Genomic DNA, 56,869 nt, shown 5'->3' on the forward strand with positions numbered 1-56,869 from the left:
CCGATACTATATATAGAGACGTTTGGTTTGAGAGGCGTTCCATGGAACGCCTCTACAACGAACGCCGGAAGTTAAACCAATTTTCAGCCCCATCTCGTCGCCATTGCCCTTCACACCAACGGCAATGTTTCCATTGATCAATCGCTTGATAAATAACATCCAGCAATGTGCCAGGTCTAAAACTAGCAGTTATCCATGGGCTCAAGGTCTGCATATCAGGTTTGTTACCCAAAGCTGCTGCCAATGTAGGAGCCCCATCCCCCATCAGATGCATCCCAATAATCTGCTGACCTAAGATAATAAGTTTGCAAAAATTAATCTGTGCAACATTTTCAGCCATCACTGGCAGACAAAATGCCTGAAATATCTGCACATCACGCCCATAACATCGTCTCGCCTGGCGCTCCGTCAAACCCCAGCGGCCAATGGGGGACAATAAATTAATTCCATACAACACCCGCTCATATTGAATCGTTAATCGTCGCCCAAACAAGGCATTGACCAAAGCAATACTTATTTCTTGCTGGGTCAACTCAGGACGATTCTCTCCCCCCAGACTACTGCCAGTCACATAAAGCTGAGACCATTGTGTTTGCAGACAGACATTAACCGCCATGGGAACATCTGAAGCAATACCAACATTGCTTAAAGCTAGCGTCTCCCAGGCATAGGGCTGAGGTACAATCACCAATTGCTCAACATTAAATTTTTCCGCCTTAAACTGGCACTCATCAGATCCAGGGGAATTATGCGAGAAAATGACCTTAACACCTATGCTCCGAAGCTGAGCCGCAGCAAGACGTTGAATATCTTCATCTTCCGCTGGTAAAAGCGACCGATCTTGCAAAATGAGAACGACCTTGGCATGATGACTCAAAGCATAGGCCCATTCCAGAGCTGTTGCACCATATCCAATCACGCCAATGCTTTTAGGAAGTGTCTCAAGTTTTGCTAACTGATGGCATAAGAGACCAGTCGCCATGGGACCTGATGTGGCATAACCATCCGTTAGCAAATATCCCTTTGCCTTAAGATAACGATTTGCTAGTTTCAACCGTCGCCCTCGTGTGAAACTAGCCGGTTCAAGGATTACATCCACACCTTGGGAGTTAAGTGCCGCAGGAGAAAGAACTGTATGGGCACATTGCAAAGCAACCCAATCACGCCAAAAAGCCCAACGTTTCTTTGGTGTTGAAGTAGACCCAGCATAGCTAAGTGCTGCCAAGGTGTATCGAGTCATATCACTAATCTGCCAGTGCGGCGCGATCAAAGCGACCCGAGCACCTTTTTGAGCTGCAGTACAAGCAGCCATCCGACTGCTGAGACTACCCCCAAAAATCGCCAAGTCATAATCTGTGTCGTAGATTGCCATACTGTCCCATCAACGTCTGTCACATTGCTTTGTATTACAAACAACCTTTAAGACAGCTAAAAAGAAGTGCCGCTACAACTAAAAAGAAGTGCCGCTACAACTAAAAGCGGTTTGAGTGTAGTTGCAGAATAATTTCTGACAATAACACTGCCAATACGCAAAGTCGTAACGACACTATTAATAATTTTCTAATTACTTTTGACCAGCTTACTTTTTAGCAACCATTTCCTTGAATAGCTTACCTGCCGAAAATGCGGGCACAGTAGTAGCTGGGATAACCATAGTATCGCCAGTTTTCGGGTTACGGCCCTCACGTTCTTTGCGGTGGCGAGGCTCAAAAGAGCCAAACCCTACCAGTGTTACCTTCTCGCCATCGGCAACCGCTTCCATAATAGACTCAACCGCTGCAGAGATGACTGCATCAGCCTGCTTTTTAGTAACAGAGGCCTTTTCAGACACCTTGTCCACAAGTTCACCTTTATTCATCTTCGTCTCCTCGCAGATTAAAACCAATGAATGAACCATGTCCATGGTTGGACAAACAAGTCGAAAAACATAAGGAAAATCTCAACAGATCGCTGAAACCCCTGAGGCCCCATGTTTTCTCTGCCCTATTCTAAGGGGTACTTTGTCAGTATGGATCTATAAAACATTGAATTTATATGGATTTCAGCGATTTTTAGGAAAATTCATAGGATCTGTCCTCACAAAAGATACATTTTAAAGCAGAAAAATCTCTGAAAACCCTAAAAAATAAGGTCTTCAGAGATTTTACAAAAATGTTACAGAGGCTAACGTAAACTACTCGTCTTCTCCTAACAATTCCCGCACATCTTCCCCAGGTGTATAGCTATAGCCAAAGACACTCTCATCAGAGTCATCCAAAATCTGGGGTGTAACCAAAACAATTAGTTCACGGCGTTCATCTTCATTTTGTGTATCTCTAAATAAAGCACCAATTAGGGGTAAATCACCCAGAATTGGAACTTTACTGACTGTGACGCGATCAGTCTCTTGAATAATGCCTGATAGCAGTAACGTTTGTCCATCTCGAACTCTAATTTGCCCAGATGACAAAGCTCTGGTCGAAATTGGGGTCACTAGTCCCTGGTCTCCTCCTAGATCAATATCAGCCAGTGGAGATGAAATACTTGGCGCTACCGTCATGTTGACAAATCCATTATCGTCAATGCGGTCGATAAGAATCTGTAGTGTCAAACCAACGTCCTCGAAGTTAACAGTGTTAGTTTGCCGCGGAGGATCAGTGTTTGTGAAATTCACTGTAATGCTGCTTACAACCTGCTCAACTAGAGTAATGGCAGCATCTTGTCCTTCCTGAACAATCAATGTGGGATCGGTAATAATCTTGGCATGGCCATTTCTAATTTGGGCATCAATATCCAAAAAGAAGCTTGTGGCCAGCTGCGCTAAATTCCTTATACCAAAGCTAGCGTTTCCATTATCAACCTCAAACCCAAAATCCCCTGCACGAAAGCTAAGGCTAGTATCAACCTCTTCTATGGCACTGAGGTCAACATCGATCACCCTTACGTTGACAGCTACCTGACGACGACGAAGATCAAGCTGTACCAGCTGAGCGGTAGCAATTTCGATCTGGCGTGGAGTACCCACCAAGGTTACGGAACTAGTCCGCTCATCGCCAATCACCTCTAAACCGCGCAGCAAAGGTGCAGAGTCTTCATATTCTGCCCGCAGAATCTCAACTTCGGTTTCTAGTTCAGTTCTTTCAACTTCCTCGACTTCACCCACATCAGTCGTGGCCACAACCTCAGTAATCTCCTGCTGATCAGTGAACGCACTCTCAGCGCCCATGAAGACCAAGAAGTTAATCGCCGTTGCAACATCCACCTGGTTGAGACGAACACTGCGTATGTTTACGTTACGTGCAGCTTGAGGTAAACGGGGTCCAACAAAAATAGTTCTACCGACACGGTTGGCCTCAAGGCCAGAAATTTGCAAAACATAGTTGAAGACATTTTGCACAGGCTCATCTTCTATATCCAGAGTCACCTTAGTCTCTGCCTCTGCAGCACCTTCGCCATCTGCACCAGCCTCGGTGAACGCTAGGTTCAGGCCTGCTGCACGAGCCAATAGTGATAGTGCTTCACGGGCAGTTGCATCTCTCAGTACTAAACGGGGAACCCGCTCAGCCGTACCTAGATCAATAACATCTAGGCCAGAATTGATTTCAGATACCGAAATATCACCCACCGGAGGTGGAACAGCCTGGGGTAAAAATGGCGGTGCAACGTTGACTGAGGGAGTTGGTACAACTTCACCATCGATGATGACTTCGGGATTGGGGACTAAGATATCCGGTGTATCTGTTTCCGGCGTATCTGTGTCTGCCTGGGCGATATGGGTGGGTAGCAGAGTCTCATCGGTGACGGTTTCAATGGATTCGGGTAGCTCTGTAGGCTTGGGGATAGCATTGGGGCGTGTATCAAGACTTACGAGCAAGCCTTGACCATCAATCTTTTGCAAGTCAGCCACTGGAGCCGTGTCATTGCCCTTAATAGTTAACCTCACAGTGTTATCATTAAGGGTCTCTAATTGAATCGACTTGATCGTCGATGCAGGGTTCTGCTTGGTATAGGCCTTGCTGCTAGGTAACGTCAACTGAGCATTCGTGATGTCTGCCTGTAGCACATTATCGCGATTGACAGCAAAGATTTGAGGAGTATCACCGCCTTTAGTTGAAAGCAGCAACTCCATGCCAGTTTTAGTTACGTTAAGTTCAACGTCTTGAATGGCTGTAGCAGCAGCTTCAGCAGACTGGGCTGTGAGGACGCTGATAGCTCCGCCAGCAATTAAACTTCCGAGTTTGAAAAAGCGTTTCACAGTTCACTCCTTAAATCTTAGTTAGCGTACGTCAATGCCTAGGGATGGAATTTTGAAATTGGATAGGATTTACCAATCCACTGATCGGAGACTATCTACTACTCCGCAGGGGTTTCACCCTCAGGTGGCGGCGGTGGTGCAATTTCTGGCGGCACATTCGGATCCCCCGTTGGGATCAGCGCATTTACCTCAAAGGAAGTATTGATGCGCTGTTTTGGTTGCCCCACCACTTGTCCCTGGTTGTTAAGAACAGTTTCAGTTACTAACTGTCCTGCACCTAAGGAGAAATTCCTCAGCAACAGTAAAGGCTCTAATCGCTCAACATTGCCCAAAACTGCCTGAGTTTGACCAAAGTCCCCTGAAAACTGAACGTCATAGGTCTGACGTTTCAGTTTTCCATTCACCTCTTCCCCCAAACTGCCATCGTCAATAACAACTTCCTCACTGGGAACAAAGCTGTTTAGCTGAGCCTCAACTAAAATCGGCGGAATGCCACGGGTCTTAATCTGATTACGTTCTGCGGCAATCGTCGCATTACTATTCTTGATGCGCTGGTTAATGTCTAACAACAGGGTGTCCATTGAGGACTCATCTGCAAACAAGGAATAGACATTCCGCCGCTGAACCAACGCAACATCTCGGGCTTCTTCTAGCTTGGCAATCTCTTCAAGGCGTTCAGATTGAGTAGCCAATTGTTGCTCTTTCTCAGCAATAGCCTCTCGCAATTCTTGATTGCTTTGACGAACGGGTTGAACAAAGCGCTGGAAAAGAAAAATGGCTAAGCCAATGCCCGCCAGAGCAGCCAAAATCCCTAAAACCTTGGGAGTCAGCTCAATGCCAAAGACGACAGGGTTTATCGGCTCATCATACAGCTCATCTTCGGCTGGTATAAAGTCTCCGCTTAATGTCATTATTCGAGCACTCCTGTCTCTAAAAGGGCTTTTAACCTAGATGAAAGACCTACAGATGCTTGCTGATTTTCAAGTTCAGCCAGTAGTCGATCAAATTGTTCAGTAGATACACTCTTGATATTGCCTGCAATTGTGTAATTGACAAGCTGTGTAGGCTCATCCCGTTGAGCTTCTCCTGGGCATCGGCCTAAAACCTCTGACCCCAGGTTAGATGTGGTTAGGGCCACTGTTTCACCTTCTAGAAACGGTGAATTTTTGAGGGTCAGAACAAAGTCATTGACATCATCAAAGGAACAGGCTGTACCATTAATGCTGATGCCACCAGCCTCAGGGACGACGGGCTCCCCTCCATCTTCAACAGGTACGGCTTCACCTTCGGTTTGACTCACCTGGGTGAGCTGTGCCCGAGTAGGGATGCGATTTTGAATGTCTTTAACAATAGCCGACCAGGGTCGAATTTTAGTAAACACGCTGGCCAGGGCACGACTCTCGTCACGGGCGGCAGCAGTCTCGGCCTTAATGCGATCAACCTCAGCTAGCTTTGCTTGTAGCTCTGTCAGTTGACTGTCTAGTTCAGCCTGGCGTTTTTGCAAGTTTGATTCTTGATATTTCAGTAAGCCTAAAAAGCCACCGACGCCAGCCAAAGCGGCAACTAAGACACCTGCACCAATAACAATGGGGGTGCGATCGCTAGTGGGTTGCTGTCGAACAATGGGCGCTCCGGTAGCCACTACAGGGCGCTCTTCACGATCATTGAGAAAATTAATATCGATGCTATACATGTCCTAAACCTCCCGCAGACCCAAGCCAAGAACCGTAGCCAACCCAGGACGCTGAGCCTCAGAAATCTCATCGCCCACTTCTAGCGATAGAGCCTCAATGGGGTCAATGGGGCTAGCTGGCAAACTCAAACGTTGAGCAAAGAACTCATCCAATTGACCGATGGCGCTACCAGGTCCAGCCAATAACAATTGAGCAACTTCCATGTCTTCACCTTGATTGAGATAGAAGTCAATGGAACGACGTAGTTCATCAGAGAGTTCGCCCAATACTCTTAACATGGCAGCTGTACCGGGATTAGTCCCTCCTGCCATTTGGGGAGCCCCCATACTATCCATGGGTGTAGCCGGTACCGTCATACCCTGAAGTAGCTCTGTATTTCGCGTTGGTGGGAGGTTCATAGCACGGCTGAGAGCGCTTTGAATCTGGAACGTACCAATGGGGACTGTTCGCGAAAAATGGGGAATACCATCGACAACAATCGAAATTTCTGTGCTTTCAAACTGAATATCAACGATAGCCGCAGCCTCTTGGGGAGTAAATTGTCGCAGTTGCTCACGAATAGTACGAATTAGAGCAAAACTACTCGTTTCAACGACATCAAGATTGAGCCCAGCCTGCTGGAAGGTTTCCATGTAGGTGTCGGTCACCTCTTTCTTAACCGCCACCAGCAATACTTGCACTTTTTCGATGCCATCCTCATCGACAAAAAAGCCTAGTTTCTGATAGTCAACATCAGCTTCTTCTCGCGGGAAAGGCAGATAGAGACTTGCCTCTTGATTAAGGACCATCTCGCGGAGTTCATTGTCGTCTAACTCAGCTGGCACTGGAATCACCCGTGTGATTGCTCGTCCAGGAACAGCCGTTGTCGCCCGTTTCACCCTCAGCTTGCTTTCCGTTAAAGCAGTCCGAATGGCTTCAGCCATAGCTGCCATATCGATAATTTGCCCCTCTTCAAAAATGCCCTCGGGAATCTCAGCGGAGGCAAGAGTTTCTAACTTTATCTTTTGCCCCTGCTTGCGCAGGCGAGCAATATTGACCCGTTCGGGCGTAAGTTCAACACCAACGCCAGGGGATTTCCTCGAAAATAGTGACTTTAAACTATTCACAGCATTATCCGGTCACAAAATTATCCGGTTATGGAAAGCAATTTGAACTAGTAGGCGACGCCTAAAAATTTGAGTCAGATAGAGCCCAAACTTTTGGTCTGATTTTTTGCTAACGCATCGTACACAATTTGTGCAGGAATAGCCAGCAATCGCCAAAAGATACAGAGTTTGGTGTCAATACTGCCCTAAAAAACTCACAAAACGTACTTTTTTATTTGAGATTTTTCCCGTCATAGATGAGGAGAAAAAACCGCTTTACCATTGATGCCTCCATGATTAAACGTTTTAGCTTGGGCAGCCTTCACGCCCCCTGAAAACATTTCATTGCAGATTGTTAATCACATTGAATGTTTCATCAGTCCAGCATTTAAGTTTGAACATCGGCAGCTTATCACCCCCTAATCAGAACAACAGACAGATGCTCTGGGAAAGAAGGTGATTTTTTACGAGCGATATTACACGCAATTGGCTAAATTGATCACACGATTTCTAAAAAAAAGTTGGATTTTTATCAAACAACCATGGCAAAAGTGGCAATTCACCCTGAAGATGATGTCTGGGGAACTCCTCTATCCGGTAGCGGACACCGTCTGCTGTTATTGGGTTCCGGAGAACTGGGGCGCGAGGTGGCTCTAGAAGCAATGCGTTTGGGCATTGAGGTGATTGCAGTGGATGCCTATGCCAACGCTCCTGCTATGCAGGTGGCCCATCGTAGCCATGTCCTCAGCATGCTAGACGGCAAGGCGCTCAAACATGTGGTGGCACAAGAACAGCCAACATTGATTGTGCCGGAAGTCGAAGCGCTTGCAACGGAAACACTACTTGAGCTAGAGGCAGAGGGCTGGAAAGTTATTCCCACAGCTCTGGCAACGCGTCTGACCATGGACCGTGAGGGAATTCGGCGATTAGCAGCTGAGGAATTGGCGTTACCCACATCGCCCTATCAGTTTGCAGCAACGGCATCGGACTATCGAGATGCGATCGCAACCATTGGACTGCCCTGCGTCGTCAAACCCGTCATGAGTTCCTCAGGGAAGGGACAGAGTCTTGTCAAAACGGATGCCGATATTGACAGCGCCTGGACCTATGCCTTTGAAGCCGGACGCGGCAAAGACCAGCGAGTAATTGTGGAAGGTTTTGTAAAGTTTGACACCGAAATCACACTACTGACGATTCGGTCCCAGCCCGACCTCCCCCATGCTGAACCCACAACTCACTTTTGCCCCCCCATTGGTCATCGCCAGCAAGACGGCGACTATCGTGAATCCTGGCAACCCTGTGCCCTGAACCCCAGAACCCTCACCAAATGTCAAAACATAGCTAAAGCGATTACCGATGCGCTGGGTGGTGTGGGCCTGTTTGGTGTGGAATTGTTCATTGCCGGTTCCCCTAACGAAGAACAGACCGTTTACTTTAGCGAAGTCAGTCCCCGTCCCCACGACACCGGCATGGTCACCATGGTGAGCCAAAACATGTCCGAATTTGAGCTACATGTACGCGCAATTGCGGGCCTTCCCATTGGCGACATTGAGCAAATTCGTCCCGGTGCCTCAGCGGTGATTCTGGCCAGTGAACCTAGCAATAGCCCCACGTTTACCGGGGTAGCGGAGGCACTCACAGTACCCTCCAGTAAGCTCCGGCTGTTTGGAAAACCTCGCGCTTACAAGAACCGTCGCATGGGAGTGGCTTTAGCCCTGGGCGATACGGTGGAGGAAGCCCGCAGCCGTGCCTGTGAATGTGCAGAGCGGGTGAGGGTCCATTAGGTGACTGCATGCAACTTTGCTCAGCTACCCATGGCTAAGGTTCACATACACGAACTTAGAGAAAATTGATCAGGGTGCTGAGCGAAGTCGAACCACCACTTAAGACCGTCTTGGTCTAAAGTGTCTGAACACCTCCCTAAAAAATTTCTGTCGTTGCGGATCCTTGGCATGGCGTTGTCCCTCAAGCCGTTATCTGCGGACCATTGGGTTGATCTATTCGTACCTTAAAGGCGCAACAATAAATTTCCTTGATAAACAGAAAACCATCATGAAACTGTTTCAACGTCGGCACTTTTTAGCACGCATGGCATCGTGGGCCGCTGCTGGGGTCTTAGTTGCGATCGCAGGCTGTGGTGGAGGTAACGAACAGTCTGGCAAACAGGAGGTGGAATTTTGGACGATGCAGCTTCAGCCCAAATTCACCGACTATTTTGACCAGTTAATTGCCGATTTTGAAACAGCCAATCCAGACGTAGACGTGGTTTGGATAGATGTGCCCTGGGCTGACATGCAGAGCAAAATATTGACTGCAGTTTCTGCTGGAACAGCCCCCGATGTCGTCAATCTCAACCCTGACTTTGCATCTCAGTTAGCCAGTCGAAATGCTTGGCTCCCCTTGGATGAGCAGCTCACGTCTGAGGAACAAGCTGTTTATCTGCCTAAGATTTGGAAAGCAACAACGCTCAACGGCAGCAGCTTTGGATTTCCTTGGTATTTAACAACTCGGGTCACCCTTTTCAACACTGACCTGATGGAACAAGCGGGCATTGACGAGCCCCCCAGCACCTATGCAGAACTGGCGGATGCCGCTAAACAAATCAAAGAGACAACGGGCAAATATGCCTTTTTTATTAGCTTTGTGGCTGAAGATGCTGCTGATGTTTTGCAGTCGTTTATCCAAATGGGTGTCCCCTTGGTAGATGACGCCGGTAATGCCGCCTTCAATACACCTGAGGGTAAAGCCGTTTTTCAGTATTGGACCGATCTCTATCAGCAGGATTTGCTGCCCCGCGAAGTGTTGACCCAGGGCCATCGCCGCGCTATCGAGCTATATCAAGCAGGGGAAACCGTCTTTTTAGCCTCGGGTGCAGAAGCCTTAGACAATATTGCCAATAACGCGCCCGACATTGCCGCTGCCACTCAGACTGCGTCCCAAATCACTGGCACCACTGGCAAGAAAAACGTGGCTGCTATGAACCTGGTGGTCCCTCGCTCCACCGATGTGCCTGAGGCAGCGGTAAAGTTTGCCATGTATGTCACCAACAATGACAATCAGCTATCTTTTGCCCAGGCGGCCAATGTACTGCCATCGACAGCCGCGGCTATTGATGGCACCCTGACGCAAGCCCCTGCCGATGCTACCCCCATAGAAGTAGCGAGGGCCGTCAGTGCCAGCCAGTTAGCAGATGCTGAGGTGCTGATCCCAGCCCTTGAAGATGCGAAAAAGTTGCAGAAGGTCATTTATGACAACCTACAGGCTGCCATGCTAGGCGACAAAACCGTAGATGAGGCCGTTTCAGATGCAGCGGACGAATGGAATAACCGATAGATACTCCCCGGAGGAGGGTGGGCAATGCCCATCCTCCTATGCCATCCCAGTACCAAACCGGGCAAGAAAATCACCAATTAAATACAAAGAACCACACAAAACCTTGGTCGCACCATCTGCTGCTGAAAATGCATCCAGCCCAGTAGCTAAGGTGTCGTGGGTATAACAACCGGACAGCTCTGGACAAACTTCTTGAGCTAATTTTGCTAAATCTGTTGGATCCGCTGTTTGGTGACCTGGTACAGGCACTATATATAGTGTGTCACCTGGGTGCAACAACACTTCAAAAATATCCTTATGATCCTTAGTAGACAGCATTCCCATCAGCCAGACAACAGGCTGGGAAAGAGAATCTACATAATGACGCAACATTGCGGCCGCCGCCGGATTATGGGCACCGTCAATTAAAAGTTGTTGTCCCTGCCAGATCATCCATTGCAAACGTCCCGGCCAACGAGTTGCAGCCATGCCTGTCTGGATGGCCGTAGTGGGGATCTGCCAGCCTTGCTGTTGGAGTAGCTGGAGAATTGCGATCGCAATTCCACTATTCACACGCTGATGATCACCCAACAGCCCTGACTGATAGTCAATCGACTGACCTAAGCCACTACGCCACTGCCCTGATGCCATTAATTCAGCAGGCGCTACCTCGTACAGGGGGCAACCCAGTTCCAACGCTCGCTGGCGGACAACGGCATCAGCCTCAGAAGGCAGAGGCCCCATCACGACTGGCCGCCCCTGCTTAAGGATACCAGCCTTCTCTCTGGCGATATCAGCCAGGGTAGGGCCCAGCCGCTGCCAATGCTCACGACTAAGAGAAACAACAGACGTTACCAGAGGCTCAGAGCACACATTAGTAGCATCCAAGCGCCCTCCCAAACCCACTTCAATCACAGCAATATCCACGGCCTCAGCCGCAAAATAGGACCAGGCCGCCGCTGTAAAAACCTCAAATTGAGTCGGTGTTTCTGATGTCGGTGTGGAAAAATTTGCATCAATGGTCGCAGCGACCACATGCAAATGGTGCTCCAGCACCTGATTAGTAATCGGCTGCTGATTGATACAAATACGCTCGTTCCAGGTCAACAAATGGGGCGATGTATAGCGGCCTACTCGATAACCAGCCTCAGCCAGCACCGATGCCACATAGGCGCAGACTGAACCTTTGCCATTAGTACCGGCCACATGAACGATAGGCACCCGCTCCTGAGGGTTATCCAGACATTCTAAAAGCACCTCAATACGGGATAGCCCAAGGTTGACACCAAAGCGACCAAAGCTCGCCAGGAAATCGTCAATTGACAGCTTGTCAGAGAACACTAAACAGCTTCCGAATCTTTCTCGCCAGTACGAATACGAACGACTTCATTCACAGGCGTAACAAAAATTTTGCCATCACCGATTTCACCAGTACGAGCAGCCGAAATAACCTGATCAACAATGGCATCCACCTGATCATCATCAACCACAATTTCCACCTTGAGCTTTTGCAAAAACTCAACGGTATATTCTGAGCCCCGATAGCGCTCAGTTTGACCTTTCTGACGACCAAACCCACGAACTTCAGACACTGTCATCCCGACAACGCCTGCATTTACAAGTGCAATTTTGACTTCGTCAAGTTTAAACGGGCGAATGATGGCTTCTATTTTTTTCATACGAATTTATAAACTCCATACACCGGCCCAACAACAGAATTGGACCAACATACGATATCAACGTTTAAAGGGTCACACAGGTAAACTACCGTATCAATTGTTACGGTGTCACCTATATGCTGCGTAGTCAATTTTAGAGTAGAACCTGGGCTAAGCGATGTTTTTGACTAACGGTCATTAATCAACGGACGCATAATCAAAAAGCCTGCTCCAAACGCTGTGAAAATAATGATGGCAATGGAGAGAATTAGCCAAAGGGTACTCAAACTACCGCTAGCTGACGATTCAAGAGTATAACGACGATTTTCCCCAGACTGTTCTGTAAAAACTTTAGATAGGGCCGCCTTAGGTCTTTTAAGAGGTTTAGGCGCAGGTTCTGGAACTGATTGTAAGGGCTGTGGCGCAGCCTGAACAGGAAACTCTGCCGGTGGAGGCGAGGAGAAGGTCATCTCCACTTCAGCAGGATGAGCAACACCCGCAGAATGCCCCAGTTGAAGAGCCACCTGTACCATCTGATGAATGTTCTGCCGCAACAGATGATTCTGGTTCGTAAGGTGTGTGTTTTGGGCGCTCAATGAATCTACCATTGCCTTAGTGGCCTGTAGCTCAGCTGCCAGCTCACGGTATACCGACACGGGTACTGAAGGGGCATAGCTGGAGTCTGATCTCATCGGTTTTCTCCCTGAGTCAGAATTGTGGGAAGGATTCATAAGCAGTTCCAAAAATCTCCGATAAAAATACAAGTCAGCTGCTCTATGCGGTTTGCCAAATAAAGCCTTGCAAGCTGCAAATCTAAAAACAGGTGGGAAGCTGACCGTTCGGGACGTTCAAATTAGAGCAACGTCGACGTCATTCGTCAAGTACTTGCTCTAAGTTCTTTGAAATAGTCAGACAAGGCAGACAGGGATAAACTGATCAATCCACCTATGTAATCCTTGGAATGAAGCACACCTGTTAGCGGTCAATCAACGCCCCTGGAAACGGTTTATCCATTACCAACTTCATTGCTCGTCTAGTTGTACCCTGCTTCTTCAAAACCATCAACTCTTTTTCAGAACTTTCACAGCCATGACTGACACCACCTTTCCTAAAGCTACCCCTCCAGCAGAAATCAAATATGGCGAACGGGCAATTGAGGAAAACCATCTGATCACGTTCCCTAATCCGCGACCTGGCCGACAATATGACGTTAATATCACGCTGCCGGAATTCACCTGCAAATGTCCATTCTCAGGCTATCCGGACTTCGCAACCATCTATATCACCTACACGCCCAATGAAAAGGTAGTAGAACTAAAAGCCATAAAGCTTTACATCAATGGTTATCGCGATCGCTACATCTCTCACGAAGAGTCTATTAACCAGATCATGGATGACTTTATAGCTGCCGCCGATCCATTGAAGTTCAAGATCAAGGGGGATTTTCAACCCCGTGGCAACGTACACACCACGGTTGAAATTGGCTACGAAAAACCGATAACGGTTTAGGCCAAAATTTCGTGTAGCGGCGTTCCATGGAACGCCGCTACACGAAATTTTCAATTCACGTCCCCTGCCATTGATCTAAAACCTAGATCCTGGCCGCTTGAGAAAATCTAACTCAGCCTCGGTATTCGGTCGGTCTAGGGTCTGATTACGATGGGGAAATCGCCCAAACTGAGCGATGACATCTCGGTGACGTCGGGCATAATCCAAACCATGGGCAAGGTCCGGCGCATCGAGAATCAAGGCCTCAAAGTAATCAACACAGCGATGCTGATGATCCAAGTTCTCACTATGTTCAAAGGGCAAATAGAGGAAAAAACGCTCTACGGGCAGCATGGCTGCATCATACCCCCGGTCAATGGCCATTTCAGCAGTCGCTAAGGCCTCAGGATCAGCTGCAAAACTCTGGGGCGTATCTCGAAACATATTGCGGGCAAACTGATCCAACACAATGATTCGGGCTAGGCTTGATTTAGCCATTTTCAACCAAGGTTCGGATGGTGACGCTACCATGGCCCAATATAGGTCTAGAAACTGCGTTTTGATCTGTTTATCGAAGGCAGGATCTTTACGAAACCACTGCTTGCGATACTCACCCACCGGTGAGCCAAACCAAAAGTCTAAGACTGCTTGGGTATCGCTGTTGACTGAGTCCATCAATCTCTAGATAGGTAACACTCGGGGGAAATCGATCATGTCGTCCATCTTTTCACTCATCTTCGCTGTGGTGCTGGTGGTGGCAGTTTTTTGTTGGTTGACAGGATATCGATTGCCCATCCGATTTACCGCACCGTCTTTACCCACCGGCCCATCTAGCGTTCCTAGGGCAACACGCCAGCGATTGATGCGACTCGTTAATGGTAACCAGGCAGTGGCAGCTCGACTAGTGCAGCGGGTGCGATCGCAAAACCCTGAACGCTCAGAACAATGGTGTTGGGAAAAAGCAATTTACGATATTGAACGCGATCGCAGAGCATAAATCTCCTTGCCTCGCTTACTAACACCTCACAGTGTCTTGATTTAATACCCAGATATTTAAAGTTAACGTGGTGGTTACCATCAACATAGGTGGCGACCAACCACCATCAGCAGATGCCAATATAACAATATATCTGCCAGACTAGGCCCAAGTGGGCAGCCTAGTACGTAAAGGTACCTTTAAACTCACTGATTAAGCAGGCAGTCATAGCTAAACTTAGCTAACTGTCATACTGAGCCCATTAAAGTACCTCATCTTAAGCTTTCATAGTTTGAAAGTCTGCTCATTCGACGGCTCCTCTGGAACCCTAGCAGTCCTATCAACTATGAATGCATTCCTCAATTACCAAATATTTGGTTATTAGGGCTATCTACTAGCAATTTTTTTATAGAGTAAGGAAGCTGACAATATGACGCAGACTAAGCGTGCGCTAATTACTGGAATTACAGGCCAGGATGGATCTTATCTTGCAGAACTTCTATTAGAAAAAGGCTATGAGGTACACGGCATTATTCGTCGCACCTCCACCTTCAATACAGACCGTATTGACCATATCTATATCGATCCTCACAGTGATGATGCCCGTCTATTTCTCCACTATGGAGACCTCAATGACGGCACCATGTTACGGCGCATCTTAGAGCAAGTTCAGCCTAACGAAGTCTATAACCTCGGCGCTCAATCTCACGTGCGGGTGAGTTTTGATTCCCCAGAATATACCGTTGATACAGTCGCCATGGGTGCTCTGCGTTTGATGGAAGCCATTCGCGACTATCAGCAGCGTACTGATTCAGAAGTACGTTTTTACCAAGCAGGCTCTTCTGAGATGTTCGGTAAAGTTCAGGACATTCCCCAGAAGGAAACTACGCCCTTCTATCCTCGCAGTCCCTATGCCTGTGCCAAGGTTTATGCCCACTGGCAAACCGTTAACTACCGTGAGTCATACAACATGTTTGCCTGCAATGGCATCCTGTTCAACCATGAGTCACCTCGCCGTGGCGAGACATTTGTCACTCGCAAAATCACCCGCGCCGTGGCTCGGATTGTCGCGGGTCGTCAAAAGGAGCTTTACCTTGGCAACCTAGACTCCAAGCGAGACTGGGGTTATGCCAAGGATTATGTTCGCGCCATGTGGCTGATGCTGCAGCAAGATGAGCCTGGAGACTATGTTGTAGCAACTGGTGAAACTCACACCATTAAAGAGTTTCTAGATATCGCATTCAACTATGTCAACCTTGACTGGCATGATTACGTCAAGTTCGACCCTCGCTATCTGCGTCCTGCTGAGGTCGATATTTTAATCGGTGATCCTACCCACACTCAGGAAACGCTAGGTTGGCAGCCTTCTATTGACTTCTCAGGCCTAGTCAAGCTGATGGTGGATGCTGACCTGGAAGCCATCGGTCTAGACCCCGTCAGCAAGCAATCTGATGCCGCTACGGTACGTGCTGCTATTGCCGGTGTGATGTCCTAGGTTTCACTCTATGAACGCTCCTTTTAGAATCTGTTTTCTATGGGGGCGTTCTATTAATATAGGAAAGACCTTGTTTGGAGTGTGGTCTATGCTCCAAGCGCAAACTAACAGAACAGACAAAAAGCATGGCAGACGAGTCGACTCCTAAGGCCCCTGCGGCAAATTCCGCTGACAAAGCGCCAGCTAAGGCCCCTGCAAAAGCTAAGAAAGCAAAGCCACCTAAGTTAGAAGACAAACCGTTTGCTGAATTCATCGAGCAGCATTTTGTACCTGCTGTTAGGACGGCCCTCGAAAAAGAAGAGGGGCTTAACGATTTACAGCTTTCTTTTGAGAATCAGCCCATTAACGTAATCGGTGTGGATAAAGATAGCTATCCCCAGGTTATTGGTTGCTGGGCTAAAGGTGCACGTCAGTTCAATATCACCTTTCTAGAGGAAAGCATTACAGGTCCTAAGATTTATTCCTTTGCGACGAATGGTGCGACACCCAGCACCATCGAGCAGTTTATGGGCGATGAGCGCCGAGTTACGCTGGACCTCATGGTGTTGTATGTGCTGCAACGCATTAGAGGCCAAAAGTGGCTAAAGGGTAATTAGCCGATTTATTGGCATATCCCGGCTATAAGACCGGAGGGTGGGTAGTGCCCACCCTCCGGTTTGTTCATTGGGGGCTAATGCAAGAAATGCCGCGTCCCGGTCAACGCCATAATCACCCCTAGTTCGTTAGCTGCTTTAATCGAATCCTCATCACGAATACTGCCCCCTGGCTGCACAATTGCCTTAATGCCAGCAGCAGCAGCCGTTCGCACCGAGTCATCAAAGGGGAAAAATCCATCACTGGCCAATGTCGCGCCTTCAGCTTTTTCCGCAGCCTGCTCTAGGGCAATTTTGGCAGCACCTACACGGTTCATTTGCCCCGCCCCAATACCGACAGTAGTGCTTTCATTGGTCACTACAATGGCATTGGATTTCACGTGTTTAGCCACCCGCCAGGCAAATAGCAGTTCTGTGAGTTCAGCTTCGCTGGGCTGACGCTCAGTCACGATTTTCCACTGGGTCACATCTTGCTGGACGTCGTCAGAGGTTTGGATTAAAAAGCCACCTGCGATCGCACGAATCGTTTGACTAGGACCGCTCAATAAATCTGGCAGCACCAACACCCGCAGGTTCTTCTTCTTCGCAAGGATTTCTTGAGCTGCTGGCACACAACCGGGGGCCACCACACATTCTAGAAACGTCTGGGTCAGCGACTCAGCCGTCTCCACATCAATTTCCTGATTGAGGGCAACGATGCCACCAAAGGCAGACACATTATCAGCTTCAAAAGCACGTCTATAGGTAGACGCCATAGACTCACCGATAGCGACACCACAAGGGTTAGTATGCTTGAGCACAGCCGCCGCAGGACCATTTTCACTAGGGAATTCCGCAATGATGCGACGGGCAGCTTCAAGGTCCACCAGATTGTTGTAGCTGAGATCTTTACCCTGGAGTTTTTCGGCAGCGGCCCAACCACTAGGTTGGTTGCCGGTTTGATACCACACAGCAGGTTGGTGGGGGTTCTCGCCATAGCGGAGGGGTTGCTTTTGAGTGCCGCTGAGGGCAAAACGCTCACTGGTGGCATCGCCAGCTTGCTCGGTTAGGTACGTGGCAATGGCCTGATCATAGGTAGCCGTATGCCAAAAGACTTGACGGGCGCATTGGGCACGGAATTCTACAGAAGGTTGACCGTTATGAGTTCTTAGTTCGTTGAGATAACCTTCATACTGACCAGGGTTGCAGAGAACAGTCAGGTAAGCGTGGTTTTTTGCTGCCGAGCGCAGCATGGTGGGGCCACCGATGTCGATGTTTTCAATGGCCTCTGTCAGATTAGCGTCGGGCTTAGCAATGGTCTGCTCAAAGGGATACAGGTTGACAACCACTAGATCGATCGGACGAATATCGTTATCGGCCAGATCTTTTTGGTCATCAGGATTATCGGTACGCGCTAGCAAACCACCGTGGATGCGAGGTTGAAGAGTTTTAACGCGTCCACCAAGGATTTCAGGAAAGCCAGTGTAGTCGGATACTTTGGTGACGGGGATGCCTGCTTCGGTGAGGGTGCGAGCAGTACCACCGCTGCTAATGATATCAAAATCGAACTCTGTGGTGAGGACCTTGGCTAGATCAACAATTCCTGTTTTGTCAGATGCACTGAGCAGCGCTAAGCGTGTCATGGGATTTTCTATCTTCTCGGGGTGATCACCCCTACTAGGGTAGAACGCAAGGGTGCATTTTTCCGCCCCCAAAATCCCAGCTATGATGAATAAGCCTTAGTAGGAGTATGACCTTTGTGCCTACTCCATTCTGAACAGATCGCTATGCAACACTTCATCTAATTCAGCGTCAGCCAGCCAAACACATCAAGCGCCGTTAAGGATAAGTCAAGCCCTTCCAAAACCGGTAGATCTGCTTTATTGGTCAAAATCCGGATTCGTTGCTCCTTATCAACTACCAACACACTGTCTTCCCCTGGATCAAGTAACCAACCCAACTCACTTCCATGCTCAATACAGTGCAATAAATTACTGAGCACCTGGGTTTGACTCTGATCCGGCGACAAAATTTCAATGGACCAGTCCGGCGAAATTAGAAATCGATTGGCAATCCGCCCAGTTTCGGTCAGGGGAATGCGGCCCCAACGAAATACTGAAATATCGGGCACAATGGAACGCCCGCCAAACGTGCAGCGTAATTCTGGAAATGCGGCTGCCCGCTTGGTTGACCTTGCCACTTGGTTAATCGTTTCACAAAGCGTACTTTGCAACAGACTATGCTCACCCTGGGGCATCGGCTTCTGTAAGATACGGCCCTGAACAAATTCGGATGCAGGCTTAGTTTCTGGCAGTTCCAGAAAGGCTTTAAGCGTAAGTGGTTGAGTTGCAACAGTCATACGACTCAAATTTTGTAATCCAATCCTTCTCTGAACTGTAACAAATAGGATGAGCTTTCATATCTATTGACTGAATCCTTGCTCTTAACCAAAATCCCTAATTGGGGGAAGATGCTGAAACTGCATACAAAGCACTACTACCTGCCCCCTTCGACTTCGCGAAGGGGGCGCTTAAGATAGCTAGAAAAAACGTTGACTATCCAACTTAATCGTCGTCGTCGTCATCATCGTCATCGTCATCGTCGTCATCGTCATCGTCGTCGTCATCATTGCATCGACGACATTCGCCATGATCATCCGAACGATTATCGATGACCGTAGTCGACGACCCGACAATTTGAGTAATTTCAGTAACCGTTGTGGTCACAATGCTCGTATAGCTGCGCGTGTAGGAAAACGTTTCCCGAATATCTCGACCGCCACCAACCAGGTCATAGCGAATACTGGCGACACAGTTAATTTCCACATCCTCCAGCCTGAGGTCATCCCCCAGTTCTGCCCGCAGCTCTCGTTCCAACTGAGTCAGGGAAATCACCTCAGATTTCAGAATATATCTACCACCAGCCGCCTCAATTAAACGGGCTCCACTGTTGGTATGAATCTCCTGCCAGCGGCCACCACGGGTTCTAGCAAACACCTGATAAACCACATTGGCATAGGTCGTTTGCGGCTTATTCAGGATCTCCAACTGCAGGACTAAATTACGGCTCTGCTGGGTGCTGCCCGTCTGACGAGCCACATGTAATACCGACTCCCAAACACGACGCGTAACCTGGCTTTGAATTTCTGAACGTCTACGGGTTGAACGACTGCTGTTGGTCTCCGTACGAGACCTTGAGCTACGCCGACGGCGTTGAGCGCGACTATCGCCATCATCGTCGTCATCACGACTTTCTTGGCCATCGTCATCGTCATCATCGTCGTCATTACTACTTGATGTTAGGATGGCTGGCCGGTTAGAAGTGCGGCCAGAGACTGCAGTTTCTGTGGATTCAGTGCGGCTGGCTGTGACAGTACTTGATGTGGAGGTACGGACAATGGCTGTTGTCGTAGTTGTACTGATTTCTCTGTAGCTTTGTCGATAGGTAATCTTTTCGCGCAAGTCACGACCACCACCGACTAAGTCGTAGCGAATGCTAACGACACAGTCCAGCTCTACGTCTTCGATACTTAAATTCTCACCCAGTTCATCCCGGAGTTCCTCTTCTAGATCAGCAATGGAAATGACTTCTGATTCCAGGATGAACTTACCGTTACTAGCGGGAATTAACCGTGCACCGCGATTTGTATGAATTTCTTGCCAATCGTCACTGCCACGGGTCCTAGCAAAGACTTGATACACCGCATTAGCGTAGGTGGTCTGGGGTTTATTAAGCACCTCTAACTGCAACACTAGACTTGTACTCCGCTGGTTACGCTCCACCAGACGAGCCACATGCAAGACAGAATTCCAATCCTGAGCTCGACTTACTTGCTTTTGCGAGATCGGTGACGGGGCTTCAGATACTACATTTCCACGGGTTGGTGATTGCTGAGCCTGCCAAACCAAGGAAACCAACGCGGCTGGCAAAGCAGCCTTAAAGAACACACTTCGGAAAAAGGAATACTGCATAGCATTTCGTGATGACGCTGGTAGCCCATGGAGCTACCAAAGGGGCATCCATAGCTTCAGGCGTAGCTGACTTGAGGGATTTATGGAGTATTGATGAAATTTATGTGGTCAAGTGAGCTTACCCCAACGTCCTCATATATGCTTTTATGGGGTTTCCATTGCTATTCAAGCCTCGGTTACAATTTTTTAGTTCTTGTCATTGACGGTAATACACAAGGCCTTTGGTATTTACTATTTCTAGACATAGAACAGAGATAGAAAGGTCTATGGCGGGTCTAAGGTAAAATCCGTAGCGACCTTCCCACTAATCACTGTTTGCCTATGTCACTTCGTGCCCTGTCCGCTGGTGACTCTACCGCTGACCATCTTTTGATTCTTCTCCATGGCTGGGGAGCTAATGCGCAGGACGTTGCAGGCATCGCCCCGTACATGCAGTTAGAGAAGTATCAAATGCTGTTCCCAGATGCTCCCCATGCTCACAAAATAGCCAATGGTATGGGAGCACCTAACGGACGGATGTGGTACGCCCTACCTGACATTTTCGACTTTGACCAGCCCTTCACCCATCAGGCAGATCTACAGCAAAGTCGGCAGTTGTTACTCGATTGGATCACCGCTTTACCGAAAAAAACTGGCGTTCCATTAGAGAAAACTATCCTCGGCGGCTTTTCCCAAGGGGGAGCCATGGCATTAGACATTGGCATGGGACTGCCCGTTGCAGGAATGATGATCCTTAGCGGTTATAGCCACAGTCCCTTGGTAACGCCCATTAATCCGCGCCCCATTCTGCTAGTCCATGGACGCCAAGACCCAGTGGTTCCCATTACCCAAGCCCATCAAAACAAAGCTGAACTCGGCCACTTGTCAGTTGATGTTGACTATCACGAATTCAACATGGGGCACGAAATCAACCTACAGGTACTAGAGATGGCCAAGAATTTTTGCGAAAAACTTTGTAAAAACTAGGTGTAACATTTCAGACGCACTCCGGGACAGTGATAACGACACCGAATACACTGGAGACAGCGCCCGCCCACAGGAGCCAGCACCCATGGTTTTAAGTACAAGCAAAGTTTCTGATAAGCCCATTGCTGACGTTACTCAAGAAGAGGTCGATCAGCTGGCACAACGTCTAGAACAGGATGAATACACGACAGCCTTTGAAGGTCTGCAGGATTGGCATCGACTACGGTCAGTAGCATTCCAGCGTCCAGAGCTAGTGCGTTCTTATCTACATTTATTAGATGTAGAAACCTACGACGAAGCCTAATGACAGATGCGTCACCAACGACCAAAATTTTGGTCGGCATTAGTGGCGGCATAGCGGCCTATAAAGTTTGTGAGGTGGTGTCTACCCTGGCTAAAGCAGGGGCAGAGGTACGGGTTATTCTGACGTCCTCGGCAGAGGCGTTTGTTTCGGCTTTGACCTTTGCCACCCTCTCACGTCATAACGCTTACACCGATGATAATTTTTGGTCCGCTGACCAGGCTCGCCCCCTACATATTGAGCTAGCTGAATGGGCGGACTGTTTTTTGATTGCACCGTTAACAGCAAATACTCTGGGGAAATTGGCCCACGGCTTAGCAGACAATCTGCTAAGCAATACGGTCTTAGCATCCACATGCCCAGTGCTACTGGCTCCGGCTATGAATACGGATATGTGGCTACAGCCGTCTGTCCAGCGTAACTGGCACCAGGTTTTAACGGATGAACGTTACCATGCGGTGGGACCAGCGGCTGGCAGGTTAGCGTGCGATCGCATTGGCACCGGTCGCATGGCCGCACCCCAGACCATCCTCGCTGCCCTAGAGTCTCTCAAACACACCCAAGGTCGTCGTGACCTCAAGGGCAAGCGCGTCCTCATTAGTACTGGTAGCACCCAGGAATTTATCGACGCCGTTCGCTACATTGGCAATCCATCGACTGGTCGTATGGGCATTGCTTTAGCCACTGCCGCCGTCCATCGTGGCGCACATGTATCCTTAGTACATGGCCCCATGGAAAGACATCTCCGCCAGACCATTCCAGATCCAGTGCAAACCACAGCCGTTGTTAGTGCCGCCGATATGGAAGCGGCTCTGATGGCTCAGTTAGACACTGTAGACTGGATCATCATGGCCGCAGCAGTAGCTGATATGCGCCCCCAGTTGCACGTCACTGGCAAACTTGCTAAGGCAGATTTACCTAACCCGTTACCCCTTGAACCGGTCACAGATATTGCGGCAAAACTGTCCGCTAACAAAAGAGCCGACCAAACCCTGGTGGGGTTTGCGGCTCAAACAGGCGATATTATTGAGCCTGCCCTAGGCAAGCTACAGCGTAAAGGATTGGATGCCCTTGTGGCCAACCCAGTGGATCAGCCGGAGAGTGGATTTGGCAGCGATCGCAACCATGGCATCTTCCTAGATAAATACGGCCAACAAATAACATTGGCCACCGACACCAAATTATCGATGGCCCACAAAATCTATAGCCTGCTCCGCAAGATACCTAGTGAGGCCCCATTAGACCTTTAGCGTCGAACCTTACCTCAATAATCAATCTCACTCAGACGCTCACCCAGTATGATCGCTGTCGCAACCTTCAGACTAGATGAGCCACTACCCACTATTGCAAGTCCAAACTCTGAATATGATTAATCACATCTGAATCTGGCAAGAAGCGAATACGCTCAAACGCTTCATTATCACTGCCCAAGATATTCCCAGATAAATCTGCCAAGGAAACCACACCAACATTTACCTGAGACATATTAGGGTTAGACGCTTGAATAGAACTTAAGACACTATCTGCATCCTGCTTGGAGAAGAACATGGAGAAAATAGACTCTTCAGAGTCATCACCAATCGATAGCGGCAGATAATTCCCAGCAGCATCTTGCAAAGCAAACAAAGGAACCAACGATGAAGAGGTAGTCCCACCAAAATTACTATCCAAAGCACGCGCTGCCTCCAATTCTTCAGCCTCAGGAATAAAGATCAACTTTAAAGGGACTTCCCGTTCTTCCTGGGCTAGGCGATGAACAGATGCTAAGTCAATCACACCAACAGAGCCACCTTGGTTAAATCGAGGCTCCTCTTCGCGAACCTGCTCTACAAAACTGAGCACATCATCTTCAGTAAAGAACACCCGTAGTAGAGATACATTTCCCATGCCATCATTGGGCAAATCAACAACTGATGTCACATAGCCACCAGAACTATCAGCCACCACAAAAACAGGGACTTCTGCAAATTTAATGAGCAATTCATCTTCCGAAAGCGCTGCTGCTTGAGGGGTATGGAATGTAGCGGCAATAACACCACCACCTAATAGGCCACATAGAAAACGACCAAACATTGCTTTCATACTTCCTCCTGATGCCAAACTACTGACTTGCTCAGTCTTCATCATCTAACACAGCTTAACTTCATCTACGATAAGCTGAGACATTTCTACAACTGGCCACCGTCCCAAGCAAAGATCCCAAGCTACCCCAGGAGTACTGATAATATCCCGCATCCAATAGACTCAAAAATCTTGCACAGAGAGATTACAGGATTACAACACAAATTTAAAAAATCGGGATGACAGGATTCGAACCTGCGACATCCTGCTCCCAAAGCAGGCGCGCTACCAAGCTGCGCTACATCCCGTGGTCAAAAACACCCTAGACAATTAAACTGCTAAAGCCCAAGTGCAATAGATTAACAACCTAACATAAATATACCTCTGTTTACCCAATGGTTTTTGAACCGCTCAGAATACCTAACTCTATCCGACTTCAAAACTGGGCTATTGAGCAGCTACCAGGCATCTCTGACGAGCACCAGCAGCAGCTAAATATATTGAATATTTTCACGACTTTTGACCTACTCAATGCAACTCGCACCCAGTCAGCACGCTTAAAGCTGGCCCAGCAGCTTAACTCTCATATCAAATATGTCAACAAGTGGACGGCCTTAGCCCAACTAGCTTGCCTCCCCAGCGTAGGATGCAAATACTGCGGTCTACTATTGCACGCTGGCATTAGCTCACCTCAGCAATTGGCACTATTACCTGTTGCCCAACTTCACTCCCAACTTAAGCGACTCCAAATAAAACTCATGCAGCGAGCTGACCTGAGCCCAGATACAGCCCAAGTTTCACAATGGATTACTGAAGCCAAACAACTATGCAGGTAGGGCAAGACTAGACTCGCACCTCAGATATCACTCTTGATGTCTTAAATGCGTACAACCCACCTCAATACCAGAAACTAGCAAAGCTTATGGGGCAATTACCGTTTAATGCCTAATCTGGGTACCAAAACATCCCCTTAATGCCCTCTGGGTCTGGCATAAACCCTAAGTTTTTGTAAAAGTTCACAACATGGGGATCGGCAAACAGCGTAACGTTACTGATATCTTCACTGCGAAGTTTCTTGATCAGTTGCTGCATCAGTGCCTTGCCCAAACCTCTACCCTGAAAGCTAGGATGCACCACAACATCCCAAATGGTTGCATTAAAGGCATGATCTGAGGTAGCTCGGGAAAAGCCAATTAATCGTTTACGGGCCCCTTGCTGCTCCCACATGGTGACCACTAAAAAACTGTGTTGAATAGCTTTTTTGACCTTTCTTAGAGGTCGACGCGACCACCCAACAGCATCGCAGAGCTCTTCTAACTCATACAAATCAATGTTTCGATCTGTACTAAAAACAATACGAGCCACCTGGTCAGAACCGGTTGGATTTATCGCATAATCATCAGAAACAGCTTGTGTGGGCACTGATGAAGCCTCGGTGGGACTAAATAAGCTTTTCCAGAAACCCATGCAAACAAAACGGTTGGAAATATGAACTCTGTTTTAACTCTAGCAGTATAGGCCTATCCTTTCCTAAGAGGGTAAAAACATTGCTTCAGGATCAATCAAAATTACATGGCCAATCGGTAACCAGCGAGCACAGTAGTGTATGTATTTCTAATGATCTCTGTTTCTCACACCGGACACGGTTTTCCTTAGCAGAGATAACAAGACACTTTGGGTAATATTGCGTCAGGGACTTTGGAGCAAAGTCATCAAAGTTCTAATTGATGGGGTGTGTTCATGTTTCAGTTTGCCAAATGTGGTAAACCAAATTAGCCAACCGGTACAACTCATGCAGTTTCTGAATACATATGGCAGCCGGATTAAAGACATCGACAGTAGAGCTGCTGAAGCGCTTCAACCGAGCGTTTCCGCAATTTTATGAGCAATTTGTCAGTAGTGAGATTCAATTGCAAAACCTACGGCTTGCCTATCAGCTCTACAAAACCAAAAAGGCCGTTATTGAAATCAAACCGGAAGGTAATCGCAGCGCCCTCCATTTTGCCTATCGTAATCAGTCCTTTTTACTCAGCGATATCTTTGGTGTACTCACAGCCTATGGTCTAACAATCCATAGCCTCAGCCTATACGGACAGATTTATCCACCCATGCTGGTGTTTGTCAAACTGGTGGTCTCGCGTGGGGGTAAAGCCCTCAGTGATAAAACTGCCGATAACACCTGCCGGGCTATTCGAGAAGCTTTAGCCGGACGCTACGAAGTGGAAGAAATGCTCAGCGTTGAATTCAACCTCAACGCAGGCTTAGAAAAAGTTGAAACTGAATTTTATGTAGACCCAGTCTTTCATTTGCCAGCCTTACTCATCGAAGCAGATAACCAACCAGGTCTGTTTTATAAGGTCATGTATGCCATTTGGCAAGAAGATTTGCTGGTGGTGAATGCTAATCTATTGGTATGGCGTGGTCGTACCCGATTGATCTTGTACCTATTAGGCCCCAATGAGAGTTTAATTCCAGAATATTTAGGACATAAGATTGCCGATGGTATGCGCGAGCGTTTACTTGGCGGGCCTTACTAGAGAATGCGGGAACAGAGGTTATCTATTTGTTATCTGTTGATAGGTGAAGCCTTTAGCCATCGAACGTTGGATGGGACTAGTTCGAGTTTGAATGTTGTCTTACGAATGCGATTTGCACCATGGTGGTGACACCTGTCTTCGGAGTGCCCCATGTCTATGATTTCACTCCCAATTTATTTTCCACTACCACCACCCATCGTTCAGTATTAGTCTGCATTCATGGCTGGCTACTCAGTAGAGCCTATTGGCAACCTCTGATGCAGCAGCTTGCTCCAGATATTGAGTGTCTTGCCTACGACTTGAGAGGCTTTGGGGATTCAACCCAAGATCTATCTTGCCGCTCTATTACTGTAGATGCCCCCACCTACGGGCTTACGGCCTACGCCTATGATTTAAATGCATTATTAGAGGCCCTCGAACTAGAGGATGTATGGCTAATGGGCCATTCTTTGGGGGGCAGTATTGCTCTATGGGCAGCTCATTTGTTTCCAGAACGTGTGCGAGGAGTTATCTGTGTAAATGCAGGGGGTGGCATATATATCCACAATGCCTTTGAAAGATTTCGCAGCGCTGGGCAACAAATGTTAGGGTGGCGACCTCAATGGCTACAGCATCTGCCATTATTACCATGGGTATTTGCCAACATCATGGTGCAACAAACCTTGAGTTATCGTTGGGGCCAACAACGGCTGATTGATTTTCTAAGGGCAGATCCAGAGGCGGCAGCTCAGTCACTCCTAGCATCAACAACTGAAGATGAAGTCCATCAACTGCCCCAGATAGTCTCCCAGCTATCTCAACCGGTATATTTCATCACCGGGGAACAAGATATGGTTATGGAGCCTCGCTACGTACAGCATTTGGCTAGTTTTCATAAATTTTTTCGTCAGGGCAAAGAAGCAGTTGTTGCGTTCAAACAATGCGGCCACTTTGCCATGCTAGAACAGCCACTAGCGCTAGAAGCACAGATCCGCCAATGGCTGCTCCTTACCAGTTAACGCTGGTATAACTCAGCAACGTGTTCTAGAGGGAGCCGAGAATAAACTCCCAGATTTAATTTAGAACAATGTCCCTGATCAAAATGATCGCTAGCAGCACAGGCAATCATGGCTGCATTATCCGTGCAAAATTTTAGCGAGGGAATGTAAATGTTAATACCTTGCGCTGCTGCTGTCTCAGCAATTACATGACGCAAGCCACTGTTGGCAGCCACACCTCCTCCCATCACAATCGCAGGCAGGTTTTGGTCTTGGGCACAGCGCATCGCTCGTTTCACTAATGCCCGCACCACAGCGTACTGGAAGCTGGCAGCGATATCAGCTACAGGGAGTGGATCCACCCCCTCTGATTTAAGGCGCTCTACCAGCCTCAAAACAGCGGTTTTAAGACCACTAAAGCTTGCATCATAAGGATGATAGCCACCTTCTGGCAAGGAAATGTTGCCCTCTGGCAGTCGAAATGCTTTCGGGTCACCCTGCTGGGCTAATTGATCAATGATAGGGCCGCCGGGATATCCCAGAGCCAGCAAGCGAGCGACTTTATCGAAGGCTTCACCGGCAGCGTCATCTCGGGTTTTACCGAGCAATTTGTATTGACCGCAGCCATCAACTCGAATCAAGCTGGTGTGCCCACCGGAGACTAATAGACACAGGAAAGGCGGCCGCAGATCAGTGTGTTCTAAATAGGCTGCATAGATGTGTCCCTCCAGATGGTGCACACCTAAAAACGGTTTGTGATGTACCATTGCCAGGGTTTTACCAACACTCATACCAACCAAGAGAGCACCCACCAGGCCCGGTGCACAGGTGGTGGCAACAGCGTCGATATCAGCCCAACCCAATTGAGATTTAAGCAACGCTTCATTCACTGTGTCGCCAATGGTCAGCAAATGTTCGCGGGATGCTAACTCTGGCACAACACCACCATAGCGACTATGCAGGTCAATTTGGGATGCCACAACACTACTGAGCACTTGACGATGCTTCACCACCGATGCGGCTGTTTCATCACAGCTGGTTTCAATTGCTAAAATCGTGGCCATGCGTCAATTGTGTCGTCATGTAAAGTCTTGTGAGTAATTTCCCTGCCAGGGTTTGGCAGAAAGGTATGATCCCTGAGAGTCAAGTAGATCCTTAATTTAGTTCACGTTGGTTGAGTTTTAAAAGCGACTTCAATACTGCGTCGGCTAACTGATAAAGCATACACACTAGGGAACTAGTTAAAGCAGCATTACAGTTAGTTATCTAAGTTAAGAGATTCACTGAATTAATTTTTTGTCTTTTGTAAAACACAAAGGAAACATTTTATGCGACGGTTGTTTGCTCTGGCTCTAGTACTTTGCCTCTGGTTTGGCTTCGCGGCACCCGCCTCTGCCAGCTTGGCTGGAGACAACGTGGCTGGTTTGACCCCCTGTGGCGAATCTGCTGCGTTCCAACAACGTGCCTCTGCGGCCAAAACAGAAGGTGCTAAAGCACGTTTTGATTTTTATGCTAACTCCAGCCTACTTTGCGGCGAAGATGGCCTCCCCCACTTGGTGGTAGATGGAGATTTTGCTCATCTTGGTGAGTTTGTCATTCCCGGCATTTTATTCCTTTACATCGCTGGCTGGATTGGTTGGGCTGGGCGTTCTTACTTGATCGCGTCTCGCACTGCCAAGAAGCCCGAGGAGAAAGAAATCATCATCGATACTGGCTTGGCTATCAAGTCTTCTTTGGCGGGTGCGGCTTGGCCCCTAGCTGCATTCAAGGATATGGCATCCGGTGCCATGTTTGCGAAGGATGATGAAATCACAATTTCACCTCGCTAATTAATACATCAGAGGCACGGCTTGGGCTTGATGAGTCGAATCAATATAACTGGGTCGTGCTGACTTATTGTTTTTAGATGTTTTTATTCAGGACACTTTCCCATGCCCGAAGGCTTAGTAAAATACCTGTCTACAGCCCCTGTATTAGCTACAATTTGGATGCTGATCACAGCTGGTATCTTGATTGAATTTAATCGTTTTTTCCCCGATCTACTACTTCATCCTTAGGGATAGCTGACTATTTGTCACTGCACTGGTTATAGATTGGAAAAAATCCCACCTCAGTTTTCAAAGCTGAGGTGGGATTTTTTAAGATAACGGGCTTATATCTCCCTTAAATTCCTGGTTTTTCATTTAATGACCAGTAATATTCCACTGGCAACCTTGAAGCTCGGCAACTTTCTTCCAGTTGCTTTTGCTGAGACATTGCCTTACGCAGGGTAATAATCAGTTCCTGGAGTTGTTCCTTCTGTGGGGAGTGCTGATAGATAGCCGCAGTAGTTTCACGTTCCAAGAGCCTTAGTAATAGCTCGTAATGGATATGGGATGGCAGGGGAATAGGACGATCCATAGTCGGAAAATCAGAGTAGGGAACCTGAAACGGGTAGACAATAGACAACTTCCAGGGACTAGGTCATGAGCTGCCCAATAGCAGCACCGGGATCGGGCTGCCGCATCAGCGACTCACCCACTAAAATGGCATGGGCTCCAGCTTGCGCTACCCGCATAACGTCATCCGGTCGATGGATACCAGACTCACTTACAAACAACATGTCATCAGCTCTGACATGGGTTGATGCATGGGCCAACAAATCCTGCGTAGTGTCTAAGCTAACCGAAAAGTCCTCGAGGTTACGGTTATTCACACCAAGCACGTTAACCTGGTCTACATTGAGCACCCGGTCTAGTTCTTCAGCGGTATGGACCTCCACCAGGGCAGTCATTCCTAAGGCTTTAGCGATTCGCGTAAAGTAACTCAAATCCTTGTCTGACAAAATGGCCGCAATCAGCAAAATAGCATCAGCTCCATAGATTCGGGCCAGATAAATCTGATAGGGATAAATGATGAATTCCTTACATAGAATCGGCAGGCTTATGGCGTGACGCACTTGAGCAAGATAGTCAAAACTACCCTGGAAAAATTTTTGATCGGTAAGCACCGATAGACAGGTAGCGCCACCTTTTTCGTAGGCGGTTGCGATCGCAACCGGATCAAAATCTTCCCGGATCACCCCCTTACTGGGGGAGGCTTTCTTTACCTCAGCAATCACAGAGGGTGATGTCTTACCGCTACGTAAAGCCGCAGCAAAATCTAATGGAGGAGGTGCCGTCAAGACCTGCCGTTGTAACTCTGCCAGCGGTGTTTTTCCCCGCAGACGCTCCACTTCGACTTCCTTGTGCCAAACAATTTCCTCAAGGATATGGCGGGGTTCACTATCAGGAACCTTCACCTGATAGCGCAGAGTATCAACAGCTACCGCAGGATTGGGAGGACGCCGTCTAATCTTCATGCCGTCACCTCAGCACGCTTAAAGGCCTCATCTAACACCTCAGATAGCGTTGGGTGTGTATGGACGATAAAGGACAGATCTTTAACGGTTAACCCCTGAGCAATAGCATTAGCAGCCTCTTGAATCAGGTCCGCTGCATGGATACCGATAATGTGAGTTCCCAGAATTTCCCCCGTGTCCTTACGGTAGATTACCTTAGCCAGGCCATCAGATTCATTTTCTGCCAGCGCTTTGGAGTTGGCTTTGAAGTAGCTGCGTACGGCACCAATCTTAAAACCTTCTGCCGCAGCTAGCTCTTTAGCCGCAGGCTCAGTAAGACCGACAAAGCTCACCTCTGGATGGGTAAATGCGGCGGCCGGAATACTGCGATAGTCAACGGTACGATTATTTTCCAAAATATTTTCAACAGCCACCACACCCTGGGCTGAGGCAGCATGGGCCAACATCATCTTGCCAGTGGCATCACCAATAGCCCAAAGATGGGGTATAGGCTCACCATCCCGCAGAACTTCCATACGGTCATTTACTGGGATAAAGCCACGACGGTCAGTTTCAATAGCCAGACTTTCTAAGCCCATATCCTTCGTGGCAGGGATGCGCCCAGTTGCCACCAGGCAAGCATCAACCTCTAGCACATCGACCGTTTCCTTCGTTTTTAAATCAGCCAGCTCAATGGTCACTGGAGAGCCAGGTGTAACGGTCTTAGCAATCACACCCACATGGGTATCAATATCACGAGGGTCGATGAGAACGCGCTTAGCGATTTTGGCGATGTCCGGATCAAAGGTGGGCATCAGCTGGGGCAAAGCCTCAATCATACTGACTTCACACCCCAAAGCCGTATACACATCAGAAAATTCTAGACCGATATAGCCACTCCCAATAATGGCCACCCACTGAGGTAGCCAGTCCAGCTTAATTGCTTCGTCGCTGGTAAATACGGTTTTACCATCAGTCTCAATACCAGGGGGCACAAAGGGAACAGACCCTGGCGACAGCATAATGTCCTTAGCGGTGTAGGTCTTTTCACCATCAGCCGTGGTCACAGTCACTTTCTGAGTGCCGGCCAGCTTACCCCAACCGCGAATCGTATCTACACCCAGTCGAGTCAGACTATTGGTTAAGTCACCCTGGATCTTGCTAACCAAGTTACTGGCATGATCAGCAATGGCAGAGCGCTCAAACTGCACGTCTCCCACTTGAATGCCGAAGGACTGTAGATGATGCTTGTCGCGCAATTCGCGGACGCGACCAGATGCAGCCAACAATGCTTTCGAAGGTATACATCCTCGATTAACGCAGGTGCCTCCCATATCAGCCGCTTCAATAATGGCGGTCTTTAACCCGCTTTTCACAGCGTGCAATGCCGCCCCATGACCACCGACACCGGCACCTACGATGATTAGGTCATAATCAAAGGATGAACTCACAACGATCTCCTGTTTCAGCACATTTGCGACCCCTTAGTTATTGAATTGATGCCGTTTGCCTAAGGTAGAAAACGACATGGGCAACATAGGGGCAGAATCCATTCTCAACTAGATTGTGGATATTAGACAACTTGATATTGAGCAATTATTTTCAAATTTGTTAGATTCGATATCTGTCTGACTAAATACCTGTAGATCCATTTTTATCCCCAAGGCCAGTTCCTAACGAACAGAGCTCTTTACAAAAACGTAGTTAACTTTCTACTTTTGCCTAGACTTGGAACATCTTGGCTAGGGTTAGATTCACAAATCTCATTACTAAAGACCCCACACCAATTGCGATCGCTAAAATCATAGACATTGCTCAGTCAATGTTAAGCAATTCAGCAATGGTTGAAAGGGCCTACTAACGAGGCAAGATCAATGGATAAACGTCAGCTAAGGCAGTCTGCTGTTGCCGATTTTCTGCAATCTTTGGAGCACCTGGATGAGCTATTAGGCGATACAACGGATACGCTCGTTTTAGATAATGGGCCTCAAGAACCGGAATCAGGTCAAGATGAATCGCGATCTTCCCAGCCACATCAGCCTCGCAACATTCAAAAAAACCACGCTCGTCAAGATCCGCCTAACTCTCATCAACCGTGACGCTGACGTTTGGCTTCGTAAAGCATTAGAGCTGTTGCGATCGCAACATTCAACGATTCCACACCAGCCGCCAATGGGATTTTGACCTGATGTGTGGCTAAATCCATAGCTTGCTGCGACAGCCCAGCGCCTTCGTTTCCCATCAAAAAAACAGTCGGTTGCCGCAGATCTAAATCCCAGTAGTCCAGGGAAGCTGTAGGGGTAGTGGCCACCAGCTGTACATCTAAGCTTTTTAAGTCATTCAATGTAGCAATGGTCTGCATTGGTAAACGAAACCATTGCCCTGCCGTAGCCCGTAGCACCTTGGGATGATCTACGTCTACGCTATCGGTTGTGAGCCAGATGCGATCGCATCCTGCTGCCGCTGCTGTACGGATCACCGTACCCAAGTTACCTGGATCCTGTAACCGTTGCAGCGCCACACCCAGGGAAACCCTTTCTACAAGCCTGGTGGACTGAGCAATGCGCCGCGCAATCGCCACCACTCCATCCGGGCTGACAGTGGTACACATACTGACTAGCACATCAGGACTGACCAAGCGAATATCAGTCCCCAGCCGCCTTAAGCAGTCCAATAAATCCCCATGGGTATGTCCCCAGTTTTCTGTGAACGCGACCTGAAGCAATGGATATTCAACAGCACACGCTTCCTGTAAGAGATGAGTTCCTTCTAGCAGAAACACATTTTGTCGTCGCCGCTCCTTAGCCTGATGCAGCTTTCGAAACTGCTTGGCCAGGGGATTTTTAGTGCTGATAATTGTTGTCAGGTTTTCTAGCATTCAAATGCTTTATCACTCAGACCTTGCCGTTGGGCGCAGTCTGCTTTACTCACCACATTGACAGACTCAATAAACAGTAAAGGATACAAGTGTATCGATTGCTACTGCCAAATGCCCAACCAGCTCACTATCAATTTCCTGAGCAATCAATCAATAATTGATAAAAAAGTCTGAATAAATAAGGAAAACTAAAGCACTTTATTGCCGCCATCTAACAACAACAAAACGATTCAGAATAGTTTGAGTCAAACATCAGGACAAAAACCAGACATAAAAGTACTGAATTAAAAATGCGGAACCCGGGACTTGAACCCGGAAGTCCTTGCGAACACTAGAACCTGAATCTAGCGCGTCTACCAATTCCGCCAGTTCCGCTTAGGGCTATAAAAGTAACCGTAGTTTACTATCGTCTAGCAATCAGACTGATTCGTCAATCCCCAGTTTTGGCCTTTTAAGGACGATTTTTCGCTTTTCAAAAGAATTAAAACACCTATTCAACGACAAAAGGATATTAATATGGCTTAACAAATAAGTACTTTCAGGTAGAATCGTCACCATTGTTAACAAAAGTGGCTAGATTGCCATTTTTATGTTCTTGTGTGGCTGAGTCTCTTTATTGAATTTGGAGGACATTATCATCAATACCTCACTTCAGGCTGATCAACGCTCCTCCAGCGAGTCCTCACCTGTTATTGAAATTTGGGGCAAACAGCCCCTCAGTGGCCATATTTCCGTCAGTGGAGCCAAAAACTCGGCATTGGTCGTTATGGCAGGTTCAATTCTGTGTTCGCAGGATTGTCGGATTCGCAACATCCCTGATTTAGTAGACATCGGTCGCATGGCGGATGTGCTCACTGCCTTGGGTGTGAAGGTGTCTCGCCATGGAGACATGCTGGATGTAGATGCCAGTTCTATCAGTCATTCCCGTGCACCTTACGAAATCGTTAGCAAACTTAGAGCCAGCTTCTTCGTCATTGGCCCTTTACTAGCCCGTCTAGGCGTTGCCCGGGTACCGCTGCCAGGAGGCTGCGCCATTGGTGCTCGCCCTGTGGCTCTTCACATCCGAGGACTACAGGCACTGGGTGCAGAAGTACACATGGACCATGGTATTGTTCATGCCTACGTACCTGGCACCCGCAATCGCTTAAAAGGCGGAAAAATTTATTTAGATTACCCCAGCGTTGGTGCAACAGAGACCCTGATGATGGCAGCTACCCTAGCTGAAGGGGAAACCATCATTGAGAATGCCGCTCAGGAGCCAGAGGTACTGGATCTAGCCAACTTCTGTCGAGCCATGGGTGCACGCATTCGTGGAGCAGGCACAAACACCATCACCATCGCTGGTGTTCCTCACCTTCATTCCACCGACTACGGCATTATTCCAGACCGAATTGAAGCGGGTACGTTCATGCTTGCCGGGGCTATCACTAAATCCCCCATCAGCCTGTCGCCCATTCTTCCAGAACACCTAACACCTGTGATTGCCAAACTGGCAGAAGCTGGCACCAGAGTTGAAATGGAAGGCCACAATCGCGCCAGGATCATTCCCGGTGAACGGCTTTTACCCATCGAAATTGAGACTCGCCCCCACCCAGGGTTTCCCACCGATATGCAGGCCCAGTTTATGGCGCTGACCACCCTTGCAGACGGCGATAGCGTCATCACAGAAACCGTTTTTGAAAACCGGTTACAGCATGTTGCTGAGTTCAACCGCATGGGTGCAAATATTCGCCTGACTGGGAATTCTGCTGTAATTCGCGGCGTTCCATACTTGTCAGGGGCTCCGGTGACGGGCACTGATTTGCGAGCCGCCGCCGCCCTACTAGTGGCAGGCTTGGCTGCTGAAGGCAAAACCACACTGCATGGGTTACAACACCTGGATCGCGGCTATGAAAACATTGAGGCTAAGCTAGCCGCAGTCGGGGCTAAATTACGTCGAATCCCAGACCCTGCGCTAGCGTCTACGGATATGGCGAATCCGGCAGTTATCGTTTAGGTGCAGACCGCTACACTGTAGCTTAGTAAAGCTCAGCGATAGGGGAGATGGATGGCGTGGGTGAGAAATGCATTTTAACCGGATTACGAGCTAACCATTTTCGCCATCCCCTCGATCTACGGGCGACGGAATCTCTTAAGCAACTACCAGGCTTAGACCTGGCCATTCGCGCTCTGCTACGTCCCACAGCAGAGCAATTTTTTTACCTAGAAAATATTGCGACCAGTGTTTTGGTGGGCCCCCAACAGCTACCAGACATCCATCAGCTATTGGTTGAGGCTTGTCAAATTTTAGACATAGAAGCGCCTCAACTTTATGTGAAGCAGCATCCCGTTCCCAATGCTTATACCTTTGCCATGCGAGGTAAGCAGCCGTTTATTGTGGTGCACACCTCATTGATCGAGCTGCTGAATGCCAAGGAACTGCAGGCAGTCATTGGCCATGAACTAGGGCATCTCAAATGTGACCATGGCGTATATTTGACCCTGGCTAATTTGCTGACATTGGCCGCCAGTCAGCTACCGTTGGGTCCAGTATTGGCTCAAAACCTACAAAATCAGATTCTGGAATGGGTGCGATGTGCTGAGTTTACGTGCGATCGCGCCGCCCTTTTAGTCAGTCAGGAATCCAGAGTTGTAGCCTCGGTGTTGATGAAATTAACGGGAGGCTCCCCCACCCTCTCCCCTCAACTCAACTTAGACGCATTTCTCGCTCAAGCAAACGCGTACGAAGATTTAAACTATGACCAACTGGCAATTTTTCTCAAACAATTACGCACCCAGGAGCTGACCCACCCCGTCCCAGTGCTACGTGCTAAGGAAATCATGCAATGGCATAACACCCTCAATTATCAAAGGCTACTACAAACACGCCGTCTGCAACTAAATGAAGATGCCAGAGGCGGCTGGCGAAACTGGTAAATGGGAAAAAGGGGGTTACAGAGGTGGCTGAACTCTGTATAATGTTAAAGCTATTCGGGCGGATGGCGAAATTGGTAGACGCACCACACTCAAAATGTGGCGGCCTTTGGTCATGCGAGTTCGAGTCTCGCTCTGCCCATTGAATATTGGTCAACATTCTTATCATTTTTTTGGTGTGGAGATGTTCTATGAACATCTCCACACTTTGCATTCTGACGAGAATTTATACTCATCTTTGGGAAATCTAGACCAACGGAAAACAATGCAATGCCTGGATAGGCACTGAGGGAAGGTTGGCTAGTACATTCCAGTTGGGTCACTCCCCACACAACGCCACGTTTTATCACGTTCATCTCCTAACCCATCAAGAAGAATGTCTATTTGGTGATGTTTTGGGAGAACATACACAGCTCAATCCTTCGGGGCAAATTGCTGCAGACGAATGGCAACAGATAGCCGCCGCCCATCAGCGTGATATTGAGCTAGACCATTGGACAGTACTCCCCAATGGTGTACGAGCATTAATCGCCGTAATCCAAAGCGACGCAAAATCTGTATGCAGCTACAGTTTGCAGCAAAGCCAGCCAAAACCCCGTGCTCTCTCATCCTTTGTCGCTGGGTTCAAAGCTGCAGCTGCTAAGCGCATCAATCTTGTCAGAGGCGTACCAGGAGCTCCTGTATGGCAGCGGGGTTACCAGGAGCAACGGATTGATGACCCTACAACCCTCGAACGGATCCGGCAACTACTAACCAGCCAGGCCCAAGCGGCAGGACTTGTTATCGACAACCGACAGCCGCATAACGCTAATCAATTAAGCCATCCGGTGGAGTAATCTCAACACGCCCTTGCGTTAAATCAACCACCGGCACTATTGCTTCTACAAACGGAATCAGAACTGTTCGCGCTTTTATTTGTCCGTTATCTTTGGTAGCCTCCTCTGGCTGATCTGACGCTAAAGCGACCTCCAGCAAATCGTTACCGGCTCGATACACATCAATTACCGACCCAATTTGCTCTCCAGTCTCCTGCAAGATCACGGCTAGTCCCATCAGATCGCCCACATGGAATTCCCCCGGTTCAAGGGGCAAACGATCGTCAGCGGGTATCAACAGCTGTGCATCACGCAGTATCTCTGCTTGATTGCGATAATTGATACCAGCCAGTTTGAGAATATACAGGCCTTTACCCTCTTGAAACCGCCCCTTCACCAGCTTGATGGGTTCTGGGTTAGCGGCTCCTGGCTTGAGCAACCAACGCTCGCCCGGCTGTTCAAAGCGTTCTGGAAAATCGCTGTCGGGATAGACCCGAACTTCGCCATTCAAGCCATGGGCACCAACAATACGGCCAATGGTGAGCCAGTCGATTGGGGATTGAGAATTGTTAGGCATGGGTTGTCGACTGCCCGTAAATGTCCTCAGTTAGCTGGGCCAAACGACGAATTGCGATCGCAATTCGCTCTGCGGTATCCGTCAGGCTAATCCTAAAGCACTGGTGTTTATGGGTCCAATCGTCACGCAGACCAGGGAAAAATGGACTACCGGGGACAATAATCACCCCGTAACGTTTCAAGGCTTGATAAAACGCCTGATCATCTATGGGGAGATCCTGAAGCCACAGCCAGGCAAATATGGAACCTTCTGCCTGGTGTAGGTACCAGGGAACATCTGGCATCGTCTCGTCTAAAGTAGCTTCAATGACTGAAAATTTCTGCTGATAGTGGGGACGAATCACAGTCTTAGCAATGTCAGCTAAAGCCCCTGAGGCAATGGCATGGGCAGCAATCGCCTGACCATAGCGAGAGGAATGAATACAGAGATTGGTCTGAAAAGATTCCAGCACTCGAATGGTCGCTGCATCACCCATGGCAATGCCTACACGCTCACCGGGTAATCCGGCTTTTGAAAGGCTGATGCAGTGAACTACGTTAGGCGTCAATATCGGCGTCATCTCAGTAAAATTGAGGGCCGGGAACGGGGGAGCATAGGCTGAGTCAATAAAGACGGGGACATTGGCCGCCAGACGGGCAATGCGTTGCACCTCTTCGTCGGTGAGAACATTGCCTGTGGGATTACAAGGTCGAGAAAACAGCACAAACCCGGTCTGTTCAGTCACCGTCAGCTGGCTGAAGTCGGGGCGATATTTGAACCGATGGGCGGCAGCATCCACCTCCAGGGTGGGTCGATACGCTCGCACAGCCTCGGGATAAAGCGAAACACCACCATACCCGGTATAGTCAGGGCTTAAGGGTAAAAGAATTTCCTTGAGTTTGCCCTCAGAGGTGTAGCCACCCAAGGCATTGGCAGCCAGAAAGTACAGCGACTGACTGCCGGGGGTAATCAGGATATTCTCGGCGGTGAGGCTCAGGTTATAGCGTTGATTAAAATCAGTTGCGATCGCATCAATCAATGGTTCATAGCCTCGGCTAGACCCATAGCGACACACCACCTCGCCGTAGTCTGAACTGGCCAATAAATCAGTGGTGCAGTCGCGCCACAGCTGCTCAACCTCAGGCAAAATTACCGGATTGCCTGCACTTAGGTTAATAAAGTCTGCAGACTGTCCCGACTGAAGGGTTTCGATGATATCTTTCATGATTGCCCGCACCCCTGTGAGGTGGGACATTTGTTGACCAAACTGGGTAAGTGCTGGAGCCATGAACTATTGCCTTATGAGGCTAAATTAATCGCTACAATCGTTGCCCCGTCATAGACAGGGCAAACAATTAAAAGACAGATTTACGACTGGTTTACTATACCGCAGCAAGTCTCAGCTATTTTTCTGCCCACATTAGGTACTGATCCGTGCCTCTGTTATTTACCTCTCCTTCACCCATGAATCTTCGTCGCTCCCTCAGTGCAAAGCTTCCTCCTCCACTCAAACCCTTAACCCAGTTCATTTATAACTATTGGTGGAGCTGGACCTCTGAGCGTGGGTCCCTATTTCGGGTGCTGGCCCCTGACCTTTGGCAAGACTGTCAGCACAATCCTGTAGCGCTTATGCAGGCAATTACTCCAGAACGTCTGTGGCAGCTTGCAGAAGATCCAAACTACCTCAAACGATTACAAACCCTAGCCGCTGAGTTTCAAACCTATCTCCATAGAGACCATACCTGGGCTCAAGAAGTAGCCCCTAGTATTACCTCTGATAACCCAGTTGCCTATTTCTGCATCGAGTACGGTATTCATGAATCTCTACCGCTGTACTGTGGCGGTTTGGGCGTGTTAGCTGGCGATCACCTCAAATCAGCCTCGGATTTAGGGCTACCAATGGTGGGTGTGGGCCTGTTATACCACCAGGGCTATTTCTCCCAGCGCCTTAATCGCAGTGGCTGGCAAGAAAGTCATTACAGGAGTAATGACTTTGAAAATCTGCCGCTGATTCCGGTATGCAATGAGCATGGGCAACGGCTCAAAATTCGGGTCATCATTGGCCAGCGCATGGTTAAAGCTCAAGTATGGCAGGTGCAAGTTGGTCGTAGTCTGCTGTACTTGTTGGATACAGACATTATTGAAAACGATAGTGAAGACCGACACATCACGGCCCAACTCTACAGTGGTGACCCGGATAAGCAATTGGCCCAGGAAATGCTTTTGGGTATCGGCGGTGTACGTATGCTGCAGGCGTTGGGCATTGAGCCTGCCATTTATCACCTGAATGATGTGCATGCAGCCTTCGCTTTACTGGAATTGGCAAGGTTTGAACTCGAACAAATGGGCGGCACCCTAGATGATGTCAAATCCTATGTGTGCGATCGCACCCTCTTTACAACACATACACCAGTGCCCACAGGCCAGGCATTTTCCGTGGGGATGATGGAGAACTATTTTGCCGATTATTGGCCCAGATTGGGACTAGAGCGTGAAGAATTCTTGGCCTTAGGACATCAAGCCTCAAGTCCTGACGTGTTTAGCATGACGGCTTTAGCACTACAGCTGACCCGGACGGCTAATGCGGTGAGCAAGCGCCACGGTGAGGTATCTCGACAGCTCTGGCAAAACCTCTACGCCGAGCGCTCAGACAAAAAAGCCCCCATTGGTCATGTCACTAACGGCATCCATGCCCGCAGCTGGATTGCCCCACTTTTAGAAGACCTGTATCAAGACTATTTAGGCAAACACTGGGCCGAGCGCATCAGCGATCCAGAAACTTGGAGCAAAATTGAACATATTCCCGACGAACGTCTATGGCAGCGGCACCAAATTCTTAAAGCACGGCTAATTGCCTACACGCGAGACCGGGTGCTTAAGGCCAGGCGCGATCGCAAAGAATGCTCCGATGACATCAATGCAGTAGAGCGTCTGCTGGACCCTAAAATCCTCACCCTCGGCTTTGCCCGACGATTTAGCGACTATAAACGCAGTGACCTGATTTTTCGCGACCTCAGTCGGCTCACCCGAATTTTCTCTAATCAGAAGCGACCGGTACAGCTAATCATCGCCGGTAAAGCTCGGCCCAACGATACCGCTGGCAAGCGCATCATCCAGCGAGTCATGGAATGGAGTCGTCACCCAGACCTGCGAGACCGCATTGCCTTTATCGAAGACTATGACATGTATACGGCCAAGCTTATGGTCCAGGGCATTGATCTTTGGCTAAATACGCCCCGTCGCCCCCTGGAGGCCTCTGGCACCAGCGGTCAGAAAGTAGCCCTCAATGGCGGCATTAATTTCAGTGTGTTGGATGGTTGGTGGTGTGAAGGCTACAAGCTCCACCTCAACGGCTGGACAATTGGTGAAGATGCGGAAACAAGAGATCAGGACGTTCAAGATACGATAGATGCAGAATCGTTTTATTCCCAGCTCGAACGGGAGATTGTGCGTCTTTATTATGATTGCGATCGCAACCACGTTCCTCGCGCCTGGGTAAAACGAATGAAAGCCTCGATCCGTACCATTGCACCTATTTTCAATAGCGATCGCATGGTGTCTGACTACGTCAACCAGCTCTATATTTCATGAGTCCCCCCTGGCAACTCGACTTTTACCGACGCCCCTTAAAAAACACAGACAATCAGCCCCTATGGGAGTTACTTGTGTGTACTCCAAACATGGATTTCAGCTATGGGGAAACCTGCCCGCAGCCTGAAGCCGATGCCATGTGGCTACGTCATCAGATTAAGCAGGCCATCCACCGAGCAGGCTATCGCCCCAAGGTGCTACAGGTCTTTCGGCCCCAGACCCAAACCCTAACGGAAGTAGCCTGTCGAGAATTGGATATCCCGGTAGGGACCCAACGGAGGCTACCTACCTTAAAACAATGGCTGCGGCAACGTAACGCCTGGTATTCAAATCTCAAAACCTACACGGGAGAAGCCTATTCGCCATTTGCCATTGAGCGATCGACACCAATTCCTCTGCCAGATAATCTGTGGGGTGAAACGTGGCGGTTTGCGGGTCTATCCAACGCCGATCTGCTGCGGTTTCAATACGAAGCGATACCGGTGCGTTCCATCCCCAAAGAGCTACTACCTTTGGAAATTGGCCTATCTAGCACGGTCCTCATTCCGGGTGTAGTGATTGATGGTGGTCAGCGCTCCATGGCGTTGACTCAGTGGTTAGATTCGACGCAACCTGCATTTTTGCAGTATATAGCGGGTCAGCCGGATGGACTGATCTTGGAAGCGGGACTTTGCGATCGCTTCGTCCTTACCACCTTTGAAGACAGCGATGTACGCGGTGCAGCTAATGCCTTTGAACAACGCAAAGTAACGTCCAAAGGCTTACATTTCCTGCTCATCCGCCCCGATGATTCAGGCATGACCTATAGCGGTTTATGGTTATTACAAGAATCGCCGGATACACAGATCGGTTAATCCGCTAGCCATACCATGGTTCCTCTCAGAGGATCTTGGGTGTAGAGACGTTCCATAGTTAGTCTCTACACCCAAGACTAACTATCCCTACACATGGAAAAATATTTTTTGGATCAACCAAAATATCCCCTGGGGTAAGGGCATCCAAAGAGGCATCAGTATTAGCAACCCTAAATAAGTACGAGCGATAAAACTACTTTTTGCCTGGATTAACCCCATGACCATTAGTAGGGCACCAAACCCGATCACTGGAATCACAGCATAAGTCGTAATCACAAACACTATGAGTGTCCAATCTCGCTTTTGATACAGCCAACGGGGCACCTTTAGCAAAAAGCTAGCAGCGACTAGCCCCTCAATCAAAATCGTCCAGTAGGACAGCACTAAACTCGCAGCAGCCATACGAGGTGTTGTGGCTAGCTCTTGCGGATTTAACACAGCCGCTGACGCCTGCATGGTTTCAAAAATATGACGATTCTCGGCAAGGGTGGTCAGGTTCAACCCACCAAAGAGAACAGCCCCCATGGCTAAACGGCTATCTAGCAAAAATGTCAGATGCAAAAAAGAACCGTCTAAATATTCGCCACCGATAAATTTCCAAAGGGTGGCAAACAAGAAACATAACCCTATCAGCCAGCGAGAATTCCAGCGCAGTACCTGCTTAGGCTTTTGGCTCCAAACTGCAATGGTGCACACCAACACCCAGTAAGTGTAGAGATATTCGTGGTTGACTAAAGTAGACCAGTGCCAAAGGTTATTAAATACAAGGCATGCGCTCATGCCTAGCCATACCCAGGGCCGACGCACCAAGCTTGGATTGAGCAACATAGCTGCCGCTAAAAGCTTTTCTGGCAACATGGTCCACAGCCAGTGATCAATGCCATGCAGCAGCAGCAGCAGCGTTGTCAGCCGCAGTACGAGCAAATAAGTTGGCGGTTCTAGCAGATTATCTAGCCATTGATTCCATTGTTTGACCCAGGTCATAGCTCAACCTCAACCGGATCAGCAATCGGCTCATAGACAATGGTCTTACCGTCATACACCAAGCGCCACGCCTGTAGCTGAATTTTAGTATCGCAACCCTGCTCACGATTTTCCCCATAAAGTTCAGCAATAGGATTCTGAGAATCTATTGAAAGCAAACGCTGGCCCACGCGGCTTAACTGTTGGAGTGTTGGAAAGGTGCTGACATGAATATAGGTTTCAGCCTTCAAAAATTTAGGCGATGCAGCCACCAGCTCAGGCAACATGATTTCTTGCTGCTGCTGGCAATCAATTAGACGGGTTTTAATGACACGACGCTCGTCACGGTCAATGGAGGCAAACATACCAAACCCACCCCCATGCCACGGACTCAGACCAAGCGTTTGCACCAGTATGATTTGCCTGAGCGCAACCCCAGTTAACAGTAGGGGAATGGCCCCTATTTTGAGAAAGTTCAGCAGCGACTGCTTAAGAATCATCAAACGTTCGCTTTTATCGATACATCCAGTTCAACCCACCTACTGTAGCAGCGATAATTGCCGCTATGTAAAACACGTTGGTGTCTGCGGCGGCCCACACTGGACCAAAAATGAACGGGGAGACAAACTGACCAAGAGAGGCACAACCTGTACCAATGGCTAGCAATCCTGAACGTTGGGCATCAGGGGATAGATCGGCTAACGCACTGTAGAAATTTGGCATTACCAAGCCAAACCCTAAACCAAAGAGCAATCCGGCCAGTAGCATTAACGGCGGAGAGAGCACATTAGGGATAGTCGCCAACGAAATGGCCATCAGGAAAAAGCCAGATGCGATCGCACCACCAGCTCCCAACCGTTTTGAAACCTTAGCTGCACCTACCGCTGCAATCACCGCCGCACCTACTGAACGAGCAGATAACACAAAGCCGTTTAACAAGGAAGATGCGTCGATCGTCTCCTTGAGATAGAGCGGTGCATATACAACTACTACATAAAAAATGGCTGAGGCTGTCGCCAGAGCTAGCAAAAGCAGCAACACACTACTCTGCTGAAGAGTTTTGCCAATCTCCCCAGTTTGAGGCATACCAGACGCACGGCGACCTCCTTTAGTCAACACCAACAAACCCGCCAGAGCCACTGGTACCCCTAAGCCATAAAGAGCAAAAGCCCAGCGCCAATGGTATAACCCCAGCCAGCCACCCAAAATTGGGAAAATAACCGTAGCCGTAGCTAAGGCACTGGTAGCGTAGCCCATCATGCGTGTACGAGCTTCGCCATCATAAAGATTACTCAAAATACCAATACTGCCTGCCCCAATGCCACCGCTAGCAATGCCCACTAGCGCCCGCGACAGCAAAACCCCCCAAAAACCTTGGGCCAATGCACCCAGGCTACCAACAATCGCATACCCCAGCAGGCAAGATATCAAAATACGCACACTGCCTAAGCGACTTGCCAATAGACCAAATACAAGACTAGCCAGAGCCGTAGTCAGCGTATGGGTGCTCACTAACACTCCAGCCCAACGACTACTCAGCTCAAACTGAGCCACAATTTCTGGAAAAACGGGTGCAACGATGGCTCCAGCCGCACTCGACAAACAGCCTGCCATCATCAGAACAGCCAACACCTGCCAAGACTGGCGTCTTGGCGATGAGGGGGGTGGTAATTTATCAAGCCGTTCTAGCTCAGGGGGAACCGGTTTCTGATAGACAGTGGTCATAGGGGGGAACACAGTAACACTTGCAGGAAACGCACCTCCACGGGCCAGTCGTTCGCGACAAGTTAATAGATGTTAACATTACCCATAACTGGTTATTAAGGTTAGGTATAAGCAAAAACTTATACCTAACCTTAATAATGCTGTTACGTGCATATCTCTACTTTGATTTGAGGTGGCTGTCCATGTTGTAGCCGACGGCTCAAATATTTTTATTGGACTTCATTGCCAGTTATCGAAGCGTCACTAAATCGCATCGGTAGGATGTTGACTACCGTCATACTGCAATCACAATGAAATCCGATTTGAGTCGATAATCTGAGTTTACTAGGGCTTTACTCAGCAAAAATCAAGTTAGGTCTCGTACAGTGGAAAGACTTTAATGATGATAATTTTTTAACCTGTAATTCTAGCTTTAGAAGATGGAAGCATCTACTGTTCTCAAAGGTCAACCCATATATCGCCGCGCACGTGCTGTTGGTATCAACCCTAACTATTGGTATCCAGTTTTTTGGGCTGATCAGCTCAAGCCCGAGGAAGTAGTATCTGTCCGAGTTTGGGAATCTTCTTTGGCGCTCTATCGTGATGCCAATGGAGACGTTAACGCGCTAGCGGATGCCTGTCCCCACAAAGGAGTAGAACTGCATCAAGGAGAGGTTCACGGCAACAATCTGGTCTGTCCCTACCATGGTTGGGAGTTTGATCAAGAGGGTCAGTGTGTTAGCATCCCTTACTACCCAAAGGAACAAAAGTTACCCTGTGCCCAAGCCCGTCGCTACCCTACTCGCGAAGCCTATGGCATTGTTTGGGTTTTTCCAGGAGATGCTGAATTAGCTGAACACCAACCTTTACCAGAAGTACCTCAATATAATCAGCCAGGCTGGTTTATGGTGCGTATTCCTGGACATTTTCAGGCCCATTTTTCCATTTGTAATGAAAATACAATGGACGTCTTCCATGGGTTTTTACACAAAGATCTGCAGGGCTGGTATGACCCCAAGCTGCTCAATTTAAAGCAAGATGACAACAGCGTATCAGCCGATTACCAAGTCTCTTATAAGGGCTTTCTGAGTAAGCTTCTGGGATTAGGCACTAAAGGCAGTGACAGTAGCACCCGCAACGTCTCTATCCGTTATCAATACCCCCACTATGCAACCGCCTTAGAGTCAGTTTCCTCGCTTTATCTGATGCGGTTGCCCATCGGCCCCACCGAAACAAAATCCTTTTCTCTAATGTTCCTAAAGCTGCCACTACCCCAATGGTTACTGACGGGTCCCGTAGCCAGAATGCTCGAAAAAGTGATTTTGAACAGTATTTTTCTTAAGTTTCTACATCAAGACGTAGAAATGATGGAAAGTGAACAACGTAATTACTCCATCGACCCCCATCGCAACTACGTCGAAGTTAATCCAGCAATTATTGCTCTACAAAGAGTCATAGTCAGTCAATATGAGCATTTAGAAGTTTCGCATTCATCTTCTTTAGAAGCAGCCAAAGAGTCTTCTATCCCACCATCTCAGGAGGTTAGTAACGGTATGCTTGTGTGATTCGCCCGCTTGGGGATACCCAAGCCTCCGTTGCCAAGGCCTGTTGTACCTATAGGTTCATCGGCTTTCTAGGCTCAGACCTTGGTTGATTGATATGCTCAATGTAGGTGATGAGGAGTAAATTGTGGAAGTCGTTAATGACTACGTGCAGCGTTTACATGCAAGCGGGTTATACCCTGACAAGTTTATTTGCCACCATAAAAATGGCAATCAGATTGATGTAGAAGAACAGGGAACTGGTAAACGGCATCAGGTTCTGACGTTTTGTACCAACGACGTGTTAGGTATGGCGCAAGATGATGCTGTCACACAGGCTGCTATCGACTCCATTCGTCGTTATGGCACCTCAAACAGCTCTTGTTCAGTCCTAAGTGGTCGCATTGACTTACATCGTCAGCTAGAGGAGGAAATTTCTGCTTTCAAGCATTTGCCCCATACTCAGTTGTTTCTTAATGCATGGATGGCCTTACAGGCATTAATGGATGGTTTTTGCCATCTAGCAGTACCTGTTCAAGGGTTCCAGCATACCCGTGAGACGATTATCTTTAGCGACGTGCTGAACCACGGTTGCATTATTGCAGCCGTGGTTAATGCCGATAATCGCTCAGGTAAGATGTTCGGCCATAGTCCCAAGGTGCGGGTCAAAGCCTATCGTCACTGTGATATGGACGATCTAGAGCGTAAGATGCGCCGCTATGTGCGTCCTGATGACCGGGTGATTGTAATTTCTGACGCGGTCTTTTCCATGGATGGTGATGTGGTACCGCTGCCCCGCATGTTAGACATCATGGAAGACTACCCCGGCAGCGTTGTGGTCATGGATGAAGCCCATGCCAGTGGTGCCATTGGTGGAAAAGGTGAAGGCATTTACGACCACTTTGGAATTACTCCCCAGTCTGTGATTGACCGTGGCATTGTACCCATCATCATGACGACTTTTTCAAAGTTTGCAGGCTCCGCAGGTGCCGCCATTAGTGCCTCAAACCGAGAGCTCATTGACCTTTTGGATGTGTCCCCCACCTCCATCGGTACTATTTCTCTTCCCCCACCAGTCACCGCAGCAGCATTAGAGAGTATCCGCCAGGTACGCAGTCAGCCAGAACGCGTGGCTAAGTTGCAGTCTAATACTCGTTATCTGCGCTCTAAGCTGATTGCTGCTGGTTTTGACGCCATCGGTGAGACTAACGTTGTCCCCGTATTGCTTCCCCCTGACCTAGATCCCAAATCCTTTGCTCGCGCCCTCATGGAAGAACACGGCATTTGGGTTTCGGCCATCTGGTTTATTGCTAAGCCTCGCTTACGGATTACGGCCAATGCGCTTCATACCCAAGCCGAAATGGATCGGCTAATAGAAGCCATGGTTGCTGTCCGTCAGAAGCTTGGCGGTGCGGTTGCTCAGTACGCTTAGGTAAAAAGGCAATAGGGAGTAGGGCATAGGTAATGGGGGAATAAACTCAAATTTATTCCTTAAGATGTGGCTTTATTTTGGTTTCATCTCCTACTCTCTACTCCCCAGTTCCGACTTTCCCAGCTATGCGTAATTTTTCCATCAAGACGGTCACTACCGCCAAAGACAAAGCTGACTTTCTCGCGGTCCCATCTTACGTATACCGCAATAACCCCCATTGGGTTGCCCCCATCGAGTCGAGTACGGCTAAAAAGTTTTCAGAGAAGAATTCATTTTTTCAATACGGCAAGCTACAGCAGTTTGTTGCGTACCACAATGAACAGCCTGTAGGTCGAGTTGTTGCGGCTGTTAATGATCGCCTGATTGAACGTGAAGGTAAATCGGTTGGGCTCATGGGCTTTTTTGAATGCGTCGACAATCACAACATCGGTCAGGCACTACTAGATGAAGCTACCAACTGGCTCAAACAGCAGGGCATGACTGTAGCTCGCGGTCCCATTGATCTATCGACCCATAATAACTGTTGTTTTTTGGCAGATGGGTTTGATTCGGACCCGATGCTGATGATGCCCTATAACCCTCAGTATTATCTGGATATCATGGAGGCCAACGGCTGGCACAAGGCTAAGGATGTCTACGCCTATGATTTACCGCTGGATCAACCTTTACCCGACAGCTTTGAACGGGGTTATAAGATCGCGCAGAAAGCTGGCATTAAGTTTCGCACCATCCATACTAAAGGCAAAGCATTTGAGCAAGACTGTCGTCAAATTTACGAGCTGTTCACCACAGCATTTGCCCATAACTGGAGTTCTAGTGCCCGCACTGAAGAGGAGTTTATGGTGGAGGCGCGGGAGCTGCAGACTCTGGTAGATACGGATATTTTCGTGATTGCAGAAGACCCGAAAAAAGACTCCGACAACAAAATGGTTGGCTTTTTTATGGCTCTGCCGGATTACAACATTGCCCTTAAGCATGTGAAGGGCAAGCTTAATATTTTTGGTATTCTCAAATTTCTTTGGTTCCGTCGCAAGATTGACCAAGCAAGGGTTTTGGCTATTTGTACGCTACCGGAATACAGTCGCAACATGGTGGCGTTGGCAGTGGTGTATTTAGGCATGAAGGGGGGCACAGAGAAAAATCCCCCCTATAAGCGTTCCGAACTGTCTTGGGTCTATGAGGACAACATGCGATCGCGAAACATCATTGAAAGCACCGGAGCCACCATCTACAAAACCTATCGAATTTACGAAAAGGTATTAGCCTGATCACGGTGAAATGCCTCGATAGATACTAATTTATTAGCATCAGAATCCCACAAAATAAACTGAGCGCAGTCCAACACTTCGCTCATCTTAATTGTCTTTGAATCTAAAAGAAGATGATTATTTTTCTGATGGCATGCCTTCAGATTGTAATTAGGAATTCTTTCAGAAAGATGATGGATATTGTGATAGCTAATATCAGCCGTAAACCACTTTAAAATAGTGGGCAATTCTAAATAACTACTGCCTTCAATAGCCCCCGTTAAATAGTCCCAGCCTTCCGTTTTGTGGGCATAGGCTCCATCAAAATTGTGCTGAACAAAAAAGACATTGATAAAAATTGCCGCTGAGAGCGTCAGTACAGCGGAGTAAATTCCCAAGAAAAATCCTGTCCCTAGCCAACGACAAAGTAAAAACCAGCTACTAACCACAAAAATATTGTTGAGCAAGATATCCCAAAACTCAGCAGCTGTAGACCAATGCTTCGGTTGATGGGAAGAAAGTATAGCCGACCAGCTCGTTTTAGGCGTAGACCTTAAGCAACTAAAGCCATGACAAATAAAATCATAAATACCCAAAACGAAAATTATTCTGGGTTTAAAGGCTAGATAGAAAAAGCCACCAGGAAATGCCATCAATGGATGTCTAAGCATCCTATATAAATTTTGCTCTGATGGAGTCAGCTGAGCATACTCTTTAGTCGATAAGAAATCGCCAATGCCTCGATATCGCTCCCAATCACCATTGGTTTTGTGGTGATACGCATGGTCTCGCGACCACCAATATTGGGGCATCGCATTAACAAGACCAAAAATAAAGCCAACGACTCGATTGACTTTTTTAGACCGAAAAAGTGAGTAATGTCCACAATCATGCATTAAAGAAAAGCAGCGCAATGAGAAAAGTACTAAAAGAATGATGATTGGAGGTATGAGCCAAATATAGATTTTGGCAACTTTTACGGCTAAAACCCATAGAAGAATGTATGGAATCAGCGTGTTTAAGACCTGATATGTAGCACGCCAATTATTGCTCTGCATATAGGGAGTCAGAACAAAGTCAGACTTTTCAATTGTTGTTTTCATTCAATGGGATACTCTAAAAGCATCCTGCTTTAGGTAAATATGTAAAGTAGAAAAGCAATCTTTTATTCAGCGTTTTTTTGGTTTTAGGTAAACCAAAACTACTCATTTGAATAAATGAAATTAGTGATGATGGCTGAGTTATTAGTTCAACGTTGTCTTAGCTGTCTCATCTTAGCTGCTTTATTAATGCAGCTGTGTCGGTTGTACAATCCATAAAAACGACGAGATTTCCGTTACGATAACAGCTTAAGCCCAGAGTCACTGGCATTAGATCCCTTGGGTTCATCAGGTTTACTAAAAAGCATCAAGCAAACGCATGAAAGCACTTGTTACAGGAGCAAATGGCTTCACTGGTTCCCATTTAGTTAAGCTGCTCAGCTCCCAGGGGCATAAGGTCATTGGCTTAGTTCGCCGCACGAGCGATCTGTCACGGCTCGCAAACATGGATATTGAACTAGCTTACGGTGACATTACTGATGCAGCAATACTTAGTCAGGCGATGGCAGGGGTGGATGTGGTGTTTCACATTGCTGCTTGTGTTGATTTGGGTATTGTGGATGCGGCCAGGATGGAGCGGGTGAATGTGGAAGGGACTCGTACAGTCTTGGGGGCGATCAGGGTTCAAGATCATCCTCCCAAACTGATCTATTGCAGCACCATTGGCATCTATGGTGATACGGCTGGTCAGGTGATTGATGAGACCTATCAACGTACGCAAACAGGATTTTCGTCTGCCTATGATGAGACGAAGTACAAGGCGCAGCAATTGGTGAATCAGCATGTAACCGATGGGTTTGCGGCGGTAAGTTTGATGCCGGGGGGAATTTTTGGAGCGGATGATCCGCACTTTGGGCCGGTGATTAAGTTGTTTTTGAAGGGGCGGCTGCCATTGTGGCCGGGGTGCGATCGCATCACCGGCATTGTCCATGTGGACGACCTTGTCCAGGCCATGGTTTTGGCTGCGGAAAAAGCTCCCTCTGGCGAACATTTCATCATCTCTGCCGGAGAACTATCCATTGGCGAAATGTTCAAGATTCTAGGCGATGGAGTCGGGGTAAGCGCTCCAGCTGATGCACCCAAACCATTGGTTAGAGCCATTGGCGGTATTTTGGACCCCATTGGCAAGCTATTTTCCTGGAATGCGCCTCTAAATAATGAGTTAGTCCACTATATCTACGATCGCTGTGTCCGCATCAGTGGTGAAAAAGCCATGCGAGATCTGGGTTGGCAGCCTCGCTCAGTGCCTGAAATTCTGACCGATATTGCCAATGAGCTGACAGCTATATAGATTCCTATTTACGGGCTAGCAGTCTATCACGAATGCCATTGGGGTCTAAGCGAGCTTCGTTTAACTTTTGGGCTGCTTGAGCATGACTCTGGCGTTCTACTAAATATTCATCAACCATCTGATGATGATTTAAGTAGAAGGCAATTGTGGCATATATATCGGCTAGCCTCAGTACCGGATAGCGATAGGCAATTTCTTCGGCAGTTGTGCCTTGCTTAAAAACGTTCACCACAGTGTCCAAAGTAACCCGAGTTTTACCAACCAGGACAACACCATCAGTATTTAGCTCTAAGGGGGGCAGACCCGCAGTGATTACAAATGCCATTTGAATACTCTGGTTCTTTGTATAGATCCTAGCAAGTGTGAGTCAGACAGCAATTGAGTAGAACAATAATACTATGTCTAAATATGTCTAAGCGGCTAGCAAGTAAGCGTGCGATCTTATTATCAGCATTACCCATAGTGAGCTAGTCCACTATATCTATGACCGCTGTGTCCGCATCAGTGATGAACAAGCTATGCGAGACCTGGGTTGGCGGCCCCGCTCAGTGGCTGATATTTTGACAGGCATTGCGAAAGAGCTGCAGGTCGTTAAGTAGCAGCCCTATCCCTTGTCTATTCCACAGACCACGTCCAAACTTTTGGCGTATCTTCCGATGTGGTAACAACCACCACAAAGACTAATCCGTCTCGCTCAATGAACTCCATGCGGCACAGCCCCAAACCCGTGCCTGCACAGTCACGAATCTCTTCATAACCAGCATCATAGAGAGATTTAACGGCTATATTTTCTAAATTAGCGGGGGGTACAGTCTTAGGAGCCCAGATATCGCCAATAATCAGGCTGCGGGCATCTTCATAGTCCATGCCCACCACTAAACCATCCACAATTTCTGGCAGCACGTTACCATTGGCATCGGTTCGATTGGTGAACGCATCACTGGGGTCAATCTCAGAGTCTGGCTCAGTAGGAAGAGATGCTTCAGTTTCTGATTCAGTCGATAACGGATCAGCGGAAGCATCAGCAATGTCTGTAGCAGGATCCGATGCTGACTCTGCCAGTTCTTGGGTGTCTGGCTCGGTCGATGCTTCAGATTGTTCCGCGACCGTCGTGGCCGTACAGCTTGCCAGCGCTACCAAAAGGCTCAGTCCACCCATCAGCTGAGCAATCTTCCAACTTTTTTGACTCATCGTTTCAACAATTCGTTATGGAGTGCAAATAAAATCTTCGAACATAAAACAGCCGCGTCGGTTAGAGCTTAAGACGCAGCTATGATTATTCCCTGCTACATCGGGGTAGCTAGTTTTTTCGCTCAACACCCTGCAAGAAATTGAGCAAAATCGAGTTTTTTTTAGTGCCCCCCTTAAATTCATAAAGTATCAGAGTGAGGTAAAGCTAATCGTTTGGCTCATGTTTATTGGCTAAAAATCGATCTCACAAATGCCATTGGGATCTGAGCAAAATTCGTTAAGTTTTTGTACTTCCCGTGCAGAAACAGCTCTCTCTATCAAACATTTCATCATCTCCGTTAGGGAGTTATTCATTAGCGAAACGTTCAAAATTCTAGGTAATACTGCAGGGGTAAAAGCTCCAGCCTATCAACTTAAACTACTAGTCCGAATCATTAGTAGAATCCAAGAGCCTATTAGTAATTTTTTTCTTAAAATGCGCTTCTGAATGATGAGCTAGTTCACTGCATCTTAACCGCTATGTTCGCATCTATAACCACTGTGGCTGAATTATTGGGGAGAAAGCAATGCGAACTCTGGGACAACAACCCTGTTTAGCAGCTGAAATTCTGACCAGCATTGCAGGCGAGCTCACAATTACTGAATCATGATTTGAATATCAAATTAATTTGATGAGTGATGGTGATTATCAAACCTTGGCTATACTAGCGTGAGCCATTTATCTTCGATCAATATGTATACTCCTTTGAAAATCAAATTGAGTGATAAAAGTCTTTTTGGTAATGATGCTGGAGAAGATGAAGTACCTGAAGTACTAGATTCATACTTTATTGATTTAGATGATTTTCAAGACTTTTATGATCCAAACAATCGGCTTTGCGTTGTTAGTGCTCGCAAAGGAATGGGAAAGTCAGCACTTCTTTCAAGACTTCAATATAAGCTAGAAACTGATATTAGCAATAGTCCAATTGTTGTTAAAACTACAGGCAATGACTTACTTGGCTTAGGTGAATTTGAAGATAAAGATCAGGCATATCTTGAGAACTACTGGCGTCAAATAATATGCAAGCAAATAAATATAGAAATAGGCAAAAGAATTGGCTTCGCTTTCACACATGAATCTATGTCTATGGTTGAAGCTGCGGAACTTGAGGGAATCAAAAACAAGAATATTGTTGGTGCCCTTATAACTAGAATTCAAAGCAAAATACCTTTGTTAGATGTAGCGATACAAGATTCGGTACCTAGTAATTGGAAAGAACTACTGTCCAGCTACAATGCGAAAAACAAAAATACAGATGTTTGGCTTTTAATAGATGACATTGACGCTAAATTCATAAATAGTGAAGAGTATCAGATCAGAGTGAGTTCTTTCTTTTCAGCTATTCGATCTTTGGCGACAGATTTAAAGAACTTAAAAATTCGATCTACTGTACGAAGTGATGTATGGAATAGCCTTAGTCATATTGAAGATCTAGATAAATGGGAGCAATATATCATTGAGATTAACTGGACTCGTGCGCAACTTCAAAATATGCTTGCGAAAAGAATCCACTCATATGTTAGGCGCAACCATCCTAATTCAAAAGAGGTTGAGTATGATTTTCAAAGAAATCACGGATCTTTATTTAAGTTGGTTTTTACATTTCCTATGAGATGGGGAAATAAAGACGGCTCTCCTTTTGTCCCTATAAAAACTCTTTCTAACAATCGCCCTAGATGGATGGGACAGCTATGTCGTATGGCTGCAAAACAGACTCATAAAACTAAATTTAACAGGGTTGGAATCCAACAAATTTCAGATGTTATGGAAACATTTGGCAAATTTCGAAAAAACGATCTTATAAAGGAACATGATCATCAATTCAGTGACTTAGATAATTTAATTGATGCTTTTCGAGCTGGGAAAGCTAGGTACAAATATACTGAACTAACCCTTTTACTTCAGTATAAATATATAGTAAAAAGAGGAGATAGCAAAGTACCTGATGTTGACTCTTTCCCATACTCAGAACCTGAACAATTAGGAGCCTTTCTTTATAAAATAGGCTTCCTTTCTAACTCTGCCGGAGATAGTATCAATTTTACAAATTTTTGTGATGATCCAGATTTATTCACCACTGATAAAAATAGAAACGATGAACTTATCTGGGAAGTCCATCCAAGCTATAGAACCTATTTGAGAATTGGTCTAAGATCCTAAAAAATCATCCTCAAGAACACCTTTAGAGTCGATGATTTATTTTGAAAGTTTTATATAGATTAGCTATTACCTAATAGAGCATGATTTTCAAGTTCTTAAGAAAAGTTTCGACTTGAGAAACATTAGTCATAGCAGCTAATATTTTACACAATACCTCTACCAAAGCTTAACAATAGAATGAAATCAATTAAAGCTTCCTCAGTGCAATCCAGTAACTAAACTTGATTGCTTGGCTAAAACGCCATCTTCTAAGTAAGTAATCTCATCGGCAGCATCGGTAATGCGTGGATCGTGGGTAATGATCAGCACTGTGCAGCCCTTATTCTTCGCTAAGTACTGCATTAGCTCGATTACATCATGGCCAGTGGCAGAATCCAGTGCCGCTGTGGGCTCATCAGCCATAATTAATTCCGGCTCACCAGCCAGCGCCCGGGCGATCGCAACTCGCTGCTTTTGACCACCCGATAGATCCGCTGGTAAATTATTTGCCCGATCACCTAACCCCACCTGTTTTAGTAAATCAAAAGCTTGTTCTTTGATAGCCAATCCTTTTTTATGCTTGATCTGTAGGGCTAGCTCAATATTTTCCAAAGCAGTGAGGGCAGGAAATAGATTAAAGCTTTGGAAAATAAAGCCGATGTGGTCACGGCGAAAAGCGGTAAGTTCTTTGGGCGATAGCTTTGTAATTTCTTGGCCCAGTAGCTCTACATGCCCGGCTGTAGGCGTCAAAATCCCTGCCAAAATCGATAGCAGCGTCGTTTTTCCAGACCCAGAAGGCCCCATCATCAGTCGAATTTGACCACGGGGAATGGCCAGATCAATGCCCTTGAGCACCTTGGTTTCAGTGGTGCCCGACATAAAGGACATTTGGATGTTATTTGCTGCGATCGCAACCATTAATTCTTAAACTCACACCTCACATTCACGTCTCTCTTCATCTCAGGCGGTTATGCCTTAAACACAATTCCCGGATCCACCCGTGTCACCTTCTGAATCGCAAAAACAGCAGCCCCAACACACATCACAACCGTGATGCCAAATACCCCAAAAGCACTTAGGGGGGTAATCAACACCACAATCCCTTGGGTCGCCGCCGTCCAAGTGCCTATTCCCCAGCACAGCAATAAACCTGGCACATAGCCCAACACCGCCATCCACAGCGACTGCTCTAAAATCACGCTGTAGATATCCCAATCTGAAGCCCCCATAGCCTTGAGGGTGCCAAACTGCCGCAGATTTTCAGAAACCGACGTATACAAAATCTGAGCCACCACTACCATGCCGACAATCACACCGACAATGGCCCCTAACCCTAAGATAAAACCTATGCCCGTACGATTCTGCCAATAGGCCTGGGTGATATTAATCAGTTCATCCTTAGTGAACGCCTTAGTTCCCGACAGAGAAGACTCTATGCGTTGCTTGAGAGTTTGTAAATTTTCCCCCGGCTCAGCTTTGATCAAAATGTAGGTCACCGGAGAATCTGAGCTGAGCGGTTCTGGATCACCCACATCAGCACTCGCCGCATCTGGATCACGCTGATAGGCATTCACACAGGTAATATCACCATTCCCAAGCTGACAGGTTAATCCAGCCGAAAACCCAGAACTAATATAGGCATTGGCATTCAACAAAGATGTGAAAACAAATTTGCTAGAAACCAGAGATTGGGTATCCTGGGTCAAGCCGACTACCATGACCGGCAACTGACGAATGCGAGCCGTATCTCCCACACCATCAATCCGAAATGAACGCATATTGGTGCGGTCAATCAACGCTGAATAGGGAGCACTTAAAGCTTTCAGTGTTGCATCGGAAACCTCACCGGGACGAAATAGTTGTCCATTGGGGTCAAACCCAAACACCCGTAGCGTTGTCAGATTACCGTCCGCATACCAGCGGCCTGACCCCATGATGAGTGCCTCTGCACGGGCTATCCCTTCA

General features: G+C 47.7%; 55 protein-coding genes and 3 tRNA genes (1 of these 58 cut by a window edge). 26 read left to right on the forward strand and 32 right to left on the reverse strand.

Annotation, left to right across the window (positions count from 1 at the left end; translation table 11 throughout):
* Window positions 1-52: 52 nt before the first annotated feature.
* The 6 genes from QGP82_RS01910 to pilM all read right to left on the reverse strand — a co-directional run bounded on the left by QGP82_RS01910 (window position 53) and on the right by pilM (window position 7,034).
* Window positions 53-1,372: an NAD-binding protein gene (locus QGP82_RS01910; RefSeq protein ID WP_499056850.1), complete on the reverse strand. Its 1,320-nt coding sequence runs from the start codon at window positions 1,370-1,372 to the stop codon at window positions 53-55.
* Window positions 1,373-1,579: 207 nt separating this feature from the next.
* The gene (locus QGP82_RS01915) at window positions 1,580-1,897 is read right to left on the reverse strand and encodes an HU family DNA-binding protein (RefSeq protein WP_163671673.1); all 318 of its coding nucleotides are present in this window, start codon (window positions 1,895-1,897) and stop codon (window positions 1,580-1,582) included.
* A 276-nt stretch (window positions 1,898-2,173) separates the two neighbouring features.
* On the reverse strand, window positions 2,174-4,234 hold the full coding sequence (locus QGP82_RS01920; protein WP_163698579.1) for a secretin GspD/PilQ domain-containing protein: 2,061 nt from the start codon (window positions 4,232-4,234) through the stop codon (window positions 2,174-2,176).
* A gap of 98 nt (window positions 4,235-4,332) precedes the next feature.
* Complete coding sequence (locus tag QGP82_RS01925) at window positions 4,333-5,145, reverse strand: hypothetical protein (RefSeq protein ID WP_163664859.1); 813 nt, start codon at window positions 5,143-5,145, stop codon at window positions 4,333-4,335.
* Window positions 5,145-5,927, reverse strand: a complete 783-nt coding sequence (locus tag QGP82_RS01930; RefSeq protein ID WP_163664857.1) for a PilN domain-containing protein — start codon at window positions 5,925-5,927, stop codon at window positions 5,145-5,147. Before QGP82_RS01930 ends, QGP82_RS01925 begins: the two co-directional genes overlap by 1 nt.
* Window positions 5,928-5,930: 3 nt before the next feature.
* Window positions 5,931-7,034 (reverse strand): type IV pilus assembly protein PilM, encoded by a 1,104-nt coding sequence (gene pilM, locus QGP82_RS01935; protein WP_163664855.1) that lies wholly within the window; start codon window positions 7,032-7,034, stop codon window positions 5,931-5,933.
* 521 nt (window positions 7,035-7,555) lie between these two features.
* Between pilM and purT the strand changes: the two genes are divergently transcribed.
* Together purT and QGP82_RS01945 are read left to right on the forward strand one after the other, a co-directional pair.
* Complete coding sequence (gene purT, locus QGP82_RS01940; RefSeq protein WP_499056853.1) at window positions 7,556-8,797, forward strand: formate-dependent phosphoribosylglycinamide formyltransferase; 1,242 nt, start codon at window positions 7,556-7,558, stop codon at window positions 8,795-8,797.
* A 268-nt stretch (window positions 8,798-9,065) separates the two neighbouring features.
* Window positions 9,066-10,346, forward strand: coding sequence for an ABC transporter substrate-binding protein (locus tag QGP82_RS01945; protein WP_499056855.1), 1,281 nt, complete (start codon window positions 9,066-9,068; stop codon window positions 10,344-10,346).
* A 36-nt stretch (window positions 10,347-10,382) separates the two neighbouring features.
* Here QGP82_RS01945 and QGP82_RS01950 read toward each other — a convergent pair whose 3' ends face one another.
* From QGP82_RS01950 to QGP82_RS01960, 3 genes are all read right to left on the reverse strand, one after another.
* A complete protein-coding gene (locus QGP82_RS01950; protein WP_499056858.1) occupies window positions 10,383-11,666 on the reverse strand; it encodes a bifunctional folylpolyglutamate synthase/dihydrofolate synthase in 1,284 nt (427 codons plus the stop codon).
* Window positions 11,666-12,004 (reverse strand): P-II family nitrogen regulator, encoded by a 339-nt coding sequence (locus tag QGP82_RS01955; protein ID WP_006517973.1) that lies wholly within the window; start codon window positions 12,002-12,004, stop codon window positions 11,666-11,668. The genes QGP82_RS01950 and QGP82_RS01955 overlap by 1 nt, the downstream gene beginning before the upstream one ends.
* 167 nt (window positions 12,005-12,171) lie before the next feature.
* The gene (locus QGP82_RS01960) at window positions 12,172-12,675 is read right to left on the reverse strand and encodes a hypothetical protein (protein WP_499056860.1); all 504 of its coding nucleotides are present in this window, start codon (window positions 12,673-12,675) and stop codon (window positions 12,172-12,174) included.
* Between the two features lie 397 nt (window positions 12,676-13,072).
* Between QGP82_RS01960 and queF the strand changes: the two genes are divergently transcribed.
* Window positions 13,073-13,492 carry a preQ(1) synthase gene (gene queF / locus QGP82_RS01965; protein ID WP_490794121.1) on the forward strand — a complete coding sequence of 140 codons (420 nt, stop codon included), beginning with the start codon at window positions 13,073-13,075 and terminating at the stop codon, window positions 13,490-13,492.
* A 75-nt stretch (window positions 13,493-13,567) separates the two neighbouring features.
* On the opposite strand, the gene QGP82_RS01970 is transcribed toward queF, so the two are convergent.
* Window positions 13,568-14,146, reverse strand: a complete 579-nt coding sequence (locus tag QGP82_RS01970) for a DUF924 family protein (RefSeq protein ID WP_499056863.1) — start codon at window positions 14,144-14,146, stop codon at window positions 13,568-13,570.
* A gap of 37 nt (window positions 14,147-14,183) precedes the next feature.
* Here QGP82_RS01970 and QGP82_RS01975 point away from each other — a divergent pair, with 37 nt between their 5' ends.
* The 3 genes from QGP82_RS01975 to QGP82_RS01985 all read left to right on the forward strand — a co-directional run bounded on the left by QGP82_RS01975 (window position 14,184) and on the right by QGP82_RS01985 (window position 16,538).
* Entirely contained in the window at window positions 14,184-14,468 is a 285-nt protein-coding gene (locus tag QGP82_RS01975) for a hypothetical protein (protein WP_163664842.1), read from the forward strand.
* A 409-nt stretch (window positions 14,469-14,877) separates the two neighbouring features.
* Window positions 14,878-15,942: a GDP-mannose 4,6-dehydratase gene (gmd, locus tag QGP82_RS01980; protein ID WP_163664840.1), complete on the forward strand. Its 1,065-nt coding sequence runs from the start codon at window positions 14,878-14,880 to the stop codon at window positions 15,940-15,942.
* Between the two features lie 125 nt (window positions 15,943-16,067).
* On the forward strand, window positions 16,068-16,538 hold the full coding sequence (locus tag QGP82_RS01985) for a DUF2996 domain-containing protein (RefSeq protein ID WP_163664839.1): 471 nt from the start codon (window positions 16,068-16,070) through the stop codon (window positions 16,536-16,538).
* Between the two features lie 74 nt (window positions 16,539-16,612).
* Here the strand turns inward: QGP82_RS01985 and purH are convergent, their stop codons facing one another.
* The 3 genes from purH to QGP82_RS02000 all read right to left on the reverse strand — a co-directional run bounded on the left by purH (window position 16,613) and on the right by QGP82_RS02000 (window position 20,485).
* Window positions 16,613-18,157 (reverse strand): bifunctional phosphoribosylaminoimidazolecarboxamide formyltransferase/IMP cyclohydrolase, encoded by a 1,545-nt coding sequence (gene purH, locus QGP82_RS01990; RefSeq protein ID WP_499056866.1) that lies wholly within the window; start codon window positions 18,155-18,157, stop codon window positions 16,613-16,615.
* Window positions 18,158-18,315: 158 nt separating this feature from the next.
* Complete coding sequence (locus QGP82_RS01995; protein ID WP_163698587.1) at window positions 18,316-18,873, reverse strand: Uma2 family endonuclease; 558 nt, start codon at window positions 18,871-18,873, stop codon at window positions 18,316-18,318.
* A gap of 205 nt (window positions 18,874-19,078) precedes the next feature.
* Window positions 19,079-20,485 (reverse strand): hypothetical protein, encoded by a 1,407-nt coding sequence (locus QGP82_RS02000; protein ID WP_499056868.1) that lies wholly within the window; start codon window positions 20,483-20,485, stop codon window positions 19,079-19,081.
* 321 nt (window positions 20,486-20,806) lie between these two features.
* Here QGP82_RS02000 and QGP82_RS02005 point away from each other — a divergent pair, with 321 nt between their 5' ends.
* From QGP82_RS02005 to coaBC, 3 genes are all read left to right on the forward strand, one after another.
* Complete coding sequence (locus QGP82_RS02005) at window positions 20,807-21,451, forward strand: alpha/beta hydrolase (protein WP_499056869.1); 645 nt, start codon at window positions 20,807-20,809, stop codon at window positions 21,449-21,451.
* 85 nt (window positions 21,452-21,536) lie between these two features.
* Window positions 21,537-21,755 (forward strand): protein IsiD, encoded by a 219-nt coding sequence (gene isiD, locus QGP82_RS02010; RefSeq protein ID WP_006517984.1) that lies wholly within the window; start codon window positions 21,537-21,539, stop codon window positions 21,753-21,755.
* Window positions 21,755-23,002, forward strand: coding sequence for a bifunctional phosphopantothenoylcysteine decarboxylase/phosphopantothenate--cysteine ligase CoaBC (gene coaBC / locus QGP82_RS02015; RefSeq protein ID WP_499056871.1), 1,248 nt, complete (start codon window positions 21,755-21,757; stop codon window positions 23,000-23,002). The genes isiD and coaBC overlap by 1 nt, the downstream gene beginning before the upstream one ends.
* A 91-nt stretch (window positions 23,003-23,093) precedes the next feature.
* On the opposite strand, the gene QGP82_RS02020 is transcribed toward coaBC, so the two are convergent.
* Together QGP82_RS02020 and QGP82_RS02025 are read right to left on the reverse strand one after the other, a co-directional pair.
* Window positions 23,094-23,834 carry a Tic22 family protein gene (locus QGP82_RS02020; protein ID WP_163698591.1) on the reverse strand — a complete coding sequence of 247 codons (741 nt, stop codon included), beginning with the start codon at window positions 23,832-23,834 and terminating at the stop codon, window positions 23,094-23,096.
* A 213-nt stretch (window positions 23,835-24,047) separates the two neighbouring features.
* Window positions 24,048-24,121, reverse strand: a tRNA-Pro gene (locus tag QGP82_RS02025).
* Window positions 24,122-24,208: 87 nt separating this feature from the next.
* Here QGP82_RS02025 and QGP82_RS02030 point away from each other — a divergent pair.
* Window positions 24,209-24,649, forward strand: coding sequence for a DUF4332 domain-containing protein (locus tag QGP82_RS02030; protein WP_163664825.1), 441 nt, complete (start codon window positions 24,209-24,211; stop codon window positions 24,647-24,649).
* Window positions 24,650-24,758: 109 nt separating this feature from the next.
* Here QGP82_RS02030 and QGP82_RS02035 read toward each other — a convergent pair whose 3' ends face one another.
* The gene (locus QGP82_RS02035) at window positions 24,759-25,280 is read right to left on the reverse strand and encodes a GNAT family N-acetyltransferase (protein WP_006517988.1); all 522 of its coding nucleotides are present in this window, start codon (window positions 25,278-25,280) and stop codon (window positions 24,759-24,761) included.
* Between the two features lie 344 nt (window positions 25,281-25,624).
* Here QGP82_RS02035 and QGP82_RS02040 point away from each other — a divergent pair, with 344 nt between their 5' ends.
* On the forward strand, window positions 25,625-26,350 hold the full coding sequence (locus QGP82_RS02040; protein ID WP_006517989.1) for a hypothetical protein: 726 nt from the start codon (window positions 25,625-25,627) through the stop codon (window positions 26,348-26,350).
* Window positions 26,351-26,469: 119 nt separating this feature from the next.
* Window positions 26,470-27,348, forward strand: coding sequence for an alpha/beta fold hydrolase (locus tag QGP82_RS02045; RefSeq protein ID WP_163664823.1), 879 nt, complete (start codon window positions 26,470-26,472; stop codon window positions 27,346-27,348).
* Here the strand turns inward: QGP82_RS02045 and tsaD are convergent.
* The gene (tsaD, locus tag QGP82_RS02050) at window positions 27,345-28,391 is read right to left on the reverse strand and encodes a tRNA (adenosine(37)-N6)-threonylcarbamoyltransferase complex transferase subunit TsaD (protein ID WP_499056872.1); all 1,047 of its coding nucleotides are present in this window, start codon (window positions 28,389-28,391) and stop codon (window positions 27,345-27,347) included. The genes QGP82_RS02045 and tsaD overlap by 4 nt on opposite strands.
* 264 nt (window positions 28,392-28,655) lie before the next feature.
* On the opposite strand from tsaD, the gene QGP82_RS02055 reads away from it, so the two are divergent.
* Both QGP82_RS02055 and psaJ read left to right on the forward strand, forming a co-directional pair.
* Complete coding sequence (locus QGP82_RS02055) at window positions 28,656-29,156, forward strand: Photosystem I reaction center subunit III (RefSeq protein WP_163664819.1); 501 nt, start codon at window positions 28,656-28,658, stop codon at window positions 29,154-29,156.
* Between the two features lie 102 nt (window positions 29,157-29,258).
* Window positions 29,259-29,384, forward strand: a complete 126-nt coding sequence (psaJ, locus tag QGP82_RS02060; protein ID WP_006517993.1) for a photosystem I reaction center subunit IX — start codon at window positions 29,259-29,261, stop codon at window positions 29,382-29,384.
* Window positions 29,385-29,490: 106 nt separating this feature from the next.
* On the opposite strand, the gene QGP82_RS02065 is transcribed toward psaJ, so the two are convergent.
* The 3 genes from QGP82_RS02065 to lpdA are packed head-to-tail and all read right to left on the reverse strand — an operon-like array spanning window position 29,491 to window position 32,097.
* Window positions 29,491-29,727: a DUF5340 domain-containing protein gene (locus tag QGP82_RS02065; protein WP_163664818.1), complete on the reverse strand. Its 237-nt coding sequence runs from the start codon at window positions 29,725-29,727 to the stop codon at window positions 29,491-29,493.
* A gap of 58 nt (window positions 29,728-29,785) precedes the next feature.
* Window positions 29,786-30,667 (reverse strand): indole-3-glycerol phosphate synthase TrpC, encoded by an 882-nt coding sequence (gene trpC, locus QGP82_RS02070; protein WP_499056873.1) that lies wholly within the window; start codon window positions 30,665-30,667, stop codon window positions 29,786-29,788.
* A complete protein-coding gene (gene lpdA / locus QGP82_RS02075; protein WP_006517996.1) occupies window positions 30,664-32,097 on the reverse strand; it encodes a dihydrolipoyl dehydrogenase in 1,434 nt (477 codons plus the stop codon). Before lpdA ends, trpC begins: the two co-directional genes overlap by 4 nt.
* Window positions 32,098-32,520: 423 nt before the next feature.
* On the opposite strand from lpdA, the gene QGP82_RS02080 reads away from it, so the two are divergent.
* The gene (locus tag QGP82_RS02080) at window positions 32,521-32,745 is read left to right on the forward strand and encodes a hypothetical protein (RefSeq protein ID WP_499056874.1); all 225 of its coding nucleotides are present in this window, start codon (window positions 32,521-32,523) and stop codon (window positions 32,743-32,745) included.
* On the opposite strand, the gene QGP82_RS02085 is transcribed toward QGP82_RS02080, so the two are convergent.
* Together QGP82_RS02085 and QGP82_RS02090 are read right to left on the reverse strand one after the other, a co-directional pair.
* Window positions 32,736-33,524 carry a TrmH family RNA methyltransferase gene (locus QGP82_RS02085; RefSeq protein ID WP_499056875.1) on the reverse strand — a complete coding sequence of 263 codons (789 nt, stop codon included), beginning with the start codon at window positions 33,522-33,524 and terminating at the stop codon, window positions 32,736-32,738. The genes QGP82_RS02080 and QGP82_RS02085 overlap by 10 nt on opposite strands.
* Window positions 33,525-33,815: 291 nt before the next feature.
* Window positions 33,816-33,899, reverse strand: a tRNA-Leu gene (locus QGP82_RS02090).
* Between the two features lie 247 nt (window positions 33,900-34,146).
* Here QGP82_RS02090 and murA point away from each other — a divergent pair.
* The 4 genes from murA (at window position 34,147) to QGP82_RS02110 (ending at window position 37,273) form a co-directional block, all read left to right on the forward strand.
* Window positions 34,147-35,520: a UDP-N-acetylglucosamine 1-carboxyvinyltransferase gene (gene murA, locus QGP82_RS02095; RefSeq protein ID WP_163698597.1), complete on the forward strand. Its 1,374-nt coding sequence runs from the start codon at window positions 34,147-34,149 to the stop codon at window positions 35,518-35,520.
* A gap of 47 nt (window positions 35,521-35,567) precedes the next feature.
* Window positions 35,568-36,440: a M48 family metallopeptidase gene (locus tag QGP82_RS02100; RefSeq protein ID WP_163664808.1), complete on the forward strand. Its 873-nt coding sequence runs from the start codon at window positions 35,568-35,570 to the stop codon at window positions 36,438-36,440.
* Between the two features lie 56 nt (window positions 36,441-36,496).
* Window positions 36,497-36,579 (forward strand) — tRNA-Leu (locus QGP82_RS02105).
* 154 nt (window positions 36,580-36,733) lie between these two features.
* Window positions 36,734-37,273 (forward strand): hypothetical protein, encoded by a 540-nt coding sequence (locus tag QGP82_RS02110; RefSeq protein ID WP_163664806.1) that lies wholly within the window; start codon window positions 36,734-36,736, stop codon window positions 37,271-37,273.
* On the opposite strand, the gene rimM is transcribed toward QGP82_RS02110, so the two are convergent.
* Together rimM and QGP82_RS02120 are read right to left on the reverse strand one after the other, a co-directional pair.
* A complete protein-coding gene (gene rimM / locus QGP82_RS02115; protein WP_163698602.1) occupies window positions 37,245-37,829 on the reverse strand; it encodes a ribosome maturation factor RimM in 585 nt (194 codons plus the stop codon). The genes QGP82_RS02110 and rimM overlap by 29 nt on opposite strands.
* Complete coding sequence (locus QGP82_RS02120) at window positions 37,822-39,096, reverse strand: valine--pyruvate transaminase (RefSeq protein ID WP_163664802.1); 1,275 nt, start codon at window positions 39,094-39,096, stop codon at window positions 37,822-37,824. Before QGP82_RS02120 ends, rimM begins: the two co-directional genes overlap by 8 nt.
* Window positions 39,097-39,272: 176 nt before the next feature.
* Between QGP82_RS02120 and glgP the strand changes: the two genes are divergently transcribed.
* Both glgP and QGP82_RS02130 read left to right on the forward strand, forming a co-directional pair.
* Window positions 39,273-41,399, forward strand: a complete 2,127-nt coding sequence (glgP, locus tag QGP82_RS02125) for an alpha-glucan family phosphorylase (RefSeq protein WP_163664800.1) — start codon at window positions 39,273-39,275, stop codon at window positions 41,397-41,399.
* On the forward strand, window positions 41,396-42,253 hold the full coding sequence (locus QGP82_RS02130) for a Tab2/Atab2 family RNA-binding protein (RefSeq protein ID WP_499056878.1): 858 nt from the start codon (window positions 41,396-41,398) through the stop codon (window positions 42,251-42,253). Before glgP ends, QGP82_RS02130 begins: the two co-directional genes overlap by 4 nt.
* Window positions 42,254-42,340: 87 nt before the next feature.
* Here QGP82_RS02130 and QGP82_RS02135 read toward each other — a convergent pair whose 3' ends face one another.
* The 3 genes from QGP82_RS02135 to QGP82_RS02145 are packed head-to-tail and all read right to left on the reverse strand — an operon-like array spanning window position 42,341 to window position 44,941.
* Window positions 42,341-43,237, reverse strand: a complete 897-nt coding sequence (locus tag QGP82_RS02135) for a hypothetical protein (protein ID WP_163664796.1) — start codon at window positions 43,235-43,237, stop codon at window positions 42,341-42,343.
* Window positions 43,234-43,716, reverse strand: a complete 483-nt coding sequence (locus tag QGP82_RS02140; protein ID WP_163664794.1) for a hypothetical protein — start codon at window positions 43,714-43,716, stop codon at window positions 43,234-43,236. The genes QGP82_RS02135 and QGP82_RS02140 overlap by 4 nt, the downstream gene beginning before the upstream one ends.
* Before the next feature lie 13 nt (window positions 43,717-43,729).
* The gene (locus QGP82_RS02145; RefSeq protein ID WP_163664792.1) at window positions 43,730-44,941 is read right to left on the reverse strand and encodes an MFS transporter; all 1,212 of its coding nucleotides are present in this window, start codon (window positions 44,939-44,941) and stop codon (window positions 43,730-43,732) included.
* A 419-nt stretch (window positions 44,942-45,360) separates the two neighbouring features.
* Between QGP82_RS02145 and QGP82_RS02150 the strand changes: the two genes are divergently transcribed.
* The 3 genes from QGP82_RS02150 (at window position 45,361) to QGP82_RS02160 (ending at window position 49,161) form a co-directional block, all read left to right on the forward strand.
* Window positions 45,361-46,485 carry an aromatic ring-hydroxylating dioxygenase subunit alpha gene (locus tag QGP82_RS02150; RefSeq protein WP_163664790.1) on the forward strand — a complete coding sequence of 375 codons (1,125 nt, stop codon included), beginning with the start codon at window positions 45,361-45,363 and terminating at the stop codon, window positions 46,483-46,485.
* A 124-nt stretch (window positions 46,486-46,609) separates the two neighbouring features.
* Window positions 46,610-47,893, forward strand: coding sequence for an aminotransferase class I/II-fold pyridoxal phosphate-dependent enzyme (locus QGP82_RS02155; protein WP_163664788.1), 1,284 nt, complete (start codon window positions 46,610-46,612; stop codon window positions 47,891-47,893).
* A gap of 125 nt (window positions 47,894-48,018) precedes the next feature.
* Window positions 48,019-49,161 (forward strand): hypothetical protein, encoded by a 1,143-nt coding sequence (locus QGP82_RS02160; RefSeq protein WP_499056880.1) that lies wholly within the window; start codon window positions 48,019-48,021, stop codon window positions 49,159-49,161.
* Here the strand turns inward: QGP82_RS02160 and QGP82_RS02165 are convergent.
* Window positions 49,140-50,243, reverse strand: a complete 1,104-nt coding sequence (locus QGP82_RS02165) for a fatty acid desaturase (protein ID WP_163664784.1) — start codon at window positions 50,241-50,243, stop codon at window positions 49,140-49,142. The genes QGP82_RS02160 and QGP82_RS02165 overlap by 22 nt on opposite strands.
* Window positions 50,244-50,559: 316 nt before the next feature.
* Between QGP82_RS02165 and QGP82_RS02170 the strand changes: the two genes are divergently transcribed.
* Window positions 50,560-51,531 (forward strand): NAD-dependent epimerase/dehydratase family protein, encoded by a 972-nt coding sequence (locus QGP82_RS02170; RefSeq protein WP_499056881.1) that lies wholly within the window; start codon window positions 50,560-50,562, stop codon window positions 51,529-51,531.
* Window positions 51,532-51,535: 4 nt separating this feature from the next.
* On the opposite strand, the gene QGP82_RS02175 is transcribed toward QGP82_RS02170, so the two are convergent.
* Window positions 51,536-51,856, reverse strand: coding sequence for a DUF433 domain-containing protein (locus QGP82_RS02175; RefSeq protein WP_499056882.1), 321 nt, complete (start codon window positions 51,854-51,856; stop codon window positions 51,536-51,538).
* Between the two features lie 290 nt (window positions 51,857-52,146).
* Window positions 52,147-52,722: a hypothetical protein gene (locus QGP82_RS02180; RefSeq protein ID WP_499056883.1), complete on the reverse strand. Its 576-nt coding sequence runs from the start codon at window positions 52,720-52,722 to the stop codon at window positions 52,147-52,149.
* Between the two features lie 733 nt (window positions 52,723-53,455).
* Here QGP82_RS02180 and QGP82_RS02185 point away from each other — a divergent pair.
* Window positions 53,456-54,925, forward strand: coding sequence for a P-loop ATPase, Sll1717 family (locus QGP82_RS02185; protein ID WP_499056885.1), 1,470 nt, complete (start codon window positions 53,456-53,458; stop codon window positions 54,923-54,925).
* Window positions 54,926-55,123: 198 nt separating this feature from the next.
* Here the strand turns inward: QGP82_RS02185 and QGP82_RS02190 are convergent, their stop codons facing one another.
* A complete protein-coding gene (locus QGP82_RS02190) occupies window positions 55,124-55,822 on the reverse strand; it encodes an ABC transporter ATP-binding protein (RefSeq protein WP_499056886.1) in 699 nt (232 codons plus the stop codon).
* A 50-nt stretch (window positions 55,823-55,872) separates the two neighbouring features.
* Window positions 55,873-56,869 carry the 3' portion of an FtsX-like permease family protein gene (locus QGP82_RS02195; RefSeq protein WP_499056887.1) on the reverse strand. The gene runs 245 nt beyond the window's last position, so 997 of the gene's 1,242 nt are visible here — the last part of the coding sequence; its start codon lies off the right edge, out of view — the gene reads right to left on this strand; the stop codon is at window positions 55,873-55,875.

It is taken from the genome of Leptothoe sp. LEGE 181152, assembly GCF_032906605.1.
In the GTDB taxonomy this organism is placed as follows: domain Bacteria; phylum Cyanobacteriota; class Cyanobacteriia; order Phormidesmidales; family Phormidesmidaceae; genus Leptothoe; species Leptothoe turfae.

What these genes read in the sequence shown, in the direction of transcription:
- queF (WP_490794121.1), top strand. Translation starts at nt 13,073, where the DNA reads ATGACTGACACCACCTTTCCTAAAGCTACCCCTCCAGCAGAAATCAAA.
- psaJ (WP_006517993.1), top strand. Translation starts at nt 29,259, where the DNA reads ATGCCCGAAGGCTTAGTAAAATACCTGTCTACAGCCCCTGTATTAGCT.
- QGP82_RS01930 (WP_163664857.1), bottom strand. Translation starts at nt 5,927, where the DNA reads ATGTATAGCATCGATATTAATTTTCTCAATGATCGTGAAGAGCGCCCT.
- QGP82_RS02185 (WP_499056885.1), top strand. Translation starts at nt 53,456, where the DNA reads ATGTATACTCCTTTGAAAATCAAATTGAGTGATAAAAGTCTTTTTGGT.
- QGP82_RS02035 (WP_006517988.1), bottom strand. Translation starts at nt 25,280, where the DNA reads ATGGGTTTCTGGAAAAGCTTATTTAGTCCCACCGAGGCTTCATCAGTG.
- QGP82_RS02160 (WP_499056880.1), top strand. Translation starts at nt 48,019, where the DNA reads ATGCGTAATTTTTCCATCAAGACGGTCACTACCGCCAAAGACAAAGCT.
- QGP82_RS02140 (WP_163664794.1), bottom strand. Translation starts at nt 43,716, where the DNA reads ATGATTCTTAAGCAGTCGCTGCTGAACTTTCTCAAAATAGGGGCCATT.
- QGP82_RS02150 (WP_163664790.1), top strand. Translation starts at nt 45,361, where the DNA reads ATGGAAGCATCTACTGTTCTCAAAGGTCAACCCATATATCGCCGCGCA.
- QGP82_RS02055 (WP_163664819.1), top strand. Translation starts at nt 28,656, where the DNA reads ATGCGACGGTTGTTTGCTCTGGCTCTAGTACTTTGCCTCTGGTTTGGC.
- QGP82_RS01910 (WP_499056850.1), bottom strand. Translation starts at nt 1,372, where the DNA reads ATGGCAATCTACGACACAGATTATGACTTGGCGATTTTTGGGGGTAGT.
- QGP82_RS01995 (WP_163698587.1), bottom strand. Translation starts at nt 18,873, where the DNA reads ATGACTGTTGCAACTCAACCACTTACGCTTAAAGCCTTTCTGGAACTG.
- QGP82_RS01925 (WP_163664859.1), bottom strand. Translation starts at nt 5,145, where the DNA reads ATGACATTAAGCGGAGACTTTATACCAGCCGAAGATGAGCTGTATGAT.
- QGP82_RS02080 (WP_499056874.1), top strand. Translation starts at nt 32,521, where the DNA reads ATGGATAAACGTCAGCTAAGGCAGTCTGCTGTTGCCGATTTTCTGCAA.
- trpC (WP_499056873.1), bottom strand. Translation starts at nt 30,667, where the DNA reads ATGAAGATTAGACGGCGTCCTCCCAATCCTGCGGTAGCTGTTGATACT.
- QGP82_RS02030 (WP_163664825.1), top strand. Translation starts at nt 24,209, where the DNA reads ATGGTTTTTGAACCGCTCAGAATACCTAACTCTATCCGACTTCAAAAC.
- purT (WP_499056853.1), top strand. Translation starts at nt 7,556, where the DNA reads ATGGCAAAAGTGGCAATTCACCCTGAAGATGATGTCTGGGGAACTCCT.
- QGP82_RS01955 (WP_006517973.1), bottom strand. Translation starts at nt 12,004, where the DNA reads ATGAAAAAAATAGAAGCCATCATTCGCCCGTTTAAACTTGACGAAGTC.
- QGP82_RS02180 (WP_499056883.1), bottom strand. Translation starts at nt 52,722, where the DNA reads ATGAGTCAAAAAAGTTGGAAGATTGCTCAGCTGATGGGTGGACTGAGC.
- QGP82_RS02040 (WP_006517989.1), top strand. Translation starts at nt 25,625, where the DNA reads ATGGCAGCCGGATTAAAGACATCGACAGTAGAGCTGCTGAAGCGCTTC.
- QGP82_RS02190 (WP_499056886.1), bottom strand. Translation starts at nt 55,822, where the DNA reads ATGGTTGCGATCGCAGCAAATAACATCCAAATGTCCTTTATGTCGGGC.
- QGP82_RS02175 (WP_499056882.1), bottom strand. Translation starts at nt 51,856, where the DNA reads ATGGCATTTGTAATCACTGCGGGTCTGCCCCCCTTAGAGCTAAATACT.
- QGP82_RS02120 (WP_163664802.1), bottom strand. Translation starts at nt 39,096, where the DNA reads ATGGCTCCAGCACTTACCCAGTTTGGTCAACAAATGTCCCACCTCACA.
- QGP82_RS01985 (WP_163664839.1), top strand. Translation starts at nt 16,068, where the DNA reads ATGGCAGACGAGTCGACTCCTAAGGCCCCTGCGGCAAATTCCGCTGAC.
- glgP (WP_163664800.1), top strand. Translation starts at nt 39,273, where the DNA reads ATGAATCTTCGTCGCTCCCTCAGTGCAAAGCTTCCTCCTCCACTCAAA.
- QGP82_RS02085 (WP_499056875.1), bottom strand. Translation starts at nt 33,524, where the DNA reads ATGCTAGAAAACCTGACAACAATTATCAGCACTAAAAATCCCCTGGCC.
- QGP82_RS02045 (WP_163664823.1), top strand. Translation starts at nt 26,470, where the DNA reads ATGGTGGTGACACCTGTCTTCGGAGTGCCCCATGTCTATGATTTCACT.
- QGP82_RS02100 (WP_163664808.1), top strand. Translation starts at nt 35,568, where the DNA reads ATGGATGGCGTGGGTGAGAAATGCATTTTAACCGGATTACGAGCTAAC.
- QGP82_RS02065 (WP_163664818.1), bottom strand. Translation starts at nt 29,727, where the DNA reads ATGGATCGTCCTATTCCCCTGCCATCCCATATCCATTACGAGCTATTA.
- QGP82_RS02135 (WP_163664796.1), bottom strand. Translation starts at nt 43,237, where the DNA reads ATGACCTGGGTCAAACAATGGAATCAATGGCTAGATAATCTGCTAGAA.
- QGP82_RS02020 (WP_163698591.1), bottom strand. Translation starts at nt 23,834, where the DNA reads ATGAAAGCAATGTTTGGTCGTTTTCTATGTGGCCTATTAGGTGGTGGT.
- QGP82_RS02145 (WP_163664792.1), bottom strand. Translation starts at nt 44,941, where the DNA reads ATGACCACTGTCTATCAGAAACCGGTTCCCCCTGAGCTAGAACGGCTT.
- QGP82_RS02165 (WP_163664784.1), bottom strand. Translation starts at nt 50,243, where the DNA reads ATGAAAACAACAATTGAAAAGTCTGACTTTGTTCTGACTCCCTATATG.
- coaBC (WP_499056871.1), top strand. Translation starts at nt 21,755, where the DNA reads ATGACAGATGCGTCACCAACGACCAAAATTTTGGTCGGCATTAGTGGC.
- QGP82_RS01970 (WP_499056863.1), bottom strand. Translation starts at nt 14,146, where the DNA reads ATGGACTCAGTCAACAGCGATACCCAAGCAGTCTTAGACTTTTGGTTT.
- tsaD (WP_499056872.1), bottom strand. Translation starts at nt 28,391, where the DNA reads ATGGCCACGATTTTAGCAATTGAAACCAGCTGTGATGAAACAGCCGCA.
- QGP82_RS02005 (WP_499056869.1), top strand. Translation starts at nt 20,807, where the DNA reads ATGTCACTTCGTGCCCTGTCCGCTGGTGACTCTACCGCTGACCATCTT.
- QGP82_RS01975 (WP_163664842.1), top strand. Translation starts at nt 14,184, where the DNA reads ATGTCGTCCATCTTTTCACTCATCTTCGCTGTGGTGCTGGTGGTGGCA.
- gmd (WP_163664840.1), top strand. Translation starts at nt 14,878, where the DNA reads ATGACGCAGACTAAGCGTGCGCTAATTACTGGAATTACAGGCCAGGAT.
- QGP82_RS01915 (WP_163671673.1), bottom strand. Translation starts at nt 1,897, where the DNA reads ATGGTTCATTCATTGGTTTTAATCTGCGAGGAGACGAAGATGAATAAA.
- QGP82_RS02000 (WP_499056868.1), bottom strand. Translation starts at nt 20,485, where the DNA reads ATGCAGTATTCCTTTTTCCGAAGTGTGTTCTTTAAGGCTGCTTTGCCA.
- isiD (WP_006517984.1), top strand. Translation starts at nt 21,537, where the DNA reads ATGGTTTTAAGTACAAGCAAAGTTTCTGATAAGCCCATTGCTGACGTT.
- QGP82_RS01960 (WP_499056860.1), bottom strand. Translation starts at nt 12,675, where the DNA reads ATGAGATCAGACTCCAGCTATGCCCCTTCAGTACCCGTGTCGGTATAC.
- rimM (WP_163698602.1), bottom strand. Translation starts at nt 37,829, where the DNA reads ATGCCTAACAATTCTCAATCCCCAATCGACTGGCTCACCATTGGCCGT.
- QGP82_RS02170 (WP_499056881.1), top strand. Translation starts at nt 50,560, where the DNA reads ATGAAAGCACTTGTTACAGGAGCAAATGGCTTCACTGGTTCCCATTTA.
- QGP82_RS02130 (WP_499056878.1), top strand. Translation starts at nt 41,396, where the DNA reads ATGAGTCCCCCCTGGCAACTCGACTTTTACCGACGCCCCTTAAAAAAC.
- QGP82_RS01945 (WP_499056855.1), top strand. Translation starts at nt 9,066, where the DNA reads ATGAAACTGTTTCAACGTCGGCACTTTTTAGCACGCATGGCATCGTGG.
- purH (WP_499056866.1), bottom strand. Translation starts at nt 18,157, where the DNA reads ATGACACGCTTAGCGCTGCTCAGTGCATCTGACAAAACAGGAATTGTT.